Annotated in this window: 55 protein-coding genes (2 of these 55 cut by a window edge); 26 read left to right on the forward strand and 29 right to left on the reverse strand. The window is 40.1% G+C overall.

Going from position 1 to position 57,671, the window contains the following annotated elements; translation table 11 throughout:
• The 4 genes from BT797_RS09295 to BT797_RS09310 form a co-directional block, all read right to left on the reverse strand.
• A protein-coding gene (locus BT797_RS09295; protein WP_045111526.1) for an ABC transporter permease crosses the window boundary here: on the reverse strand, positions 1–774 show its 5' portion. 276 nt of this gene lie to the left of the window's left edge; the window shows 774 of its 1,050 coding nt (coding positions 1–774); its start codon is at positions 772–774; its stop codon lies beyond the left edge, outside the window.
• Positions 774–1,865, reverse strand: a complete 1,092-nt coding sequence (locus BT797_RS09300) for a microcin C ABC transporter permease YejB (protein WP_075471800.1) — start codon at positions 1,863–1,865, stop codon at positions 774–776. Before BT797_RS09300 ends, BT797_RS09295 begins: the two co-directional genes overlap by 1 nt.
• A 4-nt stretch (positions 1,866–1,869) precedes the next feature.
• Positions 1,870–3,693, reverse strand: coding sequence for an extracellular solute-binding protein (locus tag BT797_RS09305; RefSeq protein ID WP_045111528.1), 1,824 nt, complete (start codon positions 3,691–3,693; stop codon positions 1,870–1,872).
• Between the two features lie 168 nt (positions 3,694–3,861).
• Entirely contained in the window at positions 3,862–5,706 is a 1,845-nt protein-coding gene (locus BT797_RS09310) for a putative bifunctional diguanylate cyclase/phosphodiesterase (protein WP_244534158.1), read from the reverse strand.
• Between the two features lie 251 nt (positions 5,707–5,957).
• On the opposite strand from BT797_RS09310, the gene hpf reads away from it, so the two are divergent.
• Both hpf and BT797_RS09320 read left to right on the forward strand, forming a co-directional pair.
• Positions 5,958–6,344, forward strand: coding sequence for a ribosome hibernation-promoting factor, HPF/YfiA family (hpf, locus tag BT797_RS09315; protein WP_045111530.1), 387 nt, complete (start codon positions 5,958–5,960; stop codon positions 6,342–6,344).
• A 214-nt stretch (positions 6,345–6,558) separates the two neighbouring features.
• Entirely contained in the window at positions 6,559–7,725 is a 1,167-nt protein-coding gene (locus BT797_RS09320; protein WP_045111531.1) for a chorismate mutase, read from the forward strand.
• A 116-nt stretch (positions 7,726–7,841) separates the two neighbouring features.
• Here BT797_RS09320 and tyrA read toward each other — a convergent pair whose 3' ends face one another.
• Together tyrA and BT797_RS09330 are read right to left on the reverse strand one after the other, a co-directional pair.
• Entirely contained in the window at positions 7,842–8,975 is a 1,134-nt protein-coding gene (gene tyrA / locus BT797_RS09325; RefSeq protein WP_075471804.1) for a bifunctional chorismate mutase/prephenate dehydrogenase, read from the reverse strand.
• A gap of 61 nt (positions 8,976–9,036) precedes the next feature.
• Positions 9,037–10,104 carry a 3-deoxy-7-phosphoheptulonate synthase gene (locus tag BT797_RS09330; protein ID WP_075471806.1) on the reverse strand — a complete coding sequence of 356 codons (1,068 nt, stop codon included), beginning with the start codon at positions 10,102–10,104 and terminating at the stop codon, positions 9,037–9,039.
• Positions 10,105–10,389: 285 nt separating this feature from the next.
• Between BT797_RS09330 and tal the strand changes: the two genes are divergently transcribed.
• Positions 10,390–11,337 (forward strand): transaldolase, encoded by a 948-nt coding sequence (tal, locus tag BT797_RS09335; RefSeq protein WP_045111534.1) that lies wholly within the window; start codon positions 10,390–10,392, stop codon positions 11,335–11,337.
• Positions 11,338–11,436: 99 nt separating this feature from the next.
• Here the strand turns inward: tal and BT797_RS09340 are convergent, their stop codons facing one another.
• The gene (locus BT797_RS09340; protein ID WP_045111535.1) at positions 11,437–12,117 is read right to left on the reverse strand and encodes a TIGR01621 family pseudouridine synthase; all 681 of its coding nucleotides are present in this window, start codon (positions 12,115–12,117) and stop codon (positions 11,437–11,439) included.
• Between the two features lie 213 nt (positions 12,118–12,330).
• Between BT797_RS09340 and BT797_RS09345 the strand changes: the two genes are divergently transcribed.
• Genes BT797_RS09345 through BT797_RS09355 form a run of 3 tightly spaced genes read left to right on the forward strand, consistent with a single transcriptional unit; the run spans position 12,331 to position 13,619 of the window.
• On the forward strand, positions 12,331–12,618 hold the full coding sequence (locus BT797_RS09345; protein WP_075471807.1) for an Rdx family protein: 288 nt from the start codon (positions 12,331–12,333) through the stop codon (positions 12,616–12,618).
• 3 nt (positions 12,619–12,621) lie between these two features.
• The gene (locus BT797_RS09350) at positions 12,622–13,329 is read left to right on the forward strand and encodes a M15 family metallopeptidase (RefSeq protein WP_045111537.1); all 708 of its coding nucleotides are present in this window, start codon (positions 12,622–12,624) and stop codon (positions 13,327–13,329) included.
• Positions 13,330–13,361: 32 nt separating this feature from the next.
• Positions 13,362–13,619 carry a DUF2897 family protein gene (locus BT797_RS09355; RefSeq protein ID WP_045111538.1) on the forward strand — a complete coding sequence of 86 codons (258 nt, stop codon included), beginning with the start codon at positions 13,362–13,364 and terminating at the stop codon, positions 13,617–13,619.
• A gap of 80 nt (positions 13,620–13,699) precedes the next feature.
• Here the strand turns inward: BT797_RS09355 and bamC are convergent, their stop codons facing one another.
• Positions 13,700–14,824 carry an outer membrane protein assembly factor BamC gene (bamC, locus tag BT797_RS09360; protein WP_045111539.1) on the reverse strand — a complete coding sequence of 375 codons (1,125 nt, stop codon included), beginning with the start codon at positions 14,822–14,824 and terminating at the stop codon, positions 13,700–13,702.
• 27 nt (positions 14,825–14,851) lie between these two features.
• A complete protein-coding gene (dapA, locus tag BT797_RS09365) occupies positions 14,852–15,730 on the reverse strand; it encodes a 4-hydroxy-tetrahydrodipicolinate synthase (protein ID WP_045111540.1) in 879 nt (292 codons plus the stop codon).
• A 189-nt stretch (positions 15,731–15,919) separates the two neighbouring features.
• Here dapA and BT797_RS09370 point away from each other — a divergent pair, with 189 nt between their 5' ends.
• Positions 15,920–16,459, forward strand: coding sequence for a glycine cleavage system transcriptional repressor (locus BT797_RS09370; RefSeq protein WP_045111541.1), 540 nt, complete (start codon positions 15,920–15,922; stop codon positions 16,457–16,459).
• 69 nt (positions 16,460–16,528) lie between these two features.
• Here the strand turns inward: BT797_RS09370 and BT797_RS09375 are convergent, their stop codons facing one another.
• The 3 genes from BT797_RS09375 to BT797_RS09385 all read right to left on the reverse strand — a co-directional run bounded on the left by BT797_RS09375 (position 16,529) and on the right by BT797_RS09385 (position 20,802).
• The gene (locus BT797_RS09375; RefSeq protein WP_075471809.1) at positions 16,529–17,092 is read right to left on the reverse strand and encodes a PepSY domain-containing protein; all 564 of its coding nucleotides are present in this window, start codon (positions 17,090–17,092) and stop codon (positions 16,529–16,531) included.
• Between the two features lie 375 nt (positions 17,093–17,467).
• A complete protein-coding gene (locus BT797_RS09380; protein ID WP_075471811.1) occupies positions 17,468–20,047 on the reverse strand; it encodes a M9 family metallopeptidase in 2,580 nt (859 codons plus the stop codon).
• Between the two features lie 272 nt (positions 20,048–20,319).
• Complete coding sequence (locus BT797_RS09385; RefSeq protein WP_075471813.1) at positions 20,320–20,802, reverse strand: DUF6314 family protein; 483 nt, start codon at positions 20,800–20,802, stop codon at positions 20,320–20,322.
• A gap of 134 nt (positions 20,803–20,936) precedes the next feature.
• On the opposite strand from BT797_RS09385, the gene bcp reads away from it, so the two are divergent.
• Entirely contained in the window at positions 20,937–21,446 is a 510-nt protein-coding gene (bcp, locus tag BT797_RS09390; protein ID WP_045111545.1) for a thioredoxin-dependent thiol peroxidase, read from the forward strand.
• A gap of 97 nt (positions 21,447–21,543) precedes the next feature.
• Here bcp and BT797_RS09395 read toward each other — a convergent pair whose 3' ends face one another.
• Positions 21,544–21,744 (reverse strand): hypothetical protein, encoded by a 201-nt coding sequence (locus BT797_RS09395; protein ID WP_075471815.1) that lies wholly within the window; start codon positions 21,742–21,744, stop codon positions 21,544–21,546.
• A gap of 824 nt (positions 21,745–22,568) precedes the next feature.
• Here BT797_RS09395 and BT797_RS09400 point away from each other — a divergent pair.
• Positions 22,569–24,521 carry a discoidin domain-containing protein gene (locus BT797_RS09400; protein WP_075471817.1) on the forward strand — a complete coding sequence of 651 codons (1,953 nt, stop codon included), beginning with the start codon at positions 22,569–22,571 and terminating at the stop codon, positions 24,519–24,521.
• A gap of 117 nt (positions 24,522–24,638) precedes the next feature.
• Here BT797_RS09400 and BT797_RS09405 read toward each other — a convergent pair whose 3' ends face one another.
• The gene (locus BT797_RS09405) at positions 24,639–24,911 is read right to left on the reverse strand and encodes a hypothetical protein (protein ID WP_045111548.1); all 273 of its coding nucleotides are present in this window, start codon (positions 24,909–24,911) and stop codon (positions 24,639–24,641) included.
• A 155-nt stretch (positions 24,912–25,066) separates the two neighbouring features.
• Positions 25,067–26,491: an aminotransferase-like domain-containing protein gene (locus BT797_RS09410; protein ID WP_045111549.1), complete on the reverse strand. Its 1,425-nt coding sequence runs from the start codon at positions 26,489–26,491 to the stop codon at positions 25,067–25,069.
• Between the two features lie 206 nt (positions 26,492–26,697).
• Between BT797_RS09410 and phhA the strand changes: the two genes are divergently transcribed.
• Both phhA and BT797_RS09420 read left to right on the forward strand, forming a co-directional pair.
• Entirely contained in the window at positions 26,698–27,516 is an 819-nt protein-coding gene (gene phhA, locus BT797_RS09415; RefSeq protein ID WP_045111550.1) for a phenylalanine 4-monooxygenase, read from the forward strand.
• 75 nt (positions 27,517–27,591) lie between these two features.
• The gene (locus BT797_RS09420; RefSeq protein ID WP_075471819.1) at positions 27,592–27,933 is read left to right on the forward strand and encodes a 4a-hydroxytetrahydrobiopterin dehydratase; all 342 of its coding nucleotides are present in this window, start codon (positions 27,592–27,594) and stop codon (positions 27,931–27,933) included.
• A 175-nt stretch (positions 27,934–28,108) separates the two neighbouring features.
• On the opposite strand, the gene BT797_RS09425 is transcribed toward BT797_RS09420, so the two are convergent.
• The 3 genes from BT797_RS09425 to BT797_RS09435 form a co-directional block, all read right to left on the reverse strand.
• Positions 28,109–29,170 carry an AI-2E family transporter gene (locus tag BT797_RS09425; RefSeq protein WP_075471821.1) on the reverse strand — a complete coding sequence of 354 codons (1,062 nt, stop codon included), beginning with the start codon at positions 29,168–29,170 and terminating at the stop codon, positions 28,109–28,111.
• A gap of 14 nt (positions 29,171–29,184) precedes the next feature.
• Complete coding sequence (locus BT797_RS09430) at positions 29,185–29,442, reverse strand: sulfurtransferase TusA family protein (RefSeq protein ID WP_045111553.1); 258 nt, start codon at positions 29,440–29,442, stop codon at positions 29,185–29,187.
• Positions 29,443–29,649: 207 nt separating this feature from the next.
• Positions 29,650–30,624 carry a porin gene (locus BT797_RS09435; RefSeq protein WP_075471823.1) on the reverse strand — a complete coding sequence of 325 codons (975 nt, stop codon included), beginning with the start codon at positions 30,622–30,624 and terminating at the stop codon, positions 29,650–29,652.
• 213 nt (positions 30,625–30,837) lie between these two features.
• On the opposite strand from BT797_RS09435, the gene BT797_RS09440 reads away from it, so the two are divergent.
• The 3 genes from BT797_RS09440 to BT797_RS09445 are packed head-to-tail and all read left to right on the forward strand — an operon-like array spanning position 30,838 to position 31,808.
• A complete protein-coding gene (locus tag BT797_RS09440) occupies positions 30,838–31,224 on the forward strand; it encodes a DUF423 domain-containing protein (protein ID WP_075471825.1) in 387 nt (128 codons plus the stop codon).
• Positions 31,225–31,284: 60 nt separating this feature from the next.
• Positions 31,285–31,425, forward strand: coding sequence for a disulfide bond formation protein B (locus tag BT797_RS24250; protein WP_244534159.1), 141 nt, complete (start codon positions 31,285–31,287; stop codon positions 31,423–31,425).
• On the forward strand, positions 31,422–31,808 hold the full coding sequence (locus tag BT797_RS09445) for a hypothetical protein (RefSeq protein ID WP_244893723.1): 387 nt from the start codon (positions 31,422–31,424) through the stop codon (positions 31,806–31,808). Before BT797_RS24250 ends, BT797_RS09445 begins: the two co-directional genes overlap by 4 nt.
• A gap of 30 nt (positions 31,809–31,838) precedes the next feature.
• Here the strand turns inward: BT797_RS09445 and BT797_RS09450 are convergent, their stop codons facing one another.
• The 4 genes from BT797_RS09450 to BT797_RS09465 all read right to left on the reverse strand — a co-directional run bounded on the left by BT797_RS09450 (position 31,839) and on the right by BT797_RS09465 (position 37,619).
• The gene (locus BT797_RS09450) at positions 31,839–35,066 is read right to left on the reverse strand and encodes an efflux RND transporter permease subunit (protein WP_075471827.1); all 3,228 of its coding nucleotides are present in this window, start codon (positions 35,064–35,066) and stop codon (positions 31,839–31,841) included.
• Positions 35,066–36,166, reverse strand: coding sequence for an efflux RND transporter periplasmic adaptor subunit (locus BT797_RS09455; RefSeq protein ID WP_075471829.1), 1,101 nt, complete (start codon positions 36,164–36,166; stop codon positions 35,066–35,068). The genes BT797_RS09450 and BT797_RS09455 overlap by 1 nt, the downstream gene beginning before the upstream one ends.
• A 219-nt stretch (positions 36,167–36,385) precedes the next feature.
• Positions 36,386–36,718, reverse strand: coding sequence for an iron-sulfur cluster insertion protein ErpA (gene erpA / locus BT797_RS09460; RefSeq protein ID WP_045112645.1), 333 nt, complete (start codon positions 36,716–36,718; stop codon positions 36,386–36,388).
• A gap of 205 nt (positions 36,719–36,923) precedes the next feature.
• Entirely contained in the window at positions 36,924–37,619 is a 696-nt protein-coding gene (locus tag BT797_RS09465; RefSeq protein ID WP_075471831.1) for a DUF6776 family protein, read from the reverse strand.
• 212 nt (positions 37,620–37,831) lie between these two features.
• Here BT797_RS09465 and hemL point away from each other — a divergent pair, with 212 nt between their 5' ends.
• A complete protein-coding gene (gene hemL, locus BT797_RS09470) occupies positions 37,832–39,115 on the forward strand; it encodes a glutamate-1-semialdehyde 2,1-aminomutase (RefSeq protein ID WP_075471833.1) in 1,284 nt (427 codons plus the stop codon).
• A gap of 383 nt (positions 39,116–39,498) precedes the next feature.
• Positions 39,499–40,173 (forward strand): TIGR04219 family outer membrane beta-barrel protein, encoded by a 675-nt coding sequence (locus BT797_RS09475; protein WP_045111560.1) that lies wholly within the window; start codon positions 39,499–39,501, stop codon positions 40,171–40,173.
• Positions 40,174–40,296: 123 nt separating this feature from the next.
• Here the strand turns inward: BT797_RS09475 and mrcB are convergent, their stop codons facing one another.
• The 3 genes from mrcB to BT797_RS09490 all read right to left on the reverse strand — a co-directional run bounded on the left by mrcB (position 40,297) and on the right by BT797_RS09490 (position 43,811).
• Complete coding sequence (mrcB, locus tag BT797_RS09480; RefSeq protein WP_075471835.1) at positions 40,297–42,528, reverse strand: penicillin-binding protein 1B; 2,232 nt, start codon at positions 42,526–42,528, stop codon at positions 40,297–40,299.
• 133 nt (positions 42,529–42,661) lie between these two features.
• Positions 42,662–43,300: a LysE family translocator gene (locus tag BT797_RS09485; RefSeq protein WP_075471837.1), complete on the reverse strand. Its 639-nt coding sequence runs from the start codon at positions 43,298–43,300 to the stop codon at positions 42,662–42,664.
• A gap of 10 nt (positions 43,301–43,310) precedes the next feature.
• On the reverse strand, positions 43,311–43,811 hold the full coding sequence (locus tag BT797_RS09490) for a GNAT family N-acetyltransferase (protein WP_045111563.1): 501 nt from the start codon (positions 43,809–43,811) through the stop codon (positions 43,311–43,313).
• 162 nt (positions 43,812–43,973) lie between these two features.
• Between BT797_RS09490 and arfB the strand changes: the two genes are divergently transcribed.
• On the forward strand, positions 43,974–44,387 hold the full coding sequence (gene arfB, locus BT797_RS09495) for an alternative ribosome rescue aminoacyl-tRNA hydrolase ArfB (RefSeq protein ID WP_075471839.1): 414 nt from the start codon (positions 43,974–43,976) through the stop codon (positions 44,385–44,387).
• On the opposite strand, the gene BT797_RS09500 is transcribed toward arfB, so the two are convergent.
• From BT797_RS09500 to hrpB, 4 genes are all read right to left on the reverse strand, one after another.
• Positions 44,377–45,726 carry a peptidoglycan DD-metalloendopeptidase family protein gene (locus tag BT797_RS09500; protein WP_045111565.1) on the reverse strand — a complete coding sequence of 450 codons (1,350 nt, stop codon included), beginning with the start codon at positions 45,724–45,726 and terminating at the stop codon, positions 44,377–44,379. The two genes, arfB and BT797_RS09500, sit on opposite strands and share 11 nt — an antisense overlap.
• A gap of 137 nt (positions 45,727–45,863) precedes the next feature.
• Complete coding sequence (locus BT797_RS09505; RefSeq protein ID WP_045111566.1) at positions 45,864–46,154, reverse strand: DUF1294 domain-containing protein; 291 nt, start codon at positions 46,152–46,154, stop codon at positions 45,864–45,866.
• Between the two features lie 87 nt (positions 46,155–46,241).
• Positions 46,242–47,192 carry a 23S rRNA (adenine(1618)-N(6))-methyltransferase RlmF gene (gene rlmF / locus BT797_RS09510; RefSeq protein ID WP_075471841.1) on the reverse strand — a complete coding sequence of 317 codons (951 nt, stop codon included), beginning with the start codon at positions 47,190–47,192 and terminating at the stop codon, positions 46,242–46,244.
• 75 nt (positions 47,193–47,267) lie between these two features.
• Entirely contained in the window at positions 47,268–49,778 is a 2,511-nt protein-coding gene (gene hrpB, locus BT797_RS09515; RefSeq protein ID WP_075471843.1) for an ATP-dependent helicase HrpB, read from the reverse strand.
• A 108-nt stretch (positions 49,779–49,886) separates the two neighbouring features.
• Between hrpB and BT797_RS09520 the strand changes: the two genes are divergently transcribed.
• The 9 genes from BT797_RS09520 to panD all read left to right on the forward strand — a co-directional run.
• Complete coding sequence (locus tag BT797_RS09520; RefSeq protein WP_045111590.1) at positions 49,887–51,146, forward strand: hypothetical protein; 1,260 nt, start codon at positions 49,887–49,889, stop codon at positions 51,144–51,146.
• A 113-nt stretch (positions 51,147–51,259) separates the two neighbouring features.
• Complete coding sequence (gene sfsA / locus BT797_RS09525) at positions 51,260–51,967, forward strand: DNA/RNA nuclease SfsA (RefSeq protein ID WP_045111591.1); 708 nt, start codon at positions 51,260–51,262, stop codon at positions 51,965–51,967.
• Between the two features lie 154 nt (positions 51,968–52,121).
• Positions 52,122–52,565 (forward strand): RNA polymerase-binding protein DksA, encoded by a 444-nt coding sequence (gene dksA / locus BT797_RS09530; protein ID WP_045111592.1) that lies wholly within the window; start codon positions 52,122–52,124, stop codon positions 52,563–52,565.
• 82 nt (positions 52,566–52,647) lie between these two features.
• Positions 52,648–53,526, forward strand: coding sequence for a tRNA glutamyl-Q(34) synthetase GluQRS (gene gluQRS, locus BT797_RS09535; RefSeq protein ID WP_045111593.1), 879 nt, complete (start codon positions 52,648–52,650; stop codon positions 53,524–53,526).
• A gap of 181 nt (positions 53,527–53,707) precedes the next feature.
• Positions 53,708–55,171, forward strand: coding sequence for a polynucleotide adenylyltransferase PcnB (gene pcnB, locus BT797_RS09540; RefSeq protein ID WP_170860736.1), 1,464 nt, complete (start codon positions 53,708–53,710; stop codon positions 55,169–55,171).
• 1 nt (position 55,172) lies between these two features.
• Entirely contained in the window at positions 55,173–55,700 is a 528-nt protein-coding gene (gene folK / locus BT797_RS09545) for a 2-amino-4-hydroxy-6-hydroxymethyldihydropteridine diphosphokinase (RefSeq protein ID WP_045111594.1), read from the forward strand.
• Positions 55,701–55,718: 18 nt separating this feature from the next.
• On the forward strand, positions 55,719–56,513 hold the full coding sequence (gene panB, locus BT797_RS09550) for a 3-methyl-2-oxobutanoate hydroxymethyltransferase (RefSeq protein WP_045111595.1): 795 nt from the start codon (positions 55,719–55,721) through the stop codon (positions 56,511–56,513).
• Between the two features lie 104 nt (positions 56,514–56,617).
• Positions 56,618–57,469 (forward strand): pantoate--beta-alanine ligase, encoded by an 852-nt coding sequence (gene panC, locus BT797_RS09555; RefSeq protein ID WP_045111596.1) that lies wholly within the window; start codon positions 56,618–56,620, stop codon positions 57,467–57,469.
• 175 nt (positions 57,470–57,644) lie between these two features.
• Positions 57,645–57,671 carry the start of an aspartate 1-decarboxylase gene (panD, locus tag BT797_RS09560; RefSeq protein ID WP_045111597.1) on the forward strand. The gene runs 354 nt beyond the window's last position, so 27 of the gene's 381 nt are visible here — the first part of the coding sequence; it begins with the start codon at positions 57,645–57,647; its stop codon lies beyond the right edge, outside the window.

The following is a 57,671-nucleotide window of genomic DNA, read 5'->3' on the forward strand; positions in this document are numbered from 1 at the left end:
AAACATAATCGCACGATGAGATTGCCCCAGCGCTTTAGCTGCAATAACATATTCGAGATGACGACCACGTAAGAATTCGGCACGAACTACATCCACCAATGCCATCCAGCTAAATAACAGCATAATACCCAACAACCACCAAAAATTAGGTTGCACTAAACTGGCTAAAATAATTAACAAGAACAGCATAGGCAAGCCTGACCAGATCTCGATAAAACGCTGGCCATAAAGATCGATACGACCACCAAAGTACCCTTGTGTCGCGCCCACGGCTACACCTATAATAGTGCTAAATATGGTCAGAGTAATCGCAAACAACACTGATATACGGAAGCCATAAATAAGGCGCGCTAATACATCGCGGCTTTGATCATCGGTGCCTAATAAATTTTGACTGTCCGGCGCAGATGGTGCTGGTACCGTTAAATTATAATTAAACGTATCATAGCTAAACGGGATCAAAGGCCACCACATTTCCCCTTGTTCTAAAATAATCTCTTGAATATATTCATCACGATAATCTGCGGGGATATCGAGTTCACCACCAAATTCTAACTCGCTATAATCATATAAAATAGGTAAGTAATAACTTTCGTTATAGCGTATTAATAACGGCTTATCATTCGCAATAATATCGGCACATAAGCTCAATAAAAATAACCCAGTGAACAACCATAACGACCAATAGCCGCGTTTATTATGCTTAAAAGTTTGCCAACGATTTAGATTCATCGGATTTTGTTTAATGCGATGCCACGTTGCGATCCAGCCCATTATGATTGCGCCTCAAAATTAATACGTGGGTCAATCAGCATATAAGTAACATCACTGATTAACTTAATAATCAGTCCCATTAGCGTAAAAATATACAAGGTACCAAACACCACCGGATAATCACGATTAATCACCGACTCAAAACCCAATAACCCAAGTCCATCTAACGAGAAAATAATTTCAATCATCAAAGAGCCTGTAAAAAAAATACTGATCAGCGCTGCCGGTAATCCAGCTATAACTAATAACATCGCATTGCGAAATACATGTCCGTATAACACCTTATTTTCGGTCAATCCTTTGGCTCTCGCCGTGACCACATATTGCTTATTAATTTCGTCTAAAAATGTATTTTTGGTCAGCAAGGTTAAGGTAGCAAAACTGCTGATCACTGAGGCCACAATAGGTAAGGTTAAATGCCAGAAATAATCTTTAATTTGCTCGAAGGTCGTTAATTCATCGAAGTTAGCAGAAGTGAGTCCCCGTAAGGGGAACCAATCAAAATAGCTGCCGCCCGCAAATACCACAATCAGTAATAACGCAAACAAAAAGTTAGGTATCGCGAAACCAATCACCACAGCACTCGAACTCCACACATCAAATGATGATCCGTGTGAGATGGCTTTCTTTATCCCCAAAGGTATCGAAATAAGATACACCAAGATCGTGGTCCACAAGCCTAACGAAATCGACACAGGTAACTTATCCAATACCAGATCAATAACAGAGCTGTCGCGAAAAAAACTATCGCCAAAATCAAATCGTAAATAACTTTTAAGCATCAACCAATAGCGTTCATACAAAGGCTTATCAAACCCATATAGTCGTTCTAACTCTTTTATATATTCAGGATCAATACCTTGTGCGCCACGATACTGGTTACCACTGTCATGATTTAAATTAACTTTCACTTCACCCTGACTATTACCATCAACGCGACTGGTTGCTGAGGATTCAATCCCTTGTAATTTAGCTAAAGACTGCTCAACAGGCCCGCCCGGCGCTGCTTGGATGATAATAAAATTAAGAGTGATAATACCCAACAGTGTCGGGATCATTAACAAACAACGACGCAGTATATAACTCCACATTTACCTAATTTCCTTTACTGCTAACGCTGTCTTTTTGCCACCAGCTATCAATGGCTAAACCATACTTAGGTAACTGTGTCGGACGCTGTATTTGCTGCCAATATGCCACGCGGTAACTGCTAATATGCCATTGTGGGATCACCAAGTTTTTCCACAGTAAAACCCGATCAAGTGCTTTCGTCGCCGTAATCAAGCTGTCACGGTCTGTGGCATTTATCACCTTAGCCACTAATGCATCGACAACCGGATCTTGTAAGCCTATACGGTTAAGCGTACCCGGCATATTGGCAAATTCACTGCCCCACATACTTAATTGTTCGTTACCTGGTGAGAGGCTTTGTGCTTGTATCAAGGTATAGACATCAAAATTAAAATTATTCAATCTGTTCAGATACTGCGACACATCAACAATACGAATCTCAGAGGCGACACCGATACGTTGTAAATTTTTACGAAATGGCTGAATAATACGTTCAAATGATGGGCTATAAACCAAAAACTCCAAACTTAATTGTTTACCGCTAGCATCCACCATTTTACCTGATTTCAACGTCCAGCCAGCTTGCTTTAACAAGCGAATCGCTTGACGCTGTTGCTTGCGTACACGACCATCGCCTTTGGTTTTATCCAATGTATACACTTGGGTAAATAACTCTGCAGGTAATTGTGCTTTAAAAGGCGTCAGCAGGGCCAACTCGTCCCCTTCAGGGATCCCCCTTGCCGCGAGTTCTGAATTACTAAAGAAACTGTCCGAGCGCTTATACGCACCGTAAAATAACGTTCTATTCGTCCATTCAAAATCAAACATTAAGCCTAATGCTTTACGTACATTAGGATCTTTAAATTTGTCTTTACGTAAATTAAACCAAAATGCCTGCATACCTTGTGGATTATGATGTTGGATCTCTTCCTTGATAATGTTACCAGAAGTAAATTGCTTACCTTGATAACCCGTAGCCCACTGTTTAGAGATATTCTCAGCTCTAAAATCAACATCTCCGGCTTTAAATGCTTCAAAAGCAATGCTGCCATCTTTGTAATAATCAAAAATAATATGTTTAAAATTATAGCGGCCACGATTTACGGGTAAGTCTTTCGCCCAATAATTATCATTACGTAGATATTCAATACTACGACCCGCATCAAATGCCTTCATCGTATAAGGCCCAGAACCGAGCGGTACATTAAATGTCGCTTTCGCAAAATCTTTACCTTGCCAGTCTTTCTCAGAAAATACCGGTAACTGCGCTAATATTAAAGCCAACTCTTTATTCTTGTTGTCTTTTAAATTAAATTTAATAACGTATTTACTTTCGATTTCAACACTGGTGACGTCTTTGTATTGCGCGCGTAATTGCGGTACACCTTTCTCTATCAATACATCAAAGGTAAACTTCACATCTGCTGCGGTTAACTCAGAACCATCAGAAAACCGAGCCTTGGGATTTAAATGAAAACGAACCCAACTGCGATCTTCTGGCACTTCGATGTATTCAGCCACCAGACTATATAAAGTAAATGCTTCATCGCTGCTTTGCTGCATCAAGGTATCAAATAAATATCCGGTACCACTCCCTGAGACGCCTTTAACGATATAACCATTAAAGTTATCAAAACTGCCCATAGCAGCACGTCGTAGCGTGCCTTCGCGCGGCGCCGTTAAGTTAACATAATCGAAATGGGTAAAATTTTTACCATAAGCAGGCTCGCCATGCATTGCAATTGCAGAACGTAGAGAAGCGGTCATAACAGCGGTGTTCGCGATAGCGGCTTGGCTAGAGAGTAAAGACGTAAGAAATAGTAATACAACACTAAGCGATTGATTCATGGCGAGGTCCCTTTGCCCGATAAAAGTACTCATTCAATTTACTTACTAAAATAATAGCATTTAACTGTAATTAACAAGGATATAGATGCTTAAGAGACAAAAATGTTCACCTTATATCCATATTTATTCCATTAGGGTTATAACCTACACGTTGTAAACGACACCGAGCTATCCTTGCTGACGTCGAACATAAAGCGCAAGGTTTTCACCGGTGAGTGGCTTACTTGCATAAAAACCTTGGTAAAAACTGCATTGCTGGCGTTGTAAAAATTCAAGCTGCTGGCGACTTTCAACCCCTTCAGCGGTCACATTAAAGCCCATGTGTTTTGCCATCGCCAATACGGCTTCCACAATAGCCATGTCGGACACGTTATAAGGTATCCCTTGAATAAATGAGCGATCAATTTTTAGCTCATTCGCTGGCAAGCGTTTTAAGTAACTTAACGACGAATAACCCACACCAAAATCATCCACAGCAAAGCTCACTCCGATGTTTTTTAAGTCAGTTATTTTACGGATAGCGTCTTCTGCATGCTCAATAACCACAGATTCGGTGATCTCTAAATTAAGTTGCATCGGATCCATACCAGTCTCATCCAATACCATCAATACCGAATCAACAAAGTTATGATCATGAAATTGTCGGGTACTCACATTGACGGATAATTGCGGTACATTAACGCCCTGCGACTGCCATTCAACAAATTGACGACATGCAGCCTGTAATACCCATATACCGATTTCAATAATAAGATCGGTTTCTTCGGCAATCGGAATAAATTCAGCTGGAGAGATTTGCTGTTTACCGTCTAAATGCCAACGCACTAACGCTTCAACACCAATAATCTCGCCACTTTGCACCATATGTTGCGGTTGGTAATGCAAAAATAATTCATTCTTAGCAATCGCACTTTTCAGGCAATTATAAATATGCAGACGCTTATCTGCTTTACGCTGCATTTTAACATCAAAGAAAGAGACTTTTTTGCGACCATTTGATTTGGCTTGATACATTGCCGTATCCGCTTGTTTTAACAAATCAGCCGTTTCTTGGTCTTTACTTGGAAATAACGTCACACCGATACTGGCACCGATATGCAAAGCTTGCCCCTTATATAAATAAGGCTGGGAAATACGCTCGATTAATTGTTCTGCGAATAAATTGGCATGTTGCTCCGCATGCATTGGATTTTCAGATAAATCAGGTAACAAAATGACAAATTCATCTCCTCCTAAGCGAGAAATTAAATCTTGATCACCTTGTATTTCTCTTAATCGCTGAGCAACTTCGACTAATATTCCATCACCTACGGCATGACCTAGTGAATCATTAATGGCTTTAAAATTATCAAGATCAATGAATAATAACGCACCAATGACCTGATTATTGACAGCTGCTTTATAATGCATTTCAATTTTTTGATTAAGTAGGCGACGATTGGCTAACCCTGTTAACGCATCAAAAAAAGCCAAACTGTGGAATTGTTGTTGCGATTTACTCGCCGTCTCTACCGATAATGCACACCGTAATTCGTTATCCATTAACCGTAAATTACGTTGGACTAAGGTTGCAATAGATTGACAAAAAGAGGAGATGAACATCGACGTACTATCGCATGCTTGCATACCATAGAAATTAATCGCACCAATTAATTTATCGCCTTTAAACAAGGGAGATATCAGATTTACAACACTTGATTTACCATTGATATCAACAGGTTGAATGGCATTAAAGCCGGAATTAAGCTGTGTAACATCTGCGATACTAAACTCTATATCAAGATCGAGTATTGATATATGCCATGGTAATAATGGCATCACGCCAGAAAAATCTTCCGTAAATAAATGGATCTTTATATCGGTAATATCTAAGGTTTTTTTAGTTTGATTGACAAGGTTATCGACAAATAAAATAAATTCATCGTGACCACTCCAGTCTATGACACTTAACTGTAATAGCACGTGGTCAAGATGTGTAGCATCTGCAACAAGCTCATCACGTAAAGTCGTCATATTACATTTATTAATCATATTATAGGTATCAGCAATTATTTAATTTTATTGTCAACATAACTAAGCATAATGCCTAAGCATGACATAGAAGACAACGAATTTAACATAAATGCTTATAAATGTTTAATGCGTCACACTTTTAATCGCTTTCAAAAACTAAATTATTAAATGTGATCCAGATCACTTTATTTAAACCTAAAAGTCGTATTCTGAAGTTGAACCAACTAAGGGTATTACACAAGGAGATGTCTATGACATTTGAAATAACCAGTAAAGAAATTAAAGTTACGGCTCCTATGCACGAAAAACTTGCGATGAAATATGCGAAGTTAGAGCGCTTCAATATTCCAATGATTAATCCGCACGTAACAATAACGAAAGACAAAAATAACGTTAAAAAAATTGAGGCTAGCATTCACCTTCCTCAAGGCCAATTACTCGCAGTTTCTGAAGGAGAAGATCTTTACGCTGCAATTACGATTTTAGGCCAAAAGCTAGAGCGTCAATTAAATAAATATAGCGAAAAACACTCAGCGCATAAAAGCGGTAAAGAACAGTGTCGCGCAGGTGTAATAAGCGGTGAAGAACTCCCCGTAGAAAAGATTTCTGACGAAGAGTTAGAGCTCGCAGAGTATTAACAAAAAGACTAAAATCTCCTGATTCTCTATTTATTAGAGGAACAACGAATAAGCGCAGCATAGGACTGCGCTTTTTTATTTCTGCAGTTTGTCCCAGACACCTTGACTTTGCCTCGCTAGATAAATAAATTAAACAATCAATTATAAATAAATGTGCACCATTAGGCATATATACCCACATAACCTTATAGAGTACGCACAAGGATCCTATTTCATGGCAGACCTCAACGATATTAGAACTCGCATTACCACGCTGGATAATAATTTATTAAAATTATTATCCGAACGCAGAGAATTAGCCATCGAAGTGGCAAAGAGCAAGCAATCGACGAGTAAACCAGTACGCGATCAAGATCGTGAACAGCAACTACTAGTGCGTTTAATTAATCAAGGTCGTACACTTGGCCTAGATAGCAATTACATTATGAACATTTACCACACGGTTCTTGAAGACTCAGTGCTATTACAACAAGCCTTTTTACAACAAATCAAAAACCCGAATGCTGCAATTTCAGTCGCTCGTGTTGCTTTCTTAGGTGATAAAGGCTCTTACTCGAATCTTGCTTGTAAAAAATACTTTGCACGTCAAGACGACCGTTTAGTTGAATTAGGTTTTCCGACATTCCAACAAATCATCACAGCTGTAGAAAAAGGCCAAGCTGACTACGGTATGCTACCAATTGAGAATACCTCATCTGGTAGCATCAATGATGTTTACGACCTATTACAACACACCAGTTTATCGATTGTGGGTGAGTTAACACAGCCTATTGAGCACAGTTTAATCACCACCTGTGACACTGATTTATCAAAAATTGAAACTATCTATGCGCACCCACAGCCGTTTGCACAATGTTCATTGTTCTTAAGTGCACATCCACACATTAAAATTGAGTTTGTGGATAGTTCATCAGCAGCAATGGCTAAAGTAAAAGAGTTAGACAGTGATAAAGTCGCGGCAATTGGTAGTATTACTGGCGGTGAGCTATACGGTCTGAAGCCAATTCGTACCGGTTTGGCAAATCAAACTGAAAACTACAGCCGCTTTATTGTTGTGGCTCGTAAACCGGTTGATGTGGCTGTACAAATACCAGCAAAAACCACCTTCACAATGTCAACAGGGCAACAAGCGGGTTGCTTAGTTGAAGCATTATTAGTATTACGTGAACAAGGCGTCAATATGACAAAATTAGAATCTCGCCCTATTCAAGGTAACCCTTGGGAAGAAATGTTCTATATTGATGTCGCTGCTAATTTACAATCAGACAAAATGCAAAATGTGATTAAACAACTCACGCGTATTACCAACCAACTAAAAGTATTAGGTTGTTACCCAAGTGAAGACGTGGCTGCAACTGATGTACCTGAAGATCAACTATAATTTTATAAGCCTACGATTGTAGTTTAAACACATTAAACAACACATAAAAAAAGAGCATCTTCGAGATGCTCTTTTTATTTTTCTTTAAAGGATTAATCAAACAATCGCGTCATTATCTACCCAAAGAACTGGCGGTTATCATTTGCTTGTAACAATAGATTACGACTTTCTTGCAAGAATTGTGTTGAATAATCACCAAACCAATCTGACACCATTTCGAACGAACGGATGAAACCCTCTTTATCATTACGCTCTAACATCTCAGCGGCTTGCATGAAACGTTCTGCATAACGTCGGATCATCGCCACATTATTATCTGACGCTAAAATAATGTCTGCATATAGCGTTGGGTCCTGTGCAAACAAACGTCCTACCATGGCTAATTCTAAACGATAAATAGGCGAACTCAGGTCCAATAATTGCTGTAGGTCTGGATTCTCTTCCGCCAAATGCGCGCCATATACAAACGTTGTAAAGTGACGCAAGGCTTGGATCAAAGTCATCGCGTCATCATGTTGCTTGGCATCTACATCATAAATACGCGAGCCCCAAATCTGCATTTGATCTAACAACCATTGGTATTGATCTTTACCACGACCATCACAACACACAATAACTTGTTTCGCCAAATTACCAACATCGGGACCAAACATCGGATGTAAGCCGACAACAGGACCTTGGTGAGCATTAAGCATCGCTTGCAACGGTTTATTCTTGATACTGGTAATATCAGCCAATACGCAATCTGTTGGTAAACGGCCTAATTTCGCGATAATGGTTTCTGTTAGATTAATGGGTACCGAGACAACAACAAGCCCCGCATTGGTAAATAAAGCATCCGCCTTATCCCAATCCCCCTGCTCAAGAATATCAACCTGATAACCAGACAGTCGGAACATACGCACAAACAGCATACCCAACTTACCAGCACCACCGATAACCACAATACGTCCCAAATCGGGTTTTACAGTTTTAAAACCAGAGTCTTTTTCAGATGCATACGACTCACGCATAACACGGCGTAATACATCTTCAATTAGATCACCTGGCACTCCTTTTTCTTCCGCTTCTTCACGTCTTTTTTCTAACATCGCGATTTCACGTTCAGGTACATAAATAGGTAAGCCATGCTCACTTTTAATTTCACCAACTTCAGCGACTAAAGCTAAGCGCTGTGCTAATAAGTCAACCAACTGCTGGTCAACATCATCTATTTTATCTCTTAATTTACCTAACGGATCCAGTTTCACAGACCATTCACCTCATAACGTCCTTGCCGTACTATTTACTTAGATATGTACAACTTACAGACTATGCTCTTTTAGCTAAACAGCCACTTAATTCAATTGCTGTTTCACGTAATAATGTATCAGTAGTATCCCAGTCGATACATGCATCAGTCACCGATACACCGTATGCCATATCCGCAATAGGTTGTTCTGACGATTGATTACCACCCTTTAAGTGACTTTCAATCATGACACCGATAATCGACTTATTACCTTCTTGGATTTGGTGAATCACGTTTTTCGCCACTAATGGCTGCAATTCATGGTTTTTATTTGAGTTAGCGTGGCTGCAATCAACCATCAAGCTTGGACGTAAACCAGCTTTGATCATGTCTTGCTCTGCTAATGAAACGGCAACTGAATCATAGTTTGGTTGCTTGCCACCACGTAAGATCACGTGACCATCAGGATTCCCCTGAGTTTGGAGTAACGCAACTTGACCGTCTTGATTAATACCCATAAAACGATGTGAATGTGACGCTGACTTCATCGCATTGATTGCTGTTGATAAGCTGCCATCTGTACCATTTTTAAAGCCTACAGGCATAGACAGACCAGATGCCATTTCACGGTGAGTTTGTGACTCTGTTGTACGTGCGCCAATCGCAGACCAAGCGAATAGTTCAGCAAGGTACTGTGGACTAATCGGATCAAGCGCCTCTGTTGCTGTTGGGATTTCCATTTCAGCAAGCGTAATTAATAATTTACGCGCATTGATTAAACCCGTTTCAACATCAAATGAACCATCCATATGCGGGTCATTAATTGCGCCTTTCCAACCAACTGTTGTACGCGGTTTTTCAAAGTACACACGCATAACGATATAAAGCTGGTCGCCTAATTCATCATGCAGTACTTTTAATTTGTGAGCATATTCTAATGCGGCTTTATCATCATGGATTGAGCAAGGACCACACACCACAAGCAAACGCTTATCTTTACCAGCGATAATATTAGCAATCGTTTCGCGTGCAGTCTGTATATACCCAAGGGCATGATTTGAAATAGGTAGTTTAACTTTTAATTCGGAAGGCGTCATCAATACTTGTTCAGAACAAATATGCACATTATTTAAGGTATCTTTTTCCATTACGTTGCTCATATATCCTATTTATTATATACAAATAACATACCGTAGCAGAATGTGATTGCAAGTAATATTTTGTACACAAAACGTGATGAAAGCCTACATACTTTCGAATGAAAGCTGTGCTAAGATACAATTCAGAAATTACCGCTATTTCATTAAAGCTAAGATTCCCAAGCAGTCAGGTTTGCAGCAGTCTAGTTTTATAGTATTGACATTATAATCAATATTACTGATAGTGACGTAAGCCCTTACACCAATCAATAATATAATTGTGGAAGTAAAATAATGAGTAACCAGTTAGAACAGCTAAGTAAATTAACCACTATTGTTGCAGATACAGGCGATGTGGACGCAATTAAATTATACAAGCCTCAAGATGCGACGACAAATCCATCACTTATCTTAAAAGCAGCTGCATTACCGGCTTATCAGCCATTAGTAGCACAAGCAATTGCTTATGCTAAAGAAAATGCAACGCCAGAAACACAAGTAGCGCTTGCATGTGACAAACTTGCAGTGTTAATTGGTAAAGAGATTTTAACGACAATTCCTGGTCGTATCTCGACAGAAGTTGACGCGCGTCTTTCTTATGACACTGAAGCAAGTGTAAAACAAGCGTTACTACTGATCGAATTATATAAAGCGGTAGGTATTGAAAAAGAAAACATCTTAATCAAGTTGGCTTCGACTTGGGAAGGTATCCGCGCAGCAGAACAGCTTGAAGCAATGGGCATCAACTGTAACTTAACGTTGCTATTCTCTTTCGCGCAAGCGCAAGCATGTGCTGAAGCGGGCGTATTCCTAATTTCTCCTTTCGTTGGCCGTATCATGGATTGGCACAAAGCGAAAACAGGCGAAACATATGAAGGTGCTAACGATCCAGGTGTTATCTCGGTAAGCACTATTTACAACTACTACAAAGCATCGGGTTATAACACGGTTGTTATGGGTGCAAGTTTCCGTAACACAGGTGAAATCCTAGCACTTGCTGGTTGTGACCGTCTAACAATCGCACCACAGCTATTAGAAGAGCTACAAAACTCTTCAGAGCCTGTAGCGCAAGCTCTATTCTCAGAAGCTGAACAAGTAGCACCAAAAGCGAAACTAACTGAAGCAGCATTCCGTTGGGATCATAGCCAAGATCCAATGGCAGTTGAAAAACTAGCTGAAGGTATCCGCAACTTCGCTATTGACCAAAACAAACTAGAAGCGATGATTGCTGACTTATTCTAATTTGAATACAGCTTTTTAATTGCTAACAAAAACGGCCAACGTATTACTCAATAAAGAGCACTACGTTGGCCGTTTTTATTTAGTCAGTTTAAAAAGTAATTATACTTTTGGCCAAGCTAATGTCTCAGGCCGTGCATAAGCAACCAATGCTTCTTTACACTCAGCTGTCTCAAACTGCTCACCACTGAATTCGTCAGCGACAAAACTAAAATCTTCACCATCAAGGGTAAACTGCAAGCAATACGCGTGTAAGTAAGCACGATCGTACTTCCAAGCATCAGCACTTTGATATAGTGGGTCGCCACAGATAGGGCTACCTAGGCTGTTTAATGCTACACGTAACTGATGTGTTTTACCTGTGTGTGGTTTTAATACCACTAAACGCTTGCCATCACCGATGCTCTGCGTAAAAAACTGGGTAACAGCTGGACTAGTCAGTGTTTTTGTTAAACGCCACATGCTGCGACGAGAGCGCTCCATATCACCTTTCACTAAACCTTGTTTTTTCTTTGGCTTACTATCAATAATACCCAAGTAGTATTTTTGGATTTCATGCAGTTCAAATAACTTCGCTAATTTAGCAGCCGCTTCTGATGATTTAGCCAATAACAACAATCCCGATGTCACTTTATCTAGACGGTGTACTGGAAAAACTAATCTGCCAATATCCTTTCTGACGATAGAACAAATACCATCAACGCCGTCTTCATCATGAAAACCAATGCCCGCTGCTTTGTTGATAACCAAGAAATCGTTATTCTGAAATAAAATGCTATACATTAAAAAAACCGATGCTGAAAATGAGGCCGAAGTGTACCCTAAATAAGCAATATACCCAAGCTACTTCAAGATGCACAACCAGCAAACCGAATGAAAAGTATATTCAAAGCATCAAATAACTTGGGTATAAAAATCATATCCACCAGCAGCTATTGACGTTAAGATAAGTAATAGCGCTAGGATAAGTAACATTAATAAAAGAGGAACTTACTTGTGTCAGAGATCAAAGCCGAAATTGATATTTACTATTGCCGACAGTGTAACTGGATGTTGCGCTCTACCTGGCTTACACAAGAACTCCTGCATACTTTTGGTGAAGAAATAAGTAAAATAAGCTTACACCCGGACACTGGCGGTCGCTTTGAGATCCGTTGCAACCAGCAACTGATTTGGGAACGTAAACAAGACGGCGGTTTCCCCGAAGCCAAAGTATTAAAACAACGAGTGCGTGACATTATCACCCCTGAACGTGACCTCGGCCACAGTGACCGAACGGTATAGCCAATGAGAACACCATCAACAATCATCCCCCCACTAACTGAACTTGAATTAACAGGGCAAGTACAAAGTCATGTGATTGAACTACCGTCACAACCTAATCTTATACACCAGCAAGTATTAGCTGCATTTCAACAGTTACAAGCGCGGGCAAAACACGCCGGATTCAATCTCGATGTAGTATCGAGTTTTCGCTCTTTTGAACAACAACTGCGTATTTGGAATAATAAATTTAATGGCCTTAGACCCATTCTGGATCATGACAGTCAGCCATTAGATCCAACTATACTTAGTGAAGAAGAAAAAGTATTCGCGATATTACGCTGGTCAATGCTACCCGGTGCAAGTCGCCATCATTGGGGGACTGAAATAGATGTGTGTGACTACAGCGCATTACCTCAGGGTTATCAGTTACAACTGATCCCACAAGAATATGACGAAGGTGGCTATTTAGCGTCGTTTTCTACTTGGTTAGATAAAAATATTGCCGACTGTGGTTTCTATCGCCCCTATCGACAAGATCTTGGCGGCGTATCACGCGAGCCTTGGCATTTAAGTTACTTACCCATCGCAGTAGAAGCACAAAAAGAATACACATTAGCACTCGCCATCGACACTATCCGAAATGCGGACATTCAAGGTAAAGTGGCGATTTTAACGAATATAGAACGTATTTATACCCAGTACATAAATAACGTTTCAGCACCTAATTAATATTAAATAACGCTCACATAATAGGAGGATTTATGGTTTGGCTCATTATTCTAGTGGCCTTAGGTTTTATTCTAGGGTCAATCATGGCATTAAAATACACCGCAAACATGAAAATGAAGATACCAGAGGAAATTGAACACCAATTTAACAAAAAATTACATCTTGATGCTGGTGAAAATGCCAAAGCATTAACTGATGACGACGAGCAGCAAGAATATAACAATGAATACCGTAACGAATACGATAAAAACCCAATGCCAGATGACGACAAGAAAGACACAGACAAATAACACGCAATAAAAAGGGCCTATATAATGATACATAGGCCCTTTTTTATTCAATGACTAATACGCAAGGTGTGTCATTCCGATTATTCAGCCGCTTTCTCGGCACGTAATACATCAGCTGCGTCTTTCAAACTAATGAATAATTGACTCATCACTTCTGCTGACAAAGGTTGTTTGTCTTCACCAAAGAAGGCAATTGAAGTATGGCCATTAATTTCACCAACTTGAATACGGTAATCATCTTCCGCTAATGTCACGCGCGTGAGCTTATTATCCACCCAATAATTATCCGTTTGTTCGTCAAAGCTCACTAGCATCGTCGCAGCCAGTTTATCTTCATCTTCAACTGTCATCCCGACTTTGTTTAATACCATAGGTAATAATTCCCAAGCATCATCAAACGGGATATTCAATGTAATAACAGGATGTTTCTGATCAACAAAATTAATTTTAAGATTCGACGCTTTTTGTTGTTCAGTCTCTTTGTTGTTACGTTCAATACGATCAATCTCGTAATAAATATTAAGTAAGTTTAACATTTGAACTGCAAAACGACGGCTATCGCCTTTGCTTAATTCATTATCAACCTTAGTACCTTCTAAACGTTCTTCATGGTCAATCAAGTCTACTTGCAGACCAACAGTACGCTTACTTGTCGCCGCTAATAACGTGAACTTATAACGCTGCTTTAATTCGTATTCTGATACTTCTCTAAATTCATCAAAGGTATCGTAGTTAATTAACCAATCCGTTTCTAGTGTATGATTCACGTCATCGAGTTTGGCAATAGCGACTTTTTTATCGGCTAAAAAGTTCGCTAACAATGTCCAGACCTGCGCAGAAATATCATCTTGTGAACTACGGCTATTAAACCAAACAGTGACATTTTCACTGCCTTCTTGAACACGTACTAAAGGTGACAACGCTAATATTTGCACCGGAGAACGCACATCAACAGCCCTACCCAGGGGATAGTCTTCAGTCCCCTCAGCTAATTCAGGCACATCAAAACGCTGTGTATACAAAGGCGCATCAAGTCCTTCTGCAATCACCAACTCTGGTTTGCCTGTTTGATTTAAATATTCAAATTCTTGATTTGCTTGACGTCTTGTATCTGTTCCTGAACAAGCACTGACTAAAATAGCACACGCTATAACGCTATAACGCTTCGCGGCAGTCAAGCGTTGACCTGTTGATGACATAGTCATAGTATTAATATTCCCTAATTCAAAAATTTATGCATCCACTGCAAGCGCGAGTGCCGCACTCACTTGAGCATGATATTGCTGATCTAATTCAATTAATGGTAACCGTAAATTAGCCGTTGTAGTCAAAGATAACTGTTTGCACGCCCATTTTACCGGGATTGGGTTAGCTTCAACAAATAAATCTTGGTGTAAGCGCATTAATTTATTATTAATGTTAGTCGCTTCTGTACGCTGTCCCGCTAATGCAAATGCACACATACGGCTCATGGCACCAGCAGCCACATTACTGGTAACAGAAATAACCCCGTTACCGCCTTGCAACATAAATTCACAACCCGTTTCATCATCACCACTATATAGTAAAAAATCATCTGGTAGGAAAGGTTTAAGCTGAGTCAAACGCGTTAAATCACCGGTAGCATCTTTGATACCTATAATAGCATTAAGTTCCGCTAATCTAACCACGATCTCATCGCTAATGTCACAACCTGTACGACTCGGTACATTATACAAAATCTGAGGTAAATCACAGGCTTCAGTTATCGCTTTATAATGTTGGTATAAGCCTTCTTGAGTTGGCTTATTATAATAAGGCGTGACACAAAGTCCGGCGGTTACGCCTAGTTTGTGTAATTCTTGGCTTAACGTAATGGCATTACGGGTACTGTTTGAGCCTGTACCGGCAATAATAGCGATACGACCTTGCGCCATGTCCAGCACTTGTTTCACGACAGAAAGGTGTTCATCTTGGGAAAATGTGCACGACTCACCAGTGGTACCTAACACAGCAAGCGCTGCAGTATGACTCTGGATATGATATTCAACTAAACCTTGTAAAGAGCAAAGATCGACGTCTCCGTTGTCGAGCATAGGAGTAATAAGTGCGACGATATTACCTGTTAACATATTGGCCTTGTGATAAATAACTATAAAACACGTGGCATAGTAATAGTAGGAGTCCATTGCCGCAAGCATATTTTGGCTATATGCATGACAACATCAATATGCTGGTTGATAAGCTTACGGATTGTTGCATCTTGAAGTTGCTTGGGTATATCATGCTCTACTTGTTTACCTTAATTTATCAGGAAGAAAATGACGCAAAATTTAGTTATCACCGCCCTTGGCAGCAACAGTCCCGGTATCGTACATAAACTGATTGGACACGTAAGTAATTGCGGCTGTAATATCGTTGATAGCAAATTGGCTATTTTTGGTAATGAATTTACCTTAATCATGCTTCTGTCTGGCGAATGGAACGCCATGATCCAACTTGAATCAAGCTTGCCATTAAAGAGCCAAGAACTCGATTTAATCACTATGATGAAACGCACTGAGCGTCATGAGCCAATCAACTATGATCATACCATTGAAGTAGAAGTGACGATCCCTGATTCAACAGGACTTATCGAACAGTTCACCTTATTCTTTACCAAGAATGATCTTAATTTAGCTGGATTACGCTCAGAAGTATTAAGCAGTGATAAAAATTCGGACGTATTAAAAGCTAATTTCACTTTAAATACCACACATGGCTGCGATCTCGTGCAATTAGAAACTGAACTTGCAATTTTGTGCCAACGTTTAGATGCCGATTATCAATTCATTGTTGAAAATAAAACCACCACATCTTAGATGAAAAGCGCGGTTAATAACAAATATACTAACCGCGCCTAATCTTGCTATCCTAACCTGAACAACCTATTAAGTCATCGATGAAGACAAGCATAACTCCTCGTCCCTCGATTGAATTTTCTTACGATTCCGACGTCTTAATATATAAGGCATTAAGAACATATATATTCCCGTAATCCACAGCATCAGTAAAATCACGGCAGCAGGTAAAAATAGCCATAATTTAGCATGTTCATGAAAAAATGAACCATCGTGTAACGATTCAATTAGGTCTGAACGTCGATATTCAACTTGCAAGATCTTACCGCTGATATTATCAATTTGAATTTCAATTTTGTTTTTAGCCTTTACTTTAACAATTCCTTTAGAAGGCCTAACATCCATACGACTTACGTTTTTCCAACCATGAATCTCTGCTTCAGGTACTGTGCTAGCGATATCTAATATTTGTTGAAAAGATAATTGCGGAATTTTACCCTCACCTTTCATACTCGCAGGTTGAACCCAAGTGAATTCTTTTTTTACTTGCAGTAATAATCCACTAATAAGCACAACCAATATAGGCAACGCGATAATTGCAGCTCCCCAATAATGCGTTTTACGGTTGACTCGTTTCCAATTTACCTTTTTCATAACCGTTCCTTATTATCTGATTTAGGCTCAAAATGCCAAACAACAAGGAGTGTAATGATAAGCATTGCTATTTACAACAATGAGATATGTATTCGGAAAGACTGGTAGGCAATACAACTTAAAGAGCTAAATCTACATAATGGACATTTACCAAAACAAACAACCATTTATGTAAGTTAAAATGTAAATATCGGCCGTTACATAGTCTCAACACGACATTTAGACCTGTTTATTTTATCCGCCAAAAAAACTATTTTTTAAACCTGCCTAGCCTTTTATTTCCGATTTATCATTCTTACAGCTAAACATATTTAAAATATGTGCAGACTCCTCTTCATTGCGTCGAGGAGTCATAAACATAAAACTCAGACTATACTAATAGGTTGAAACCTTTACTCTAACATTGCGGTATGCTTCCGCTGCATCTAAAGTAAGATATACCCAGCCTTTACTGGCATGTACTGTAATTTCTTCACGGTTACCACTGTTGGTTGAGGATTGTTGATTGTTATCTTTTGATGCCCAAGAAGCACCGCTATAATAAAGATTTACATCTCCTTCACCGCCCTCAGTACTAAAGAACAACGTCGAGTCATGATCTACATAATAACTAAAGTATTCCATGCGGTCTGACGTTATACACACTGCTTGCTCTGTCGTTAGCCTGCCTTCAGCATCCTCATTGGAGATGCAAGTATGAACAGGTAGCTGAGGTTCAATGTTACTGACCATCAATTTTATATGAGAAAAATCAGGTTCTCCTTTGACCGTCAAGTATACCCAACCCGCAGACACATCCGCACTAATAAGCTCATTATTCCCTTGCTGTACTGACGATAAAGTATAATTGGTATCAGTTGCCCATGAGCTGTCACTAAAATAAAGATCAGCATGACCACTGCCACCCTGCGTAGAAAAATACAAGGTGCCAGCTTCTTCTACATAATAGTAATAATAAGCTAAATCAGTACCAGACAGACCACAGATAGGACTATTAAGACTTAAAACCCCATTCGCTTCTTCAGGAGTAATACACACACCGATGTTATTATTACCGTTATTACTGTTATTACTGTTATTACTGTTATTACTGTTATTACCATTACCATTACCATTGCCAACTTCCGTCAACCAATAACTAAAATCTGAATTATAAATGTCACCAATAGATACCATATAACTGGCGTAGTTACTGAAGTTACCTTGACGTAATTCATTAAGAATATTGTTAACTTCCGTTGCATGTTTTTCAAACATATAGCGAACGGCTAGATAACCACCACGGTAAACTCTTTCCTGACCACTATTGTAGTCATTCATAAACAATTTATTTAATTGATAATTATTGCTCTTACCAACTTCAATTGCATCACTATTATCATCACCGTGCGATATATACTCAGCAAGGCCTTCAATCCACCAGATAGTAGATTCTTTTGTTGAATCGTTAAAGTTACCTTTAATATTGTATCGCCCATCAAGATAATGAACATACTCGTGCTTAAGGTTCCAGACCTCAAAGCGATCTGTGATCCAATCCGCTTCATAGGCGATAAAACGCGCTTGATTATTAGGAGTAGAAGGTTCGCCTTCTAGATACATGCCACCGTTATCAGTGCCAATACCAAAAAAAGTGCCTGCGTACTGTTTATAATTAGCAGAATCATTGAAGATCACCACTTCCAGTGCCGAATTATGATCATCCGTCACTGGCTGATAACCCGTATTAAGTTTTGCGTGGAAATAAATCTCTTCCTTCGCCATTTGTTCACATGACTGCTTTAGCTCATCCTGATTCATAGACTGAGCACGGATCTGAATTGTCGGACTACATGTATAACTTATAGAAAGGACTTGTTGCTCCAATTGTTTTTTATAACCACAGATATTGTATTCTTCACAATTACCGTAATAATCCACCATTTCTGCAGCGGCTAACCAGATACCGCTTCCGCGACCACTCATACTATTATTACGGAGTAATTCAAGTAAGTAAGGTTTTACCTTATTTTGTACTGAAGGTGCATACTTAAGCATCCGCCCTAGCTCTTTAGTCGCATTATTGACTAAATACTCATGATCGGTGCCGATAAGATAGTCCTGTTTATCAATAAACACTTTGAGGGTATCGACAATACTACTATCTCTTGCAAGGTGTTCAGCAAAATCATCTGTCCATTGGCCGCGCCATAGGATAGTAAATACCGAGTTAATCGACGCACTCATATTACGTGAATCATTCCAGCTATTATCAAAACGTACCAATATATCTTTCACAATATCAATAAAATCGGCATTGTGACCGGAACTGTCCACCAGTGTTAATACTTCAGAAAGCACTTTACCATGTTCATCTGTTACATCAGTAAAATGTTTATTTTTGAAAAATTCATCTAATGCGCTCAAAGACGACTGTTTAATCGCATCAGAGTACTCACCTACAGCATCACGTTGATAAAACTGGATATAATAACCAGCTCTTAAAAACAGAGCTAAATTAAGAATGTTATCACGATTATTTCCCTTATAACGACGACTCGCAGAGCGGAAAGAATCTGTAATCGTGAGCATGTTATTTTCATTAAAAATGTCGGTAGCATCAGCACCAGTTACAGAAAACTGCTTATTGATACAGGCGCTGGAAACCCCAGTCACGTAATCGGTCAAACTCCTGCCTGTTCGGCTGGTAAATTCAGTTACAGAACAACTTTCATTACCATCTGGTGTTATTGCATCTGACAACATAGTAAACCGATCCAGGCGAGGATATATTGCCAGCTCAGGTAATGTCATTGGGGGACGTTCGGTTACATCCTGCATCTGTGATAACTGTGGATGTTGATGTGGATGTGGATTATTGACCATAGATAATTGGCTTTTTGATGTAACCCCGTCTGCCTGAGCAAACCCGATAACCATCAAACTACCAGCAATTAGCAAGAAATGTTTTTTCATTACAAACTCCATTTATAACGCTGTTAATTCAAAATTAAAAACCACATAAACAAACTAATTTGTTATTAATATATTGTCATTTAGTTATGAGGCAGCATTAAAGTACACCCCAAACAGAGTAATTACCACTTTAGAGGTGTAAGCATGATGGGGTTTTATGATTTTTTTCAATTTATGATAAGTGACAGGTAGTTCTATTACTCATAACGTATTCAATGTCAAAGTAATCTGTACGAAGTAGGTGATAATGTAGTTGACGATAGACCTAAGAACTATACCGAATAAATATAATCTAAGACTTCACGCTTCTTAGGCCCCTGAATACGCCACTGCATAGCAAGACTGTCTGGGGATAATACAAACGAGGCATCGTAATTATCTGCCGCACATTGATGTGACTGGCGCGTGACTAATTCATCATACCTATTCTCAATAATATCAAACAAAAATACCGGTTTGTCCCAACCGAACCGTAAATGGGTTAAACGAATATAATCACCCTTGAACTGCCACAAATATTGATTATGCATAGGTACTTTACGATCGGCTGATACGTAATAATATCCGCGTTCGATAGTTTCAACAATAGCTCCCGATTCTGGCTGACTCACTTCTGTTTCACCACTAGCGCGACGCTTAATTAAGCCCTGCCCTTTACCCTGCCAGCCAGTGACAGATTCATTGTCAGCGTTAACTTTAAAACTAAACCGGTTCAAACGATTAAGCAGATCCCACAATTGCGTCAATGTTTGCACTGTTACCTCTTTAAATAATATTTATCACTGTTTTATTAATGCGCTAATGTCGATTACTAATCCCCCCTTGTCGAGATGCAAAAACTACCGCACAATAGCCACATACGATTTATTCATAGTTAGGACTCATATTCATGCAAACTTTAAAGTCTGGTGATAAAGCACCATCGTTTACTCTGCTCAACCAACATAATGAAAGCATTTCTCTTGATTCATTCGCAGGCAAAAAAGTCTTAGCTTATTTCTATCCAAAAGCAATGACACCGGGTTGCACAACACAAGCGCAAAAACTGCGTGATCATATCACAGCATTAGCGGCGTTAAATGTAGAAGTCATTGGCATCAGTCCAGACGAAGTCGTTCGCTTAACTAAATTCAGTGACCGTGATGAATTAAACTTTAGCCTACTTTCAGACCCTGACCATGCAGTAGCAGATGAATTTGGCATCTGGGGCCTGAAAAAATTCATGGGTAAAGAATATGATGGGATCCACCGTCTGTCTTTTTTAATCAATGAGCAAGGTATTATTGAACACGTATTCACTTCTGCATCGCTAAAAGCAGTGCCATTAGAAGGTGAGTACAGCAAGTTTAAAACTAAAGACCATCACCAAGTAGTATTGGATTATTTAGCAGCTGAATAAATAGCTCATTTAGGTTCTTACGCCTATAAGAACAATACAAAACCAACAGATTTGAGGATATAAAGACTCAGTTTGTTGGCTTTTTTGCTATCGTAGATCAAATCAGAAATAATGTAGGGTAAAATAATCCTAATACCAGCAATGTATAAGCCGCACAGCTTAAGATTAAACGTTTCAATCGATGCTTATTTATTCGCATACTCATTTCTATAGGTGCTAAACCATAGATTAAAAAGTAAATACTGATATAAGTAACAGATAATAACGTAATAAGTACCATTGCCATAAGTAATGCCATACTCGTTTCCTTTATCCTGTGGGGTTGCAGTAAAACTAGCAATAAAGTGAGTTTAGGCTTGCCCTTCGATATTTTGAAACCAGAATTGTGAGATAGCTTGCCATTATAAAAATTGAAATGTGACGTGACCACATTTAATACAAAATATCTAACTCTCTTCTCCAAACGATTATGATATTGCCCCCAAAAGAGGTGACGTCGAAATCGTTAACTATGCATTAATGAATAATAACGCTGGTGAACGCTGAGCTAGAATTACACTCACTAATTTATAATCCGGTAATTACAATCCACACTTTAGCTTACCAATAGACACTTCAACCCACCTGTTACGTTCTAAACAACATCTAAGATTTATACAATTAACCAGTGCAGTTTAGCTGATCTTCACTCGCTCGAATCATCTATCCACCTTTAAAAATATCGCCACAAATATCATATCCGAATGAATTTCATACAACCGCTTACATGTTGAGCAGATTATAAGTGAAATTATATTTCACACTATGAGTAAAAATCCGAAATAACCATAAATATAAAAAACCAATAAATATAAAACTTTCAGTTGATTGCATTACAAGCAGACAGAAATAGCAGAATTACATACCACTATTTAGATGTAATTACAATTAAAATAATATTGAGCCTTAGACGACTTTGCCATATAGTCAACGCCGGTTCGATACCTGATATCAGGCTTCCCTAAACAGGAACAAAAGGTATCGTGTCCAGCATATTACGATTATCTACAGGTTTTTATTTAGCAGTGGTGATCGTCACTAATTTGTATCAAAAAATAAAAATAAAAATAAAGGTATTAAATAATGGACAGATTTAAAATAGGGACGCTGTTACTGGTATTATCAATGCTCAGTTTCAATGCCTTCGCGAACTCAGCTAATAAGCTTAATGTGACAGGTGAAATATACACCCAAGTGATTAATCCAATAAGCTTTCAAATATTATCTAATAGGCAGACGTTTGCTGTACGTGACGGATTTAAATTTTCAGACATAACCGTAAATGTGATGACCAACACAACTATTCATCCAGGTCCATTTTTGCGCATAAATAACTCAACACCACGACGTTTAGCGCAATTAGCGATACTTATTAATGGTGTTCCAAACTCTATTTCACAAACAATTTTACCGTTTCATTCACTCGATATCATACTCGATGAACTAAGCCAAACCGATGATGTGGTCTTCCTCGACCCTGCGCCTTTGTATAAACCTAATGTGTCTAAATATACAGATAATGTCACTGATGAAGATGTTTACAGCTATGCCTTAGTACAGACTGGTTTAAGAAAAATTTACAGTAAAAAACAAACTAGACACGATTATTTTGGTTACTTCAAATACATTCGTGGTGAAGCGGCAGAATCAGCTTATGATAAATGGCGTAGAGTAGTTACTACCGATGAGCAAGTCGAATACAGGGCTAAGCTAACAACTTCTGCTGGGGTTGCAAGTAATAGTTGGCTGTCAATTAACTGGCCTTTACCTAAATTTAATGCTGATAAAAGCAAGATTGGTATATACCGTTTTCTTTCTCACGAACGTGCACACACCAATGGCTTTAGCCATAGCAGTGGGATGGCTTATGGTTGGGATGACTATGTACAAAAGTATGTACTTGATTTAAGAGCCAATAACGAAATAATTGATGATGTTATCCCGCTAGAAGATGCGAAAGTGTATTGGTATTATAATGAGGGTAAATTTAAAGCTTACTCACATGATATTAGCTATACCCTTGAAAATATCGATCTGATTTATAGCAATGGTATAGTAAGAAGTGCCACAATAATTAATAACGAAATTAATGTCGACTTACTGCCACACACTAATATTAGTAATAATACAAACGTGCTGCTCAGTGCAGATATACAAGATGAAGACCAGCTAGTTAGCTATATTTTACCTACTGGTTTAACTAACCTTGCATTACATAAGCCAGTAAACGCGTCATCTCAATTTGAAGTGAACAGACCAGGTAACTATTTAACCGATGGTAATACAGCACAGCATACAGCAACAGATAAGGGCGCCGACCAGTGGCTAGAAGTCGACTTAGAAACAGCTCATAATATTGGCACTGTTATTCTATATAATCGAGCATATAACAGCCATAGAGCAAACGGCGTCACTTTATCATTACTCGATGAGAATAAAGTAGAGGTGTGGAAATCATCACCGTTAGTAAATCAAGATAAATGGGTATTTAATGCCACTATCAGTGGTTTTAATGGCAATAATGTTAGGTACATAAAACTTGATAATACTGACGAGTATCTAACGTTTATAGAGTTAGCTGCTTATAAAGAAGACACCTTACTAACCGTACTTCCTGAACAACCGCCTTTACCTGCCGCACCTATCAATATTGCGTTAAATAAAACAGTTACAGCTTCGTCTATATATAGTGTTGCTAACCGTGCCAGTAATTTAGTCGATGGTCAAATAAATACGGTTGCAATTACTAAAAACAAAGGTCCACAATGGTTCGAAATTGACTTAGAAGCAGTGCATAATTTAGAGGCTATTGTATTAGAGAATAGACATAATGGTTATCAATACAGAACTATTGGCGCGTCACTTTCTATATTAGATCAAAATAAAAATGAAATATGGTCAACCATATTAGATGGTAGCCAGAGATGGTTTTTTGATTCAGAAACAGACTTTACTGCAACTAACGCGAGGTACATTCGTCTAGAGAAAACAGATGAATATATCAATGTCAGTGAAATTAGAGCTTACTCTCAATAACTGCACAAATAGGATATACCAGCTGGCGGCGACAACAATGGAAAATATAATTGTCCGCCATCTGGTTATCCACTATCTCTAATTATATAGCAGCAGATTTATCTTCAAGCGAGAGGCTCAATCAACTAATCCATTACGTTTCAAACCGCGTCTGACATTTTTACACAGTTTACCAACGCGGTTTAACTCATCAAATGTCGGCGCTTTGCCCTGCTTAACTTGGTCTTCCCAATAACAAAGTTCAGAATCGACTAATTCTAATAATTTCTTCGGACAACCTTCACATGAATCACCACATATACTGGATTCCGGGGCGTAGAAAGGAAAAATACCGCGCACTTCTTCAATCAGGTTTAGCATGGCGCTAGAAAGATCAGGTTTTTGACTCATAATTTTTTACTCATAAAGAGACCAACCAAGAACGACAAGAAAAGCGTAACTTGAGAATGGGATAGATCTGGAGGCGGGATTATACCGCCCCACTAGCCAATACAACTTGATATCGGTCATTGCTAAGCGATAAATTTAGCGGCCACCATCGACCGCTATTTACCTAAAATTTCATGTGAAATATCAGCCAATGTCTTAATACTACGCTGAATATCCACTTTAGGATCACAGGCACAGTTAATGCGGATACAGTGGTCAAACTTATTCGTAGCACTGCTTAACTGCCCAGGGATCACACCAATACCCATCTTAATCGCTTTAAGATACAGGTGATGTCCATCAATACCTTTGGGTAATACCACCCACAAAATACATCCACCTTGTGGACTTGATACCAGTGTACCCTCAGGAAAATACTGACGGATATAAGATTGAATCAAATATACTTGTTTCGCGATCTTCGCCGTCAATTGACGCAGATGACGCTCATACTTACCACTATTATAAAACTGGGCAACGACGATCTGCGAGAATTGCGGTGCACTGATATTAGTAAAAGTCTTAAAATAAGAAACTTCTTTGTAATATGCCCCGGGCGCGATCCAGCCGACTCTTAATCCTGACGCAATCGTTTTAGACACGGATGAACAATACAACACCATGCCTTTTTTATCGAATGCCTTGCAGGGTTTTAAGCGCGAGCCATCAAACGATAAATCACCCAACAAATCATCTTCAATTAACGGAATATCATGAGTCGACAATAGCGCAACCAGCTTTTTACGATTAGCTTCTGGCATACACGACCCCAGCGGATTACTGTAACTTGGCACCACAAGGACCGCCGATATTTTCCACTGCTCTAACGCTAACTCTAACGCTTCTAGACTCATTCCAGTCACCGAGTGGCAAGGTATTTCTAACGCTTTATACCCTAATGACTCAATTAATTGCAATGAACCGACAAAACCCGGTGACTCCAACGCAATGGTGGCACCCGGTTTAGCCACGGCACGTAAACACACCGATAAGGCTTCTAAGCAACCATTGGTCACGATAATATCATTTGAGCTGACCTGACAACCCGATTCATTCATGCGCTTAGCTAATACGTCACGTAATACAGCATGACCGGCAGAAAACTGTACTTCAACAATATCTGACATGTGATGCTTAATCACTTGATTAGCTATTTTTTGTAATGCGGGGGTCGGCATAAAATCACTCGACGGGTATGAGGTGCCCATATTGATAACATCAGGCGCTCCGCACTGATGAAATATCTGACTGGCTAACTCATGGATCTTCACCGACTTGGGTTTCATCGAGATAATTGGCTGCTCAATCGCCACCTCGGTACGGGTCTTAAAACACACGTAATAACCCGATTTAGGTCGCGCTTCAATAAGGCCTATGATCTCAAGTTCTTCAACCGCCCTTTGAATGGTCGCAATGCTTACTTTTCGCTTTACTGACAAGGCTCTGAGTGAGGGTAGTTTTTCACCCGGTAAATATACGCCTTGATGAATAAGTTCACATAGATCATCGGATATTTGCTGATATAACAATATTTTAGTCATTTATATTTACTGCTTTTATTATTTATTTGTTATTGATGAGTAATCGATGAGTCATAAACCAGTACAGTTTACGCATTTACTCACCAGTACAATGACAGATTAGCACAACTGTACTGGTTTATTTATCATTCCCCTGAATCTGTACCGCAAGTTTTATTAAGGTTAATCTAAACATCAATCGAATAACACAGCGGTAGGCAGTAATTATGAACTCATCTTTAGCAATTGACCCGACACCAAAATATGTTTCACACAAGCCAGATCAACACGGGTACATCAATTATAGCGATGAGGAACACAATACTTGGGCGACGCTCTACAATCGTCAAACACGTGTTATTAAAGACCGTGCCTGTGATGAATTTATCGCGGGTATTGAACTACTGAGAATGGGCGCAGACCGCATTCCACAATTACCGGATATCAACCGTAAGCTAAAGAAATTAACGGGTTGGCAAGTCGAAAATGTCCCTGCTTTAATTGGTTTTGAACGTTTTTTTGAATTACTAGCAACTAAACGTTTTCCGGCCGCGACTTTCATTCGTACCAAAGCCGACATAGACTACATTCAAGAACCGGATATTTTTCATGAATTGTTTGGTCACTGCCCACTACTCACCAATCAAGCTTATGCTGATTTTTCTCAGCATTACGGTGAACTGGGTTTAAAAGCCGACAAAGTAGATCGCCCTATGCTGGCACGCTTGTACTGGTTTACGATTGAGTTTGGTTTAATGCAAAGCGACCAAGGTTTGAAGATCTTTGGCGGTGGAATTTTGTCATCTAAAGAAGAAACGCGCTACAGCTTAGACAGCGATATTCCCAACCGTCAACCACTGCAAGTGATAGAAGCATTTCGAACTCATTACCGTATTGATGAGTTACAAAAGAATTACTTTGTGATTAACCAGCTATCCGATTTACAACAATTAATTAAGCTCGATTTAATTACCTTGATAAAAGAAGCCAGAATATTAGGCATGAAACCTTCGGCTTATACACCGAAAGAAGATGCGGCTTGTTAAACCCTAATATAACAAATAATCGTTAACCCTATTTAAAATCTTATTTAACACCTTAATTAAAACGAGAACACAGCCATGACAGAGTTAAATTTACAAAGTTGCCAAGCATGTCGCGCCGATGCACCAAAAGTTAGTGACGAAGAGTTAGCCATATTAATTAACAAAATCCCAGATTGGGCAGTAGAAGTTCGCAACAATATCATGCAGTTAGAGCGTGAATTCAAGTTTAAAAATTTTAAACAAGCGATCGCATTTACTAATCGTATAGCGGAGTTGGCTGAAGCAGAAGGCCATCATCCTGCACTATTAACAGAATGGGGGAAAGTGACAATCACGTGGTGGTCACACAGTATTAAAGGATTACATAAGAATGATTTTGTGTGTGCGGCTAAGACAGATAAATTATTGGTGGACTAAATAACAATAAATAGCGTCCAACCAATATACTCAAGTTACTTCAAAATACGCTATCAGGGACGAGCAGGCATATCAGAATAAGACGTAATATGTAGATAATGATAATTCCATTTTCAAATATTGTAACCTTGTTCTATTATTCCTGCTCGCCTCCGTAGGACTCGCCGATATATTATTAAGCTTCCTCGGCAATTCGTTTAGGCCAAGCGTTAAATACCGCTTTAACTAAGGTCGCTAATGGGATAGCAAAGAACACCCCCCAGAACCCCCACAGACCACCAAATAATAATACCGACATAATAATAGCCACAGGATGCAGATTTACTGCTTCCGAGAACAACAGTGGCACTAATAAGTTACCGTCAAGTGCCTGCACGATACCATACGCAATCATCATATAAGTAAATTCTGGTGTTAGCCCCCACTGGAACAAACCCACAACCATCACCGGCACAGTCACAGCTGCCGCACCAATGTAAGGAATCAATACCGAGAAACCAACCAATACAGCGAGTAGCGCCGCATATTGTAAATCAGTAAAGAAGAATACCAACCAGGTACTAAAACCAACAATGATAATTTCGAATACTTTTCCACGAATATAATTGGCAATTTGACCGTTCATTTCGGTCCAGACTTCCATTGCCAAACGACGATTCTGTGGCAATATTTTCACTAAATCTTTAACCAAACGGTTTTTGTCTTTCAACATAAAGAACACAAGCAGCGGCACTAAGATTGAGTAAATCAGGATCGCAGCCAGATCAAATAACGACGCAAACGAAGCACTTACTATCGCTTCACCTGAACTAACAACATGATCCTGTAAAGTCAGTAATGCCGTTTTAATCAATTCTTCATTAAAAACATCCGGATTCTCTTTCGGCAACATCAGTAAAAATTCCTGACCTTGCTTGAGCATGGTCGGCATAGCCTTAACCAGGTTCACACCTTGATGCCATACGGTTGGAACCAAACCCAATGTGAACATAACCATCATGGTGACAAATAACATTAGAATAATCACCGTGGCCCAGGTTCTGGATACCCCTAAACGCATTAACTGTATTAATGGCCAATCAAGTAAATAAGCCAATACCACAGCGACTAAAAAAGGTGTTATTAATCCACCAATGAAATAAATAACCGAAAAGCCAAATACTAATAGAAGAAATAAAGTGACAGCATGCGGGTCAGAAAAACGTTCCTGATACCAACGAGATACGACAGAGATCATAAATTATTATTGCCTTAATATTGAGTATTGAGCTGTGTTAGGGATAAATGCGGCGTTAGCTTCGTCACCTTAATGCGTAACATAAGTGGCGAGTTTTCTAACTCAACGACTTCTTGACCAAGACTGATTAAAAATTTAGGTATATCTTGGCGAGAACCAGAATCGGTCAGTAGTACGGTTATTTCAGTGCCGAGCTCAACTTGCTTTAACCATAGCTTTACTTTTATCAGTGGTAAAGGACAAGTAAAGGCGCGACAATCCAATTCCTGCATTGCTTAGCCACCATATTAATCTATAGGCCAAATAAAATGCCCGACTCGAAATGTTAGTCATTATCAACTGTTTTCAAGCGATACACAACTAGCTTACGCTTTGAATATGAATTAGATAGAGAACTGAATACAAAAAAGCGGTTAACCCGAAGGTTAGCCGCTTTTGCGCATTCAACGATTATTAATTTAGCTAGGCCAATTTAATCATTAGAAGCTATAGCGTGCAGCTAGGTGGAAATCGTCATCCATGCCATCAACACCATTAATACGGTATTCAGCAACAGTACGGAAGCTTTTATTGAAGTCATAGCGAACACCGAATACAAGGTCATCAACAGAGTCTGCTGTTACAGATGTTGTTGTATCTTCAATTTCTTGGGCGTTATATAACACTTGTGCACGTAATTGCTTCGTGATCTTGTATTCAGCTGTTAATTCATAAGCGGTATGGTCTAAGTTTTGACCTTCAAACTCTGAACCTTGGGCAAATGTTGCAGCGACTGTTACTGGTCCAGTATTATAACTTACACCCACTAAGAAGATTGATGCGTCATAATCATCTGTTGGTGAACTCGCGTTAAAGCCAGCCGCCAGTGTTAGACCAAAATCAAGTTTATATGCTACAGCTAAACCATAAGCGGTATCACTTTCAGCATCACTTTGGCTATCATCAAGGCGGTATGACGCATCTAACTGCAGTCCGCCAAATTTGTTACTGTATTTTAATAGACTACTGTCACGGTTTGTACCATCGTGGTCTTTACCTACACCCAGATTGCCACCATATGCATTGGTATAAGCCGTATCAGTAATATCTGATACTAATGAAACCGCACCATATTGACGACCGAAGCTGAATGCACCCACATCACTCTTAAGACCAACATACGCTAAGCGGGTTTTCGTTTTTTCTTGTTTCTCGCCATCAGCTAGATCCCACTGCAGTTCATAACGACCAAATGCCGATAGTGAGTCAGAGATGTCTGATTTTAATTTAGCGCCAATACGGATGTAAGAATCATTACCATAATTAGCATTTTTGTCTTCACCGCTAAAGTCATGCCCAGCATAAGCACGACCGTAGACGTTAACTGATTGACCGTTATCATTATAAACTTCAGCTGCGCCAACAGTTGATGCGAATAAGCTTGGTAATACAAGTGCAAGTAATGTTTTTTTCATTTTGAATTCCATCCCATTAAAAAATATAAAAGATTTTGTTGAGTAGTTACTTTAAATTCAGGTTAATTCTAAGGATTAAATATGACAAAGATATGTGATAAATATGAACAAAAAATGTAAGATAAATGACAGCTTTATTACGTATTACAACAACGTAAGTATTACGTATTATAACAAATTAAGTTTTTCGACTTATCAAAAGGTAACCGCACCATGCAGAACAACAGACTTAAGTATTTCCTTATCATCAGTTCAATATTAATGTTTACCAATATTTTTGTGGGTACATTAGGTGCGCATCTATGGCACTCTCAACTGGCACTGAATAACGGTGTAGCCAACTTTGCGACGGCACGAGACTATTTATTTATTCATACTTTAAGCCTGTTATTTTTGGCGTTATTGGATAATAAATTTGTCGAGGGACGATTTAATTGGATCGGTGGACTACAACTGATAAGTATTATTACGTTCAGTGGCAGTTTAATCTTGTATGCATTAACGGGTGAGAAATGGCTAAGTAGTATCACGCCTTTTGGTGGCAGCGGCCTGATGTTGTCTTGGCTATTATTGATTTGGCGAGCATTCAAGATTAAATAATCAACACTGTCGATTTAGTGGGCAGGTATTTTCAATTTAAATGCCCTTGGTGCTATTGCATTGTCATTAGTACTTGGATTTGCATTTTATTCACAAATTGCAGAAAACATACTAGCTTGCCCACTTTGTTTATTTCAACGTGTTGGCTTTATCGCTGTTTTATTCGGTTTATTATGTAACATAATTTTGGCCCTCGAATGATACATTATAGTGCCATGCTTGCTGGTGCACTTTTAGGTGCAGGTGCAGCTGTAGCATTACGTCAAGTATCGCTACACGTCATACCTAGAACACCCCACTATGAAGCCCCTTTCTTAGGTATACATTTTTATACTTGGGCATTTATTACTTTTGCAGTAATTATAGCAGGAACCGCTATAATGATGGCTTTTTCTGCTCAATATGAAAAAATTAAATACGTCCCCTTTTCAATGCAGACTGGTATAGCTAAAATAGCTAAAATAGCTAAAATAGCTATTATCGCAGTCATCCTGATAACAGCGTCAAATATGCTGAATGCATTCGCCGAATGTGCTCCATACGAATGCTCAGGAGACCCTGTAAGTTACTGGCTATTTAGTTAATACTAACTTGAATATAAAACTGTATTACTCCTAATCAAGCTGGCTGATAGTGACTGTTTCAAAGCTTCGATTTTCAGAAGAATAAACCACATACTGCTCGTCATCAAATTCTGATGATGTAATTCCTCTACTTGTAGTTGAAGCCACAACCGATTGATTTTTATTCAAACGTCGACTTAAACGGTCCCCCAATACCAACATACATGGTGTTAATACTAAGGTAAGTACTGTCGCGAAGGTTAAACCACCAGCAACAGCGGTTGCCAATTGAGACCACCATTGCGTTGATGGTGCGCCAAATGTGGTTGTGCGATTAACAATATCCATATTAATCTGCAATACCATCGGCATTAGACCTAAAATAGTAGTGACCGTTGTCAGCATAACTGGGCGTAAGCGCTGAGCCCCGGTACGTAATACCGCTTCAACGGCAGATAGTCCTTCTTGCTTAAGCACATTATAAGTATCAATTAACACGATATTATTATTTACCACAATCCCGGCTAACGAGATAACACCAATCCCTGACATCACAATACCAAATGGCTCTTGTACTATCATCAAACCAAGGAATACCCCAACCGTAGAAAAGATAACCGCGGTTAAAATCAAAAATGCTTGATAGAAAGAGTTAAACTGCGTCACCAAAATAATAGCCATGACCGCTAATGCAATTAACAGCGCATTTTTAAGAAATTCAGCCGATTCTTGCTGATTTTCATTTTGACCACGCAAGCGTATTGTCACACGCGGGTCGAGATCTAACCCTTTCATTAACGACATTAACTTCGGCAATTCTTCATTCAAGTTAAAACCAGGTAATAAATCGGCTTCAACTTTTAACGCTTGGCGACCATCTACTTTACGCACCGCATCTTTTTTCTGTTCAGGTGTCAGGGTTGAAAATACACTAAGCGGCACTTGCCCTGCTGACGTTTTCAGACGTAGATCTTCTAACCGATCGATATGACGATATTGCTCAGAAAAACGTACTCTAATATCCATTTCATCATCAACATCGTCTGCACGATAACCACCCAGACGTAAGCCAGTTGTGACAAACTGAACATTATTCCCCACCAATAAGGCATCAGCGCCATAACGGGCAGCAACAGCACGGTCCACTTTAATTTGCCATTCAATGCCTGGTTTTGCGCCATTATCACTGATATTCGTAAAAATACCCTGCATTGCCACAAAATCACGTACTTTCACTAATGTCTGTTCGAGTAATTCTGGATAACGAGAACTTAATTCCAGTTGTAAATCTTTACCTTGCGGTGGACCACTCTCATCTTTACGCGCTTCAATTTCTATCCCTGCTAATGTTGAAGTTTTCACCAGAATATCAGCAATGATCTCATCCGCCTTACGACGTAATAGCCAATCGACTAAGTTCACCCGCAAAGAGCCAATCTGCTCACCATTTTTATTATCTTTACCAGTACGAGCATACAAGGTTTCAATCTCAGCCATATCCAATAATTTGGCTTCAACTTGCTGCATTAACGCATCTTGTTCATAGATAGACAAATCGCCTTGTGAACGCACAATGATATTAAAGCCCGGCGGTTCAACGTCAGGGAAAAATTCAGAACCTTGCCCATAAACGCTGTACGCTTTAATCACAGCAAAAGAAAACAGCACCGCAGCGCCTAAACACCACCAAGGTTTTTTAATCGCACCGTTCAGCACTTTAATATACCAGCCTATCATGCCAGGCATTTGGGTTACATCGCCCTTTTCTGCCAATGCAGTTTGCTTCTGTTCTAACACGGATAGTTTACGGCGACGCCCCACAAGACCACCAAGCGTCGGCACGAAAATTAATGCCATGATTAAAGAGGCACTCAACGTAGTAATTAACGTTAACGGTAAGTACTTCATGAACTCACCCATCATGCCAGGCCAGAACAATAACGGCGCAAATGCCGCTAACGTGGTTGCTGTTGATGCTATAATCGGCCAAGCCATACGCTTGGCCGCCAGTCCATAAGCTTCTTTGTTGCTGCGCCCTTCGTTCATTTCACGGTCAGCAAACTCAGTCACCACAATCGCACCATCCACCAACATCCCAACTGCCATAATCAAGGCGAATAACACCACGGTGTTAATGGTATAACCCCACATTGCCAGCATCAAAATACCCGCGAGGAATGATCCTGGGATGGCAATTCCGACCAGCAACGCACTACGTGCACCGAGACTGCCAATAATCACAATAACCACCAGTATGACCGCTGACAGTACGTTGTTTTGCAGATCACTGAGCATGTCTTTTACGTCTTCAGAACTGTCGGCGGTAAAATCAACTTTGATCACACTTTGCCAGTAGGCACTTTCTTGGTTTACTAAGGTTTTCACTTTTTCAACGGTTTCAATGATGTTTTCACCGGGGTGTTTTTTCACTTCCAATGATACTGCGGCATGACCATCAATACGGGCAAACGACACAGGGTCTTTGTAGGAACGCCGCACTTCCGCCACATCGCCAAACGTAATTACCTGTGTGCCCTCTACTTTTACCGGTAAATCGAGTACATCTTTTAATGAATCAAATACCGACGGCACCTTAACGGGAAAGCGGCCTTGACCACTGTCTAATGTACCCGCTGCAACCAGCAAATTATTACGCGAAATAAGGTTATAAATGTCATTCTGATCGAGGTTATAACTTTCCATTAATAAAGGGTCGACTAAAATCTCAATCATATCCTCACGATCACCACCGACGCTAACTTCCAGTACTTCGGTTAACGCTTCGATTTTCTGTTTTAAGTCCCGCGATACATTGATTAATGCACGCTCAGCAACATCCCCCGACAAAATAACTGTCAACGCGGGCTTCTGAGTCGCCATACTAATCTCTTTAACCACTGGCTCTTCCGAGTCATCGGGCAATTGTGCTTTGGCTAAACTGACTTTTTCACGAACGCTGGCTAATGCAATATTACTATCAATACCCGCATGAAACTCTAGTTGAATTGAGGCATGGCCTTCACTGGCAGTCGAGATCATTTCTTTTAAACCATCAATGCCGCGAAGTTCTTGCTCTAACGGCCGCAGTAAGGCGCGTTCGCCATCTTCAGGAGAAATGCCATGGTGATTAATCGACACATAAATAAACGGAATCGGCACATCCGGTTCCGCTTCTTTAGGAATATTAAGGTAAGTAACACTGCCAGCCACTAAAATGAAAATGAGCAGCATAATCACGGTACGGCTATGACTTAACGCAGCTGAAATAATACTATTCATTATTGCGTCCTCGTTGGTACCGCATCAACTTTATCACCATCACGTACAAACCCTTGACCCACAGTAATCACCACAGGCTGTTTACCTAATCCAGTTAACCAAGAGCCCTGCGCATCGGCTTTAAGAATATCGACAGGGGTGAAAACAACGTGCTCATTAACAACTGTTTTCACACCAATCACGCCCTTTTCGTTAAGCGCTAAGGTTGAGGGTGATAACTTCACTGCCCACTCTTGCTTTAATGGCAAGGACAGTTCGGCACTACCGCCAGCGGACAAGGCTAAATCAGGATTATCAATGGCGACTTCAATACGGAAAGTATTCGTTGCCGAATTCGCTACCCGTGAAATGTATCTCACTTTACCCTCGACTTCTTCCCCACTAACTAAGCGTACTTTGGCCACTTGTTGCAACCGCACATTATTAACATCGAGCTCAGTCACATCGGCTACGACAATCAAGGGGTTAATATCAGCTATAATAGCGATTTGATTACCCTTCGCTAAATAGTCACCGACTTCTACATACCGTTCATTCAAAATACCGGCGATAGGCGCAATAATGGCAGTTTTTTCTAACTGTAATTTAATTGTAAATACATTGGTCGACGCATCACTTAATGCCGTCGCGGCTTCCGCTAATCGAGCCTTACCTTGAAAACCTTGTGCGGCTAGCTTTTTAGCGCCTTCATACTCAATTTCACGTTGTTTATATAAAGTCTTAGCGCGTTGTAATAATTGTGGCAGATCATTCTGCTCCATCTTCACAATAATATCGCCTTTATTGACAAAGCTACCTCGCTTGGCGAGTACTTCTTCGACTCGACCTGCTATCTCGGCACCCAAATTAGTTTGTCGGTCAGCAGCGGTACGCCCATACAGAGAAATAGAACGAGCGATAAATTGTGCTTCGAACTGCTCAGTTCGCACTTGTGGGATGGGCTTTTCAACAACGTCACCAGTATGACTAGTGACTGTACTATCCTGCTGGTCTGCCCCTTTCCCTGCACCACTTGCCATCCATAATAGAAATGCAGCAGCAATGATTGATGCTTGAAATAATGGTTTTTTTACAATAGCTAGTGCTGTGAAATTATTCATTATCATTCCCTTGAACTTAATTAAGTAACTATGATGCAACATATTTAACAAGATAGGAATGGTAACAATGTAAAAATAAGACGAGCGGTCACAAACATTAAAAAATAAGCTATAAGCACTAATTTTTATTAGTCAGTATGATTAAGAGGAGAAAAACTCGTACTTAGCGAGCGCCAAGTACGTATGAGGTTTTTAATTGAACCTTAAATAAATGAAAGCTTAGATTGAGAAGCTTGAACCACAACCACATGTTGTTGTTGCGTTCGGGTTTTTTACAAGGAAACGTGAACCTTCTAAGCCATCGATATAATCAACCGTACCGTCAACCAAATATTGTAAACTCATCGAGTCTACAACCATGATGACACTGTTCTTTTCGATAACAGTATCACCTGGATTAATCTTTTCATCAAAGGTAAAACCGTAAGAAAAACCAGAACACCCACCACCTGTAACGTACACACGTAATTTAAGTGCTAAATTTTCTTCTTCAGTGATCAATTCTTTTACTCTTGCTGCAGCAGCGTCACTAAAGTGAATAGGCAATGCCATATCGTCTGCACTTGCTTCCACAGCGACAGTTGTAACAGCTTGTTCAACAATATTATTATCAGCCTGAGTTGCACCAACTTCTGTAAATAGTTCCATACCTGCTCTCACTTAAACTCGATTTATACGTTCAATTATCTAATACCTGACTAATCCCGTCAACTATCGTTTCTTAATGCTCTATATCTAGCACTGCAATGCTAGGTGATCACCCTGAGATAGGGTCACTGCTTTGCAATACGGCACTCCAGTCAAAACTTTGTTTTAAGTTAACGCCAGAATTCCAACGATTCCCCTTTACTTTACCCACAAATGCGACGCGCTCAGGTACAAACCCCAATGGAAACTTAATTGACCCTTCCACCGCTTGGAAATAACGAAATGAGAAACTTAATTTTTGTTGTTTTTCACCCACTAATTCGTTCCAACGGTATTCCACTGGATCTCCGTCTAGGCTACCGTAAAAAATTAAATCAGCAGAGGCTTTAATATGGCGTTTTTTCTTTTGTACCTGCATTAATACGAGCTGCATAAAGTAGTAACCTTCACTGACTTCTGGAATAAATGTCAGACTTTCTAATTTTACACCATTAATAACGTCTTCCGGCGCCATGATACGTTGATAAAAAACTAATTCACGCTTTAACTCGGCATTCTCATTAAATAACGTACGTTGCTGCTCGGTTAACTGGTCCACTAATATTTGCGAGGTCTGTAGTTCAACTTCAACTTGTGCTTTGATCTTACTTGTTTCCGCTAAGTCACTACTGAGCCGTGAAATTTCATCATCTTTCATTGTTATTTTTACTGCTGACTCAATGCCTTTTAAATAAGAAAAGCCATAACCCAATAATACAGCGAGCGCTAATAATACGATGTAACGTGGTTTAATAATCTTAAACATGTCAGCCTTTTTCGTGATAAGCATAAAAATAAAGCGCTATTTTAACGATTCTACCGACGAAAACAAAGGCAACTTAGGTGCAAGTCGCTAAAAGCGTAAAAAAGCTACGTTTAAACCCCTGAACAGGTATAATAACGGTCTAAAATATTTCTACTATTTTTCTTACTATTTCTTACTATATTGTCTCTGACTGTAGATAAAAAGGATTGCAGATGTCTAAATCAAGCCAACTTTTCACGCAAGCTCAAGCTATTATTCCTGGTGGCGTTAACTCACCAGTGCGCGCATTCAATGGCGTTGGTGGTAGCCCACTCTTTATTCAACGTGCCGAAGGCGCGCGTATCTATGATGTAGACGGCAATGCCTATATTGATTATGTTGGTTCGTGGGGGCCGATGATTTTGGGCCATAACCATCCAGCAATCAAATCTGCTGTATTAGCGGCAGTTGAAAACGGCTTAAGTTTTGGTGCACCAACCGAAATCGAAGTGATCATGGCACAAAAAGTACAAGCAATGGTACCTTCCATGGCACAAATTCGCATGGTTAGTTCAGGTACTGAAGCAACAATGAGTGCGATCCGCTTAGCGCGTGGTTACACAAATCGTGACAAAATCTTAAAATTTGAAGGTTGCTACCACGGCCATGCTGACTCATTACTGGTTAAAGCGGGTTCTGGCGCATTAACCTTAGGTCAACCAAGCTCACCAGGTATCCCTGCGGATTTTGCGAAGCATACACTGACAGCAACATTTAATGATTTAGCATCGGTTGAATCACTATTTTCTGAATATCCAGAAGACATCTCTTGTATCATTGTAGAACCTGTTGCAGGCAACATGAACTGCATTCCACCACAAGCATGTTTCCTACAAGGACTGCGTAGTATTTGTGATAAATACAATGCTGTACTTATCTTTGATGAAGTAATGACTGGTTTTCGTGTTGCAACGGGCTGTGCACAAGCACACTACCAAGTAGAACCAGACCTAACGACATTAGGTAAAGTGATTGGCGGTGGCATGCCAGTAGGCGCGTTTGGCGGTAAATTGGAGATCATGCAACACATAGCTCCAACTGGTCCGGTATACCAAGCAGGTACATTGTCAGGTAATCCAATTGCAATGGCCGCAGGTCTTGCTGCATTAACCGAAATTGATAAACCAGAAGTGGCAGCGCAATTAAGTGCAAGCACCAAGCAATTAGCAGAAGGTCTTAAAGCCGCAGCAGCACGTCAAAACATCGCACTGGCTGTAAACTATGTTGGCGGTATGTTTGGTTTCTTCTTTACCGACCAAGCTGAAGTCACAGGTTTTGCCGACGTATGTAAATGTGACGCTGAACGCTTCAAAAAATTCTTCCACTTGATGCTAGCTGAAGGTGTTTATCTTGCACCATCTGCATTTGAAGCTGGTTTCTTATCAACCGCACATACCAGTGCCGATATTGAAGCAACAATTGCAGCAGCTGAACGTTGTTTTGCTAAACTAACGTAACAATTCCGCACCTAAAAGTATGATAAAAGTACCATTTCTATCATTTAATTAAGCCCTATTTTTAGGGCTTTTTTGTGTCTTTTTTTCATTCGTTCAAAAGTACCAGCCAAAAAAAACCAAGCTATTTTGGTTTAAATGACATAAATAGATCATTAAATATGATTATTTGACTGCAAAATGTATAATAGCCACCAAAAACAACTGCATGCAAACGGTTTTATAAAAATTAATATTCTCGCTAAATTTTTTCCCAGACTGGCCGAAAGTATTAACCGTGAGTTAATAACGTTAGGAAATAACTAGATTTTGACTAATACTTATTAACTAAAGACGCTTGCTGTTACTGTTGCGCGACAAATTACATAGATGAACATGGACTCATTATGAAAAAACAACTACTTGCACTAACTCTTCTTACCGGTTTTTCGAACGGCGTAGCTGCTGATATGCTTGGTACCTATTTTGGTGCAGACGTATGGCAATCAGGTGTTGACGGTACTATTCAACTCGACAACCACTCTGCTGTTACTAGTTATGAAGATACTTACAACTACCGTATGTATGTAAAGTTTGAACATCCAATTCCATTAATTCCAAATGCAGCAGTTAGTTTCTCAAATATCGATGTTGAAGGCTCTTCAGCGAACAAAAACATTAACTTAAAAACCGTTGATTTCACTCTGTACTATGAGTTTTTAGACAACGATATTGTATCACTTGATGCTGGTGTGACGTGGCGTCAACTGGACGGTTCTTTCGAAGATGGTTCGACGAAGGCGTCATTCTCAGGTCCATTACCTATGGGTTATGCTTACGCTGAAGTTGGCTTACCTATGTTCCCATTAAAAGCCTTTGCAATGGTGAATGCGATTGGTATTACAGGTGATGTTTACGGTGATGCTGAAGTAGGTTTATCTTTCATGCTAAACCCAGGTTATGTACTTGATTGGTCTATCCGTGCTGGTTACCGTATCCAACAACTTGATTTTAAAGTTGATGACGTGAAAGCTGACGCAACCATTGATGGTGCATTTATTGGTTTTGAAGGTCACTTCTAGGCCCAGTTAATACCAACACGTTTACATAAATAAGAACGGCGAGGTTTTTCTATCTTACTAGTAATAGTTATGATAGTAATTCCTCGCCATTTTTAGTGCTGATATAATCTTGTTGTATCGACGCTAATTCACCACTAAGCTATCGGCACTGCGTAATTTCATGTAATCACCAAACACCCTTAATGCACCACTCGAACCAGTTAAGGTTGAAGTTTTATTATCATCACGCCCCACCCAAACCGTTACCACATCTCGATTATCTAAACCAACAAACCAGCTATCACGTAATTTATCAGTCGAACCGGTTTTTCCCGCAAAATTAATGCCTGGAAATTGCCACCTCAAACGTCGTGCAGTACCTTGTTTTGCCACCAGCGTCATATTATAAATAGTTAGATCTGTATCCTTACGATCAAAACGACGCTGACCTTTCAGGCTTTGTTGATAGACTAAATCACCGTCTTCATCAACCACCGCGACCAAACTTGTTAATTTATGATATTCCCCCGCTGTAGCGATCGTTTGATACATTTGTGATACTTGGAATGGGGACATATTTAATGCCCCCAATAACATCGATGGATAGTGATTATCAACCTTTGCAACGCCTAGACGTTTTAAACTTTCAATCACATTATCAATGCCAAGTGCCATGCCTAAATTAACCGTAGGTACGTTAAGCGATTGCATTAAGGCTTGGTATAACGGAACTTCTCCACGGTATTTACGATCATAATTTTTTGGCTGCCAGTTATTACCGTACTGGTTATTTAATCGTATCGGTTTATCTTCTAGCGGTGAGTTAAGATCATACCCCTGTTCAAATGCAGTTAAATAAATAGCGGGTTTCACCACAGAACCAATCGAACGAGAAGCATCCAGCGCACGGTTAAAGCCAGCATATTGCGTGTTGCGACCACCAACGATTGCGGTAACCCGACCATATTGACGATCGGTCACCACCATAGCAGTTTCTAATCCGGAAATATTACGTGCCTTTTCTAATCGAGGCAGACTTGCCGTGACCGCCGTTTCTGCCGCACGTTGTGCCAGCGGGTCCAAACTAGTAAATATTTTCAATCCGGATTGATCATAAAGTGCATCGCCAAACGTGGTCTTTAACTCTCGGCGTAATAATGATAAAAACGCAGGCGCTTTAGTGGTACTCATATGCCCACGCGGAATAATACCCAGCGGTCTAGCAATCGCCGCACGATATTCAGCGGTACTAATCTTGCCGTTTTTGGATAATAAACGAATGATCATATCACGGCGTTCAAGTGCACGTTTGGGATAGCGCCATGGATCATAAAATGATGGTCCTTTAACTACGGCAACTAAGAACGCCATTTGATCTATGCTCAGTTCCGGTACTGGTCTACCAAAATAAAAGTAGCTGGCTAAACCAAAACCATATACGCCATCACTGTAGTTTTGACCTAAATAAACCTCGTTAAGATAACCACTTAATACCGCATCCTTACTTAAACGGTAGTTAATCAGTATTGCCATGTACGCTTCATTGAATTTACGCCAATAACTGCGCTGACGGGTTAAGAAAAAGTTTTTAACTAACTGCTGAGTCAGTGTACTTCCTCCCTGTACGGTTCGTCCTGCATTCATATTGGCAAACGCAGCACGGATAATCGCAACAGGCGATACACCGTTATGATGGTAAAAGTTTCGATCTTCCACCAATAACAAGGTATCAATTAATAATTGTGGGTAATCTTGTAATTCAACCAAGATGCGATCTTCTTGGTTCGGCGCTTGTAGGGTATCAAGCAGCATAGGATCAAGATTAACTGAATTAAGATATTTACCAGTTTTCTGGTCACGGATACTAACTAAGCGATTATCAGCAAAGGTAAGAAACAACGCTTTATTAGGTTCAGTCCCATCAAGATAAGTAAAACTTCGACGCAGTAATTCGACTTTAGTGGCCGATATTGAGAATTGCCCTGCAGTACGTGGTTTTGCTACTTTTAAATAATTGAGTAAAACCAGTTCCTCGACCAATTTATCATGTGGTAAAAACATCCCTGGTTTTAGCTCTAAACTTCGTGCATATATTTGCGCAGGGGTCTTCCAGATAGGACCTGAAAATCGAGTTTGGATCTTGCTGTCTAAATACATCCCATAGAGAATAAAAAGAGCCGAAAAAGCCAAACTAAATTTAAATAGGAAAATAGCAATACTGCGAGTCCAAGTGCGACTAGTTACCTTTTTTACTTTTCTCTTCGTGGCTTTTTTTGCGGTGGATTTCTTAGCTGATTTTTTTACCGCAGGTTTTGCTGGTGTTTTTCGTTTGTTGACAGTTTTCTTTGTGTCATCACTTACGGGACGTTTAGCCAATGGAAAGGGTCCTAGAAATTGCATTAAATACGGTCTAATACGATCTAATATAATACCGTAAAAAAGAATCGTTAGTTTACCCTGTTCGCTCCCTTCAACTCAACTATTGCAGTTAGGTATTTGAGCTCCCTGATTATGTTGCTGCAAGTTTGACCCCAAGAGCCACAAAAACAGTGCCAACCGTGCGGTTAAGCCACAGTGTAAAACTTTGGTTACCTTTCACTTTTTTGGTTAAACGATGCGCAGCAAAAATATAACCGAGCTCCACCACAAACGCACCAATAACCACTATCATACCCAATAACAAGAGCTGCATTGAGACCGTTCCCTGACCTTCTCGCACAAATTGCGGTAAAAAAGCCATAAAAAAGATCGCAGCCTTTGGATTCAGAACATCGATTAGCACTCCCTGTTTGAATACTTTCCAATGCGACATTGGTGATGGTGAATCACCATCAATACGATCAGTGCTGGTTAACTCAACTCCGCCAGATGCAGTAAACGCCTGCCAAGCCAAATAAATCAAATAACCCACACCAATGATTTTAATGAGCATAAAAGCATAAGCTGAAGAAACGATGATAGCTGATAAACCTAACGCCGCCGCAGCCACATGTACCAACGCTCCAGAACAAACCCCAGCAGCGGCAACAATACCCGCTTTACGACCATGGCTAACCGTCTTAGTCAGTACAAATATCAGATCCGGACCCGGCGTCATATTTAATGCCAGTGATGCGGTTAGAAACATTACCCAGTAACCAATATCCATCTGCATTTCCTTAATCTAAATTAACTGCTTTTACCATATATAATTCATTTTCAGTAAGGTCGTCAATCACACCTTGTTGCTTTGATATTAATTGCTCAAAACCATTATTCTTATAAAATACTATCGCGTATGTATTACTTATCATGACAGTTAATTCTAGTTGTTTCAGTTTAGACAATCTTGCCCACTCTTCTACATGTGCCAATAATTGCCTACCAAGACCCAAGCCGATACTCGCTTGTTGGATACCAATAACCAAAGATGCAGTATGACTATCACCACTAATATAACCTGTTATGCCTATCGCAAAACCGATCAGATTATGGTTATCTCGTTCTATTACATAAAGCACTTGGGTTGTTGAATTGATAAATAACTCTAGGTGGCTGCTGAGTTCAGTCGCACTATTTTTCTCACCCATGGCCATAAATGGCGTTTCGTTATTCAGTTGCGAAAATAACGTTGATAACGCGTGAGCATCCGTCACTTTGACTGGTCTAATTATTACCATAAATATTCTCTAATCGAGTTAAAAATAATAGCATCTGGCAATTGAAAATTAACAATAGCCGTAAACTGACGTATCATAGGTGCAGACGCTAGCGGTTACTCATCAATAACACAGTATCTGTCTGCCCAATATCGTACTGTAATATAACACCAAGGTTTATCAATGGTTTTCATCTCTAGCAATGTATCAATTCCCGATTCAGAAATTGATATTCAAGCCATCCGCGCACAAGGTACCGGTGGTCAGAACGTCAATAAAGTATCAACGGCGATCCATTTACGCTTTGATATTAAGGCGTCTTCACTACCCGAGTTTTATAAAGAAAGGTTATTAGCGTTAAGCGATCATCGTATTACCAAAGACGGTGTAATAATAATAAAATCACAGGAATCGCGCAGTCAGGATTATAACAAACAGGTCGCATTTGAACGTTTAGTTGAATTGATTAAGCAGGCGACTGTGATCCAAAAGGCACGTCGTGCCACCAAGCCAAGTCGTAATGCCAAAAAGAAACGTATGGACACTAAAACTCAGCGTGGTAAGACCAAAAATATGCGCGGTAAAGTTAGCTTTTAACTTGTTCCCAAGCTGCATGATAGCTATTTAACGCCACTTTAAATGCCGCTTGTTGGCGTTTATCAATCGCCGACGCAATAGGAATGTCAGCAGTCATCGCATTAACGGCGCGGCCACGCATGTGTAGTTCATAATGTAAATGGGGGCCAGTAACACGACCACTATTACCCGATAACGCAATTTTTTGTCCACGTTTTATTCGCTGACCTTTTCTCACCAACGCCTTACTTAAGTGTAAAAAACGAGTTCGGTATGTTTGACCATTTGAAATTTCAATATACAGTCCAGCATACTTATGATTAACAACTCGCGACACTACACCATCACCCGTTGCATACACAGGGGTTCCAATTGGTACCGCAAAATCTGTACCGTTATGCGGACGTAATAAACCTGTCACGGGGTGTAGACGTCTTGGATTGAAGCTTGATGATATACGATACTTACTGCTAACAGGACGACGCACAAAAGCGCGTTCAATACTCAGACCTTCTTCGTCATAATAAATACCTTCATACAAATAGGCACTAATATTGCGATTACGGTTATTAATACTTACCGCATCAATACGATTTTCACCAGTGAGTTTATCTCCGATATATTGGCGAGACACTAAGACTTTAAACGTATCTCCGCTGCGTAAGTCTCGGCTAAAATTAATTTTGTCTTTTAATAACGTCGCAATGAATTGTGCTTCAAATAACGATAATCCAGCTTGCTTTGCCGAACCAGAAAAGCTGTTTTCAACAGTACCTATATAACTATGGTCTCGCCATTCACCATCAACATTTATCTCTTCAAACTCAAAACCGGTCTCACCTAAACGCTTATAAACGACTTGATGAGAAAGACTTACTTGTAATTCCAAACGCGTCAATTCACCTTCAAATTCGGTGAATATTAAGGTTTGTCCGGGTTTAATGCTATCTAACGCCAGAACATTTAAATCCACTTCCAGAATTTGATATAAACTCGTTTGACTTAAATCTAACTGCTCAAAAATAGCCCCTAAGGTGTCACCTTTTTGGATCACGTAGTTAATGGTTTTTGGGTACGACTTAGCAAGATCTTCAGCGATTGCAGCAACAGCCGATTCAGTAACAGTCGCAACGGGATCTGGCGATACTGATTGTGACGATGATTCTGCTAGCAACGTCGCTGTTTTTGCTTTCGACACATCCATAATTTCAGCCGTAACAGGATTAGCACTTACGCCAATATCATTGCTGTCATCGACTTTATCTGTCACTGGTAATAACGCGACAATGATGAGTAATACACTTGTTAATAGCACCCACGTTAGTACTAACTGTAATTTATTTTTCTTAATTGACGACATTTAATGAATACCCAGTCTTCGTTCAAAATAGCAATAATTAGCATAATAAGGCCGAAATGGTATAACACAACAAAACAAAGGCATAGTATAGATAACGTAAATATGTGTAAATCAGTCGAAAGTTTTAGTATCTAAAACTAACCAACAATCACATAGCTCGGGTCAATTTGAAAAATGCCGAATACAATTAATACATTACCAACAACCGTTAACCAAAAAATACGTTTGAAACTAATTTTACTTTTTTTATGAGAAAATAGTTTTTGTCCGACGAGCGCACCAGGCCAACCACCTAACAGCGCTAACAAGTGCAATGTACGCTCTGGTGTACGCCACGCCTGTCGTTTAGCCGCCCATTTATCTTTACCATATACTAATAGGGTAATGATACTCAATACGAAATAACTGTAACCTAACCATACCAACATATTATTTACCTTAAGTAAAAGTATCCTCAGATATAAAAACGGCAAGCGCGATGCTTGCCGTATTAATCTACCTAAATATAACGTCGACTACCAGTTATCAGTAGCCCATTGCAGTTGCTCATCAGTATCCATAAAGCTCCATGCTAATATACGACTGACTTTTTGACCTTGCGACATAGGGATCACGCGGATTTGTTTTGCACCTAACGTGTGTAAATATTGCTCAAGCTCTTCTATATGCTCACCCTTTGAAATAAGACTAGTGAACCAACATACTTGTTCAGCGAAATCTTTACTTTCTTTCGCCATGTCTTTAACAAAGCGTAATTCGCCACCTTCACACCAAAGTTCAGAATTCTGCCCACCAAAGTTCAACTTAGTTGTATTGGTCGGCGCAGCCTTACCTTTGTGCAGGTTTTTAATCTTACGCTCAGTACCTGCGGTTGCATCAGCCATTGATGCATGGAACGGCGGATTACAAACCGTCACCGCATATTTGTCGTTATATTTGATCACGCCTTTAAAGGTACTACCTGGCGTTTTTTTCAATACAATCTTAATCGCTTTATTTAAGCTTGGATTTGCTTGCACGATCACATTCGCTGTTTTTGCTGCAACCGTATCAATATCAGTACCCACAAAGCCCCAGCCATAGCTGCGATGACCGAGAATAGGGTAAATGCAGTTAGCGCCAGTACCAATATCTAACGCTTTAACACGTTTACCTGTTGGTACATCACCATTATTAATTTCTGCCAGTAGATCGGCAATATAGTGAATGTAATCTGCACGTCCAGGGATTGGCGGACATAAATAACCTGTCGGAATCTGCCAATTTGGTACTTGGTAAAAATGGGCTAATAATGCACTGTTCAAGCAAACAACTGCTTTATCATCATTAAAATCGACCGTTTCTTCTCCACAAGGATTTAGTCTTATGTACGCTTTTAACGCTGGGTATGTTTTAACTAAGGCTGTTAAATCATAACGTCCCTGATGTGGATTACGGGGATGCAATGTAGCGATTTTTTTAGTCATGATAAATCTTCTTTTATTTGTCTGAAACGAACTCTGCGAGATAATAGCAGATTACGAATAACTATTGCTGCTTTCCTACATATGTTTTTTAACACGTCGTGTCGGCATCGCTTCCAAGGGGTTATCTGGCCAATAGTGCTTCGGATAACGGCCCTTCATTTCTTTTTTAACCTCAGCATAACTGCCATTCCAAAAGCCCAATAAATCTTGGGTAATTTGTAACGGACGCATCGCCGGTGACAGTAGTTCAACCACAATAGGCACTCGACCATTGGCAACCGCAGGTTTATTAGCTTGACCAAACATCTCTTGAATACGCACAGGTAAACTCGGTGCACTGTTATCGTTATAACGTAATTTAATTTTCGATCCAGTCGGCACGGTGAAATAAGTCGGCAGTTCATTGTCCAAGCGCTGTTGCAACGACCAATCTAGCCGTGAGAGCAACGCTTCTGTTAGGGGAATTTTTTTCATCTGTGAGGGACCAGTTACACCCGTCAAATACGGCTGCAACCAGTTTTCTAGATCGTCAATTAAGGCTTCATCACTGAAATCAACAAACCCCACTTCCGCTAACCATAAATATGCACATCGTAATCGGGTGAGCAATGCCTTATTGTGCTCATTCCAAGGCAATACCGATAATCCGGCTTTACGAATACCAGCCAGTACAGCCGTTTGTTTTTGTGCAGGCGTTATATCTGTTAATATCTGGCGAGATAATACCAATTTTCCTAAACGTTGACGCTGCTCAGCAATCAATTTATGAGTTTTTAAATCCCATTGCACAAACGCTTCCTCGGTAAATAATGGCGGTAACCAAGTTTGTAATTCCGCTAAATCAAATCCACAAGCGTTGTAGACCATAGCATCGGCACCTTGTTCGGTTAACGATAAGTCAGCAACGACTAAGAATTCTTCAGTTGCTAAACTGGCATCGGCCATTAATTTAACTCCGAGTCCATTACTTAACATGTAACGCACGTCCAGCCCGTGACCAGCTTGCCCTCGTCCTGTATTATCACGACGCTGTGCGATACGGTCTGGATACGCTAACGCTAACAACAAACCAGTATAAGCATTCGTGTTTCGGCACTGACTGCTGCTTTTAACAAAGCTAAAGCGTTGTGCCCACTGCAGTGCTTGACGTTGTGCTTGTTTAAATTGCCCCGATGCCATTTGTTGCAATGCAAAATCCAAATCAAGTGGTAAGCGTTCACTGCCTTCAAGTAATGCGATTAATCGACAGGCTAACCAACTAATACCCGGCAGTTCATTTTCCCACTCTTTTGCCGTTAACAGCATATGTGCTAACCGTGGTGACATACCAAATTCAGCCAAAGCTTGCCCATGGTTACTACAACTCCCCGCATCTAGAGCGCCAAGATCAGTTAATAACAATTCAGCATATTGCACATTTGCCAATGAAGGCTGATCGAGTAATGACAGTTCCGCAAAGCTATTAACACCCCATACCTTTAACTCTAAACAGGTTGAGGTTAAATCCGCGGCAATAATTTCTGGTTCTATTTGTGCATCTAAGCGGCAGTGGTCTTCTTCACGCCATAAACGATAACAGTGCCCTGCTTGTAAACGCCCCGCACGCCCTGCTCGCTGAGTTGCAGATGCTTGGCTTATTCGTCTGGTCTGTAATTTGCTGACCCCCGAGCGTGGGGAGAAGCTAACTCGGCGCTCAAGGCCAGAGTCAATCACCACCGAAATACCTTCAATGGTTAATGAGGTTTCGGCTATATTGGTCGCTAATACAATTTTGCGTTGCCCTGCGACGATAGGATTAATTGCAGCCTGTTGCTGTTGTTGCGTTAATTGACCATACAAGGGCAATACTTGTAGATGCGCATTAACTAATTCCTGTAACTGTTGCTGGCAACGTTTAATTTCACTCACCCCAGGCAAAAATACCAAAATATTACCGCCCTGCTGCTGTAGCGCTAATTTAACCGTTGCTGTTATTGCGCCTGGCAACGCTTGCTTAATCGTATTGCGCTGTAAATTCATCGGGTGATAACTATAAGAAACAGGGAAGCAACGTCCTTCTGCCGTCAACAGTTTCGCATCTGGCAACATTTTCTGTAGCCCTTCACTATCGAGCGTTGCCGACATCACTAATAAATTTAAATCATCGCGTAAGCCTTGCTGGACTTCGAGCGCAAACGCTAAACCGACATCGGCATTGAGTGAGCGCTCATGAAATTCATCAAATATAATAAGATCGTAATCGCTGAGTTCCGGATCTTGTTGAATCATCCGGGTTAAGATCCCCTCCGTTACCACTTCCAATCGTGTTGATTTCGATACTTTAGTATCCCCGCGCATACGATAACCAACATCCTCTCCGACTTTTTGTTGTAACTGCGAGGCCATAAATACAGCAATGTTACGCGCAGCAAGACGCCTTGGTTCTAACATTAAAATACGGCCACTGAAGATATTTTCTTGCAATAATTTAAGTGGTAATAAGGTTGATTTACCGGCACCAGGTGGCGCTTGCAAAATAACTTGATTAGATAATTTTAAGGCCGTAAATAGATCGGGTAATACGGCGGTGATTGGTAACGCTGCCACAAAGGCCTCTCAGAATAAAATAATCAGTAATAAACCGATTTTACCCTAAAAACACAATTCATTAAATTTAAGTCTATTATTTATAAGGAATAGCAAAAGGAATTTACTATGCGCCTATCTACGTCATTTTTTTTATCCTTATTATTCACCCTCAGTTATAACCATACAGCAATGGCTCACGTTGGCTTTTGGTCAAAAACATATACCATTACCCATCAACTCACCAATGGCGAAAGTATTGCCAGTGCCAAACAGATTATGCAAGAAAAAGCCCGGATCAAAGCCAGCTTTGATGTGCGTAATTATCAATTAATGAATAAGCCCGTTGATCTAACTAACTACAAACAATATGTGCCCATTATTCAAGCCGCTTATATTAAGATCACACCACAAAACAAGCCGCAAATAGTCAAAGATAAGGATGTATATAAAGGCCAAGTATTTGTGGTACAGCAAATAAGGGCAACATTCGACGAGCATTACATAGGCCAGAGCATAACCATATTACGTAACAGCCTCACAGTAGAAAAAAGTCTGACAACCCTAGATAACGACTTTGATAATAATTTAAAAAATTTAGGGGAGATAAAATTAGCTATTGCTGAACAACAAATATCTACGCAGCAAAGCGCGCGCTTAATACGCCAACAAGACCATGAAGTCATACAGATGAGGGCGGTATTCGATGATGTCAAACGCCTATTTTCAGATCACGGTAGTAGCCCGCAATTCAATCTTTCCCAGTTATTAAAAATACGGGACAGTATTGACGCGGAAGTCATTGATCCAATCCTTAATACCAAAGTACGAACACGCATCACCAATGTTGAAGAGCTGAATAATGGCGATGTAAAAGTACAAGTACAAGTTGGCTGGACCCTCCCTATACACCATATGCGTATATTACATAAATACGTACGTTCTGCCGATGTAACAGCCCCCGGTGGTAGCTCTACCTATTTAAAACTATCTCGGTTTTATAACGAAAAAGAACGTGCACCGTCGATACTGTCAGCTAACATCTATAATTATCTTGCCAGTCAAAAAATATATTTTGATATTTCAATTGGTAGCCAGCATCAAATATTAGATGTGCTATATCCTAATGGCGGTGATCTGATGAACAATTGTAATAACCCACTGGCCCGTGATGCTGACAACCCGGATAAAACGTCTGTATGTATTGTTGAGCAAGTATTTAACGACCAACATATTTTATCACAACCCAATATCGCCAACCCGCTTACATTCACCCTCAATGCCAATGAAATTGATGGCCAACTGACCGTCAACGTAAAACAAATATGGCAAAAAGCTGGAAGTGCAGAAGATAAAAAGTGGCAACGAGATCTGTCTCAGTTTAACTAGCGACCTTTCGACAACTATAGGCAACAATGATTCTGCAACCCTCAGCTTGCCTATGGCTTTCTTTTCCAAAAATTATTATGCTCTAGACTGTTTTCCAACTAATGAGCATGATTATGCATTATCCGACGCCCCTACAGTCCGCCACGTTAATTAAACGCTACAAGCGATTTTTGGCTGATGTCATTCTTGAAAATGGTGAAGAAGTTACCATACACTGTGCTAATACTGGTGCAATGACAGGTTGTGGCGATCCAGGCGATATAATCTGGTTCTCAACCTCAGACAATCCGAAACGTAAATATTCACGTTCTTGGGAGCTTACCGAAAAAGCCAATGGCGATTTAATTTGCATTAATACAGCCAGAGCCAATCAATTAGCCAAAGAAGCAATTCAATCGGCCGCTATATCACAACTAATCGGCTACGACAGTCTGACCACCGAAGTAAAATACGGTAATGAAAATAGTCGGATTGATATTTTACTCGATGATACTAAACATGGTAAATGCTATATCGAAGTGAAGAGTGCCAGTTTATTAGAAAATGGCTGTGGTTATTTCCCCGATACTGTCAGTGTTCGTGGACAAAAACATCTAAGAGAGCTAATGGCTGTAAAGAAAAACGGACACCGAGCAGTATTATTATTTGTTATTCAGCACACAGGTATTAAGGCGCTAAAACCTGCTAAACACTTAGATAAAGACTATAGTGATCTTGTTAAGCAGGCAATTGAGCAAGGAGTTGAAGTATTTGCATACGCGAGTACAATAGAAAAACACGAAATTACGTTAGTAGAACAAATTTCATTCAACTGTGACTAATGTCACAGCGGAACCAACCCATAAGAGGGTGTTAGTGAACAATTTGCCAGTTTAGTTTGCGCAGTTTGTGTGTTTCTGGTATTTATACCGCCCATAAATATTGCTTTGCAGTGCTCTGTAATATTATGGCGTAATGCGGACTAGGAGAGATAGCATGCCTGAAGCGAAAAAAGTACTCGGTGTTTTAGCCATCGCAGGTGTAGAAGCTTACCAAGAACAGCCTGGTGAAGAATACATGGGTGAGAAGCAACGCGATCACTTTAAAAACATTTTAAGTGCTTGGCGTAATGAGCTACGTGAAGAAGTTGATCGCACTGTAGTTCATATGAAGGATGAGGCGTCAAACTTCCCAGATCCTGTTGATAGAGCAGCCCAGGAAGAAGAGTTTAGCCTAGAACTTCGAGCTCGAGATCGTGAAAGAAAACTGATCAAAAAAATCGAAAAAACACTTCAATCAATTGAACATGATGACTTCGGTTTTTGCAACACATGTGGTATCGAAATTGGTATCCGCCGCTTAGAAGCACGACCGACTGCAGAGCAATGTATTGACTGCAAAACGCTTTCTGAAATCAAAGAAAAGCAAATGGTTGGCTAATCAGTTTTTAACTGACATGATTTATTGAGGGCTTCTTAGCCCTCTTTCTATTTATAGCCTTTTTTATTTTAAGAACCCATTTATGTCCAATAGCTATGTAGGACGCTTCGCGCCCTCTCCTTCAGGACCATTACATTTTGGTTCCCTGATCGCTGCTGTTGGCAGCTATTTACAAGCAAAATCTAACCAAGGTACTTGGTTAGTGCGCATCGAAGATCTCGATCCCCCTAGAGAAGTTTCAGGTGCATCGGCGAATATCTTAGCAACACTTGATGCCTTTGGTTTACATTGGGATGGTGATGTTATCTATCAAAGCCAGCGCAGTTCTGCTTATCAAGAAGCTATTGCCCAGCTTAGCCAGCAAAGTTTAACCTACTACTGTCATTGCACCCGTAAACAAATTCAAGCACAAGGTGTCTTTTATCAAGGACAATGTAAGCATAAGCAACTTGCTGCAAATAATGCAGCCTTGCGGGTAACGACGACAGTACCTGTTTATCATTTTATGGATGAGTTACATGGTAAGATAGAAATCGAGAAAGCACTCGCTGCAGAAGATTTTATTATTCATCGTAAAGATGACCTGTTTGCTTACAATCTTGCCGTGGTCGTGGACGATATTTACCAAGGTATCACCCAAGTCGTACGTGGCGCAGATTTAATTGAACCAACAGGGCGACAATTATATCTGTTTGAACAATTTTCACAGCCAGCACCATCATATTTACATTTGCCTTTGGTCAGTAATGCTGATGGCTCTAAATTAAGTAAACAGAATCACGCGCCCGGATTAGATATCAGTCAGGCTAAAGCCCTCTTAATTGATGCATTCAGATTCTTAGCCTTACCCGTGTGTAACGAACTGCAAGATCTATCTATCCCCCATCTATTACAATGGGGTACAGAACATTGGTCCGTCAAAAACCTACCCAGACAGAAATCAATCGTATTAAGCCAATAAGGCAAGATTAATACTAAATTTCGTCAACAATCTTTGTCATTTTATCAACGCAGCGCTATTATATGGCGGCATAAATAATTCAACCTATTTTACTATTAATTCGAGGTGTACCATTTTCACTCAAATCACTAAATTCTGTAAAAATATACTGAGCAGAAAGCAGATAGATCAAACATCAGATGTGAAAGAAACTGCTTCTGAAACAGCGTCAAAGACACGCAAAGATCGTGATGCACAGAGTAAAAACGCACCTGAAGATACTCATTCTAATACGGCTGTTGGGCCATTAGCACAACAAGATGTACCGAATTTGGGACTAAATGAACTGAAACTGGAAAAGGGTCAACACCCTATAAACCATAATTTAATTAGTGAAAACGCCCTAAAAGTACTCTATCGTTTACACAAGTCGGGCTATCAAGCTTACCTTGTAGGTGGCGGTGTGCGTGATATATTTATTGGCCAAGAACCAAAAGACTTTGATATCGCGACCAATGCCGAACCAGAACAAATCAAAAAATTATTCCATAACTGCCGTTTAGTTGGCCGTCGCTTCCGTCTTGCTCATATCTTATTTGGCCGTGACATGATCGAAGTTGCAACCTTCCGTGGTCATCACGTAGAAGAAAAAGAAAAAGAACAAAATCAACAAACATCAAAGCAATCTGATGGTGGCATGTTGTTACGTGATAACGTCTACGGCACCATCAGTGAAGATGCTGAACGTCGTGACTTTACTGTTAATGCCTTGTATTACAATATTGCCGATCGCGCTGTTTATGACTTTGCCGGTGGTCTTGCTGACTTACAAAGCAAGCAATTACGCTTAATCGGTGATCCAGAAACACGTTACCGAGAAGATCCGGTGCGTATGCTACGTGCTGTACGTTTCTCCGCAAAACTAGACATGCAGATCAGTCCAGATGCTGCGGAACCGATCAAACGCATGGCAAACTTGTTACAAAGTATTCCCGCCGCGCGTTTATTTGAAGAAACATTAAAACTATTCTTAAATGGTAACGGTTTAGCAACTTACAAATTAATGAAAGAACATGGTTTATTCCAACCCTTGTTCCCACTTGTTAGTAAATATCAAAATGAAGACGGTTCAAGTAACTGTGATAAATTCATCCAAATTGCCTTAGATAACACTGACCGCCGTATTAATTCAGGCAAGCGTGTAACCCCCGCTTATTTATATGCCGCTATGTTATGGTATCCACTGGAAGCGATGGCTGAAGAACGCGTTATTGACAGCGGTCTTAACTACAGCGATGCTTTGCTATTAGCAATGAATGATGCTCTTGATTCACAAATTAAGAGTATTGCAATTCCGCGCCGCTTTACTTCAACCATCCGTGATATTTGGCATTTACAAGGCCGCTTACCACGCCGCCAAGGTAAACGTGCAGAAAAAGCCTTCGAACATTTAAAATTCCGTGCGGGTTTTGATTTCTTAGAAATGCGAGCCGAGATTCAAGGTGGCGATTTAGTCGAAGTAACTCAATGGTGGCGTGATTACCAAACTGCTAATGCCACTGGCCGTCAGAACTTAATTAAAGAATTGAATTCACCAGCGGGTAAAAAAACACGTCCACGCCGTGCTAAAAAGAAAAAGCCAGCAAGCGAAAGTGATGCTTCATAGTATGTCATCTCTAAAAGAACATGATATTAACGTACAAGATTATACCCGTTGTTATATCGCGATCGGCAGTAATCTTGCCGATCCAATAGCGCAAGCTAAAGAAGCAATCACAGCGCTAAAAACATTAACGGAAAGTCGTTTTATTTCGGTATCATCCCTGTATGCAAGTAAGCCAATGGGACCACAAGAGCAACCAGATTATATTAATGCGGTTGCCTGTGTCGGCACCCATTTAGCGCCAATTGAATTACTTGATGCGCTACAGCAGATTGAAAATGAACAAGGCCGTGTACGTAAAGAACATTGGGGAGCAAGAACCCTAGATTTAGATATCTTACTATACGGCGATGAAGTTATGAGTACGCCCCGTTTAACTGTGCCACATTACGGCATGAAAGAACGTGAATTTGTACTCTACCCATTAGCAGAAATAGCACCACAATTGCAATTACCTTGTGGTCAAGCATTGTCAGCCTTACTTGAGGCCTGTCCTCGTAATGGCTTAGCTATTTATCAAAACATAGAGTAATGTGAACAAGGATTTCCAATGAGCAAAGTTACCGTATCTAAACTGCTTAAAATGAAACAAGCAGGACAAAAGTTTGCCAGTATTACCGCTTATGATGCGAGTTTTTCTGCATTATTTGACGAAGCCGGAGTACCAGTATTATTAGTTGGCGACTCGATGGGCATGGTACTGCAAGGCCACAGTGATACGCTACCCGTCACTGTTACAGATATTGCTTATCATACCCGCTGTGTGCGTGCAGGTGCGACCAACTCACTGGTTATCGCAGATATGCCATTTATGAGTTATGCAACCAAAGAACAAACCTTGACCAATGCGACAACCCTGATGCAAGCAGGTGCAAACATGGTTAAAGTTGAAGGTGGTGAATGGTTAGTTGAGAGTGTTGCAGCACTGACTGAACGCGGTATCCCTGTGTGCGGTCATCTTGGTTTAACACCACAATCAGTCCACGTTTTTGGCGGTTTTAAAGTACAAGGCCGAGCACAAGATAAAGCGGATGAAATGGTTGAACACGCACTTTCATTGCAAGCCGCGGGTATCCAACTATTAGTTGTAGAGTGTATCCCAGCACCGTTGGCAAAACGAATTTCCGAAGCCTTAACTATCCCCGTTATTGGTATTGGTGCTGGCCGCGATACAGATGGTCAAATCTTAGTAATGCACGATGCTTTCGGCATTTCGAAAGGCTTTGTACCTAAATTTTCAAAAAACTTTTTAGCCGAAACAGGCGATATGCGTAAAGCGGTTATCGCTTATATTGATGAAGTTGCTGCACAGACTTTCCCTGCCGATGAGCACATGTTCTCATAATTCACATGCACTCTTAAATTGATAGGGGGCTATAAGCAAATGGTTCAAATTCGCATGCCCCCCTTTTTCAACATTCCCTACCAATTTTATTAGGTAATTCATATATGGATATTATTGCAAATATTGATGTTCTTAGAGAACAGGTTATCGCTTGGCGTCGTCTTGGCCTATCCACCGCGTTTGTACCGACGATGGGTAATTTACATGATGGTCATTTAGCCCTTGTTAAAGAAGCGCAAAAATACGCAGACCGTGTTGTAGTCAGTATATTTGTTAATCCAATGCAGTTTAACCAAGCTGCCGATTTAGCCGCTTATCCTCGCACATTAGACCAAGATTGCCGCGCATTACAAAGTGTTGATACCGATTTAGTATTTACGCCAACACCTGAACTCATATACCCACACGGCTTAGCATCACAAACGTTCATTCAAGTACCAGGTATTTCTGAAGTACTTGAAGGCGCGCATCGTCCGGGTCATTTCAACGGTGTATCGACGATAGTGGCTAAACTATTTAATTTAGTACAACCTGATGTGGCTTTATTTGGTGAAAAAGATTTCCAACAATTAGCGTTAATTCGTCATATGGTCGACGATCTTGCAATGCCGATTCAAATTGTTGGCGTACCGACTGTACGTGAAGAGTCAGGCTTGGCGATGAGCTCTCGTAATGGTCTGTTAACTGCTGAAGAACGTATTGTTGCACCACTCTTAGCAGATGTAATGCAGACAATTGCAGATCAAGTTTCTGTTGATGAACAAGCAAACAAAGCATTAGTCACGCAAGCCACCGCACAGCTTAATGCAGCTGGTTTTAAGACCGACGCGATTGATATAGTTGATGCCGATACTTTAGCTAGTCTCACTACAAACAGTCAGCAAGCCGTTGTTTTAATGGCAGCATTCTTAGGAAAGGCACGTTTAATCGATAATAAAGTGATTAAATTACGCTAACGATTAGCGCAATTTTACCTAACAACTAGTACAATTGCGCTAATTAAACAAATACGCTACTATGGACGCCGGTACATATTTTGTACGGTATATATGTATACCTAAGTGACTCCAAGATGAACAATCGACACCTTGGGTATATTCATAAACTATTAATGGAATGGGTTTTAGAACAATGCAAACCACAATGCTAAAAGGTAAA

Source organism: Moritella viscosa (genome assembly GCF_900120065.1).
Classification (GTDB): Bacteria; Pseudomonadota; Gammaproteobacteria; order Enterobacterales; family Moritellaceae; genus Moritella; species Moritella viscosa.

Coding starts and splice junctions, on each gene's coding strand:
- BT797_RS09300 (WP_075471800.1), bottom strand. CDS start 1,865: ATGTGGAGTTATATACTGCGTCGTTGTTTGTTAATGATCCCGACACTG.
- BT797_RS09305 (WP_045111528.1), bottom strand. CDS start 3,693: ATGAATCAATCGCTTAGTGTTGTATTACTATTTCTTACGTCTTTACTC.
- BT797_RS09310 (WP_244534158.1), bottom strand. CDS start 5,706: ATGACGACTTTACGTGATGAGCTTGTTGCAGATGCTACACATCTTGAC.
- hpf (WP_045111530.1), top strand. CDS start 5,958: ATGACATTTGAAATAACCAGTAAAGAAATTAAAGTTACGGCTCCTATG.
- BT797_RS09320 (WP_045111531.1), top strand. CDS start 6,559: ATGGCAGACCTCAACGATATTAGAACTCGCATTACCACGCTGGATAAT.
- BT797_RS09330 (WP_075471806.1), bottom strand. CDS start 10,104: ATGGAAAAAGATACCTTAAATAATGTGCATATTTGTTCTGAACAAGTA.
- tal (WP_045111534.1), top strand. CDS start 10,390: ATGAGTAACCAGTTAGAACAGCTAAGTAAATTAACCACTATTGTTGCA.
- BT797_RS09340 (WP_045111535.1), bottom strand. CDS start 12,117: ATGTATAGCATTTTATTTCAGAATAACGATTTCTTGGTTATCAACAAA.
- BT797_RS09350 (WP_045111537.1), top strand. CDS start 12,622: ATGAGAACACCATCAACAATCATCCCCCCACTAACTGAACTTGAATTA.
- BT797_RS09355 (WP_045111538.1), top strand. CDS start 13,362: ATGGTTTGGCTCATTATTCTAGTGGCCTTAGGTTTTATTCTAGGGTCA.
- bamC (WP_045111539.1), bottom strand. CDS start 14,824: ATGACTATGTCATCAACAGGTCAACGCTTGACTGCCGCGAAGCGTTAT.
- dapA (WP_045111540.1), bottom strand. CDS start 15,730: ATGTTAACAGGTAATATCGTCGCACTTATTACTCCTATGCTCGACAAC.
- BT797_RS09370 (WP_045111541.1), top strand. CDS start 15,920: ATGACGCAAAATTTAGTTATCACCGCCCTTGGCAGCAACAGTCCCGGT.
- BT797_RS09375 (WP_075471809.1), bottom strand. CDS start 17,092: ATGAAAAAGGTAAATTGGAAACGAGTCAACCGTAAAACGCATTATTGG.
- BT797_RS09380 (WP_075471811.1), bottom strand. CDS start 20,047: ATGAAAAAACATTTCTTGCTAATTGCTGGTAGTTTGATGGTTATCGGG.
- bcp (WP_045111545.1), top strand. CDS start 20,937: ATGCAAACTTTAAAGTCTGGTGATAAAGCACCATCGTTTACTCTGCTC.
- BT797_RS09395 (WP_075471815.1), bottom strand. CDS start 21,744: ATGGCATTACTTATGGCAATGGTACTTATTACGTTATTATCTGTTACT.
- BT797_RS09400 (WP_075471817.1), top strand. CDS start 22,569: ATGGACAGATTTAAAATAGGGACGCTGTTACTGGTATTATCAATGCTC.
- BT797_RS09405 (WP_045111548.1), bottom strand. CDS start 24,911: ATGAGTCAAAAACCTGATCTTTCTAGCGCCATGCTAAACCTGATTGAA.
- BT797_RS09410 (WP_045111549.1), bottom strand. CDS start 26,491: ATGACTAAAATATTGTTATATCAGCAAATATCCGATGATCTATGTGAA.
- phhA (WP_045111550.1), top strand. CDS start 26,698: ATGAACTCATCTTTAGCAATTGACCCGACACCAAAATATGTTTCACAC.
- BT797_RS09420 (WP_075471819.1), top strand. CDS start 27,592: ATGACAGAGTTAAATTTACAAAGTTGCCAAGCATGTCGCGCCGATGCA.
- BT797_RS09425 (WP_075471821.1), bottom strand. CDS start 29,170: ATGATCTCTGTCGTATCTCGTTGGTATCAGGAACGTTTTTCTGACCCG.
- BT797_RS09430 (WP_045111553.1), bottom strand. CDS start 29,442: ATGCAGGAATTGGATTGTCGCGCCTTTACTTGTCCTTTACCACTGATA.
- BT797_RS09435 (WP_075471823.1), bottom strand. CDS start 30,624: ATGAAAAAAACATTACTTGCACTTGTATTACCAAGCTTATTCGCATCA.
- BT797_RS09440 (WP_075471825.1), top strand. CDS start 30,838: ATGCAGAACAACAGACTTAAGTATTTCCTTATCATCAGTTCAATATTA.
- BT797_RS09445 (WP_244893723.1), top strand. CDS start 31,422: ATGATACATTATAGTGCCATGCTTGCTGGTGCACTTTTAGGTGCAGGT.
- BT797_RS09450 (WP_075471827.1), bottom strand. CDS start 35,066: ATGAATAGTATTATTTCAGCTGCGTTAAGTCATAGCCGTACCGTGATT.
- BT797_RS09455 (WP_075471829.1), bottom strand. CDS start 36,166: ATGAATAATTTCACAGCACTAGCTATTGTAAAAAAACCATTATTTCAA.
- erpA (WP_045112645.1), bottom strand. CDS start 36,718: ATGGCATTGCCTATTCACTTTAGTGACGCTGCTGCAGCAAGAGTAAAA.
- BT797_RS09465 (WP_075471831.1), bottom strand. CDS start 37,619: ATGTTTAAGATTATTAAACCACGTTACATCGTATTATTAGCGCTCGCT.
- hemL (WP_075471833.1), top strand. CDS start 37,832: ATGTCTAAATCAAGCCAACTTTTCACGCAAGCTCAAGCTATTATTCCT.
- BT797_RS09475 (WP_045111560.1), top strand. CDS start 39,499: ATGAAAAAACAACTACTTGCACTAACTCTTCTTACCGGTTTTTCGAAC.
- BT797_RS09485 (WP_075471837.1), bottom strand. CDS start 43,300: ATGGATATTGGTTACTGGGTAATGTTTCTAACCGCATCACTGGCATTA.
- BT797_RS09490 (WP_045111563.1), bottom strand. CDS start 43,811: ATGGTAATAATTAGACCAGTCAAAGTGACGGATGCTCACGCGTTATCA.
- arfB (WP_075471839.1), top strand. CDS start 43,974: ATGGTTTTCATCTCTAGCAATGTATCAATTCCCGATTCAGAAATTGAT.
- BT797_RS09500 (WP_045111565.1), bottom strand. CDS start 45,726: ATGTCGTCAATTAAGAAAAATAAATTACAGTTAGTACTAACGTGGGTG.
- BT797_RS09505 (WP_045111566.1), bottom strand. CDS start 46,154: ATGTTGGTATGGTTAGGTTACAGTTATTTCGTATTGAGTATCATTACC.
- rlmF (WP_075471841.1), bottom strand. CDS start 47,192: ATGACTAAAAAAATCGCTACATTGCATCCCCGTAATCCACATCAGGGA.
- BT797_RS09520 (WP_045111590.1), top strand. CDS start 49,887: ATGCGCCTATCTACGTCATTTTTTTTATCCTTATTATTCACCCTCAGT.
- sfsA (WP_045111591.1), top strand. CDS start 51,260: ATGCATTATCCGACGCCCCTACAGTCCGCCACGTTAATTAAACGCTAC.
- dksA (WP_045111592.1), top strand. CDS start 52,122: ATGCCTGAAGCGAAAAAAGTACTCGGTGTTTTAGCCATCGCAGGTGTA.
- gluQRS (WP_045111593.1), top strand. CDS start 52,648: ATGTCCAATAGCTATGTAGGACGCTTCGCGCCCTCTCCTTCAGGACCA.
- folK (WP_045111594.1), top strand. CDS start 55,173: ATGTCATCTCTAAAAGAACATGATATTAACGTACAAGATTATACCCGT.
- panB (WP_045111595.1), top strand. CDS start 55,719: ATGAGCAAAGTTACCGTATCTAAACTGCTTAAAATGAAACAAGCAGGA.
- panC (WP_045111596.1), top strand. CDS start 56,618: ATGGATATTATTGCAAATATTGATGTTCTTAGAGAACAGGTTATCGCT.